The following is a 56,376-nucleotide window of genomic DNA, read 5'->3' on the forward strand; positions in this document are numbered from 1 at the left end:
ATGAACACCTCATTGAAGATAAACTCTTTCGAAGAATATCACCAGGTTTATAAACAAAGCGTTGAACAGCCCGAACAATTTTGGGAAGGCATTGCCAATAATTTTTTATGGCGAAAAAAATGGGATAAGGTTTTAGACTGGAACTTCAAGGAGCCCAAAATAAAATGGTTTGAAGGCGCAAAGTTGAATATTACGGAGAATTGCCTTGATCGACATTTAGATACCCTGGGCGATAAGCCGGCTATCATCTGGGAGCCCAATGATCCGCAGGAAGATCACCGCGTACTTACTTATAAACAACTTCACGAAAAGGTTTGCCAGTTTGCCAATGTGCTAAAAAACAACGGCGCTAAAAAGGGCGACAGGATATGTATCTATATGCCTATGGTGCCTGAGTTAGCTATAGCGGTATTGGCTTGTGCACGCATAGGTGCTATTCATTCCGTGGTGTTCGGTGGTTTTTCGGCCCAATCCATTGCAGACAGGATAAAGGATGCCGAATGTAATATTGTGATCACATCTGACGGGGGATTAAGAGGTAATAAGGAAGTGCCGCTTAAAAATATTATTGATGATGCGCTGGTACAATGCCCATCAATTAAACGATGTATTGTACTTACCCGCAGCCGCACGCCTGTTTCAATGATAAAGGGCCGCGATGTTTGGTGGGAAGATGAAATTAAAAAAGTAGAAACGCAGGGGAATACTGAATGCCCTGCCGAAGAAATGGATGCCGAGGATATGCTGTTCATACTGTATACATCAGGCTCAACCGGGAAACCTAAAGGCGTGGTGCATACTTGTGGTGGTTACATGGTTTATACGGGTTATACTTTTGCCAATGCTTTTCAATACAATCAGGGCGAAGTTTATTTTTGTACGGCCGATATTGGCTGGATAACTGGCCACTCCTATATTGCCTATGGGCCACTTACACAAGGAGCAACCTCTGTATTGTTTGAAGGGATCCCAACATGGCCCACACCAAGCCGCCTGTGGGATATTGTTGAAAAACACAAGGTAAATATCCTTTATACTGCACCAACGGCCATCCGCTCATTAATGAGTTTTGGTAATGATCTGCTTAACGGAAAAGACCTGAGCTCGCTTAAAAAACTTGGTTCTGTTGGTGAGCCCTTGAACGAGGAGGCATGGCATTGGTTTGATGAAAAGATAGGGCATAAAAAATGCCCTATAGTTGATACATGGTGGCAAACAGAAACAGGTGGTTTTATGATCTCGCCCATTGCCGGGATAACCCCTACCAAACCAGGATATGCAAGTTTACCGCTACCGGGTGTGCAGCCCGTTTTAGTTGATGAAAATGGTCATATAATTGAAGGTAATGGTGTAAGCGGAAATCTTTGTATCCGGTTTCCGTGGCCGGGCATGTTGCGTACTACTTACGGCGACCATGAGCGCTGCCGCACTACCTACTTTGCCACTTACGAGAACTTGTATTTTACCGGTGATGGCTGCCTGCGCGATGAGGATGGCTATTACCGCATAACAGGTCGTGTTGACGATGTGCTGAATGTATCGGGCCACAGAATTGGTACCGCAGAGGTAGAAAATGCCATTAATATGCACAGCAGCGTAGTTGAATCAGCAGTGGTTGGTTACCCGCACGATATTAAAGGGCAGGGTGTATATGCGTATGTGGTATGCCCTAACCAGCATGGCGACGAAGAGCTTGCCCGAAAAGATATTATGATGACGGTATCGCGCATTATTGGCGCTATTGCCAGGCCAGATAAGATCCAGTTTGTAACAGGATTGCCAAAAACGCGGTCGGGAAAAATTATGCGCCGTATTTTACGTAAAATAGCCGAAGGCGATACCGGCAACCTGGGCGATATTTCTACTTTGCTTGATCCGGCGGTTGTGGAAGAGATTAAGGCGGGGGCTTTATAAAGAAATTAATTCTTCAAAACCATAATGATGTACGGCTGTTATTTAATAACATCTAACAAAAAAACATCATGGACAAATTAGAATTAAAAGGCGGCTGGAACGAGTTGAAAGGTAAAATAAAACAAGCTTACGGCGATCTGACTGACGACGACTTGATACACGAAGAAGGTAAAGACGATGAAACGCTTGGCAAACTTCAGCAGAAAACGGGAAAATCCCGCGATGAACTGGTAAAGTGGATTAACAGTTTATAAAAAATTAAATACCATCAAAAAGGGGGAGCATTGCTCCCCCTTTTTGATTTATAAGTCGATTTAACAGACAGTGTATTTCGAAACTATTAAAAATTAAATATTTTGTTCAGATCGAATGTTAAACCTTCTAATATTACAGAATTCAATGATTCTGCTTTTTGAGCTTTTTGATGTAGATAAAAAATGCCATTTTCCAGCGCATACAGATCAGCGTTTTGCGCTATCGGATCAATAATAATATATTCTTTAACGCCATATTTCTCATAAATATCTTTTTTTTGCCGTAGATCGTAATAAGCATTTGCCGGCCAAAGTATCTCAATGATAAGATCGGGAGCGCCTTCAATACGCTCCTTAATAACTTCATCTCTTCTTTCCGCTACTATATAAAGAATATCAGGCTGCAGCACATTTCCCTCATCGAACCTAACATCCATTGGCGCGCTTACTAAAAATCCATTATCGTTCTTTGCATCCAAAAAATTATACATTGCCTGTAAAAGCCTTGCAGAAATTACCTGGTGTGCAGGGATGGGTGAAGGCGACATAATAAGATCATAATTTATTAGTTGAAAAGGCGTACCATCCTCAAGCAGCATATAATCTTCAGCGGTGTATTTCTTTTTCTTTTCAACAGTAAGCATAAATCAAATATAACTAATTTTGTACCTAATGAAAAATCACAAACCAACCATTCTTGTTGTAAATGACGATGGTATAACCGCTCCGGGTATCAAAGCACTGATGGATGTAATGGCCGAAATTGGCCGGGTGGTAGTAGTGGCCCCCGATAGTCCGCAATCAGGAATGGGGCATGCAATTACTATAGGTAAGCCACTTCGGTTAGATCAGGTAGAGATTTATGAAGGCATTGAAATGTACCGCTGCTCGGGCACCCCGGTTGATTGTGTAAAGCTGGCGGTAACCAAAATATTTAAGGGCAAAAAGCCGGATCTTTGTGTTTCGGGCATTAATCATGGTTTAAATAATTCTATCAATATCTTGTATTCGGGCACCATGTCTGCCGCGGTTGAGGGTGCTATTGAGAGCATCCCTTCGATTGGTTTTTCATTAGATGATTATACTTTACAGGCCAATTTTAGCCATTGTTTAAAGTATGTAAAGGAAATAGCCTTGCAGGTTTTAGCAAACGGTTTACCAACGGCTACTTTATTAAATGTAAACTTTCCGGCAACGGCTGATATAAAAGGAATTAAGATATGCCGCCAGGCAAATGCCAAATGGGCCGAAGAATTTGACGAGCGTACCGACCCATATAAACGCCCTTATTACTGGCTTACCGGTGTATTTCAATCAAATGATGGCGGCGAGGATACCGATGTTTGGGCCCTTGATCATAACTACGTATCGGTAGTACCTGTGCAGTTTGATATGACGGCCCACCACGCTATACCCGTATTAAACAGCTGGAAGTTTGCCGTATAACAAATAGCGCCGGAGGTGCTTAATATCGGTAGATAAAAAAAGTCCTATTGATCTGCGTGACGTAGGTACGCCACCTGGTCGATATGCATAAAAGCACATGCATATTAATTAGCTATTGCGCTTTCGCCAGAAAATCCATTAGGCATGGCGCTAACAATTTACTTTATTACCTTTGCGGCTATGGCATCCATCAAACCATCCGTACCAAAGGGCACCCGCGATTTTTCACCTACCGAAATGGTGAAACGTAATTTTATTTTCGATACCATTAAAAGCGTTTTCCGCAAATACGGTTATCAGCAAATAGAAACACCGAGCATGGAAAACCTGACCACCCTAACCGGGAAATACGGTGATGAAGGTGATAAGCTGATATTTAAAGTATTGAACAGCGGCGATTTTTGGGATGCCGCCCAAGCTAAAAAACTAAAGGATGAAACCTTTGAATATAATACCAAAAGGCTTACACCAATTATTTCTGAAAAAGCCCTTCGTTACGATCTGACCGTTCCCTTTGCCCGTTACGTGGTGATGCACCAAAACGAGATCACCTTTCCATTTAAACGTTTCCAGGTGCAGCCTGTTTGGCGTGCAGACAGGCCGCAAAAAGGCCGCTACCGCGAATTTTACCAATGCGATGCTGATGTGGTTGGCTCTGATTCTTTACTGAACGAGGCCGAGTTTGTATTGATTTATGATGAGGCTTTAACCAAACTGGGGCTAAAGGATTTCACGATAAAAATCAATAATAGAAAAATACTATCTGGAATAGCCGAGATTATAGATAAATCTGATAATATAATTGACCTTACTGTAGCCATTGATAAACTCGACAAAATTGGCCTTGATGGTGTTATAAAAGAGTTGATGGAAAGGGGCTTTACTGCTGCTGACATTGAAAAAATAAAGCCTGTTATTTTATTACAAGGCTCAAATACCGAAAAATTAGCAAGCCTGCGCAATGCCCTTGAAAGTTCAGCAATAGGTTTAAAAGGCTGTGAGGAAATTGAAACAGTATTAAATTATATTGAAAACTGCCCGCTGCAAACGGGTATACTTGAGCTTGATATTACCCTTGCCCGCGGCTTAAACTATTATACCGGTGCAATATTTGAAGTTAAAACCAATGAGGTGGCTATGGGCAGCATTGGCGGAGGTGGCCGTTATGACGACCTTACAGGTATGTTTGGATTAAAGGGCCTCACAGGGGTAGGGATCTCATTCGGGGCCGACAGGATCTATGATGTAATGGATGAGCTTAATCTTTTCCCGGCGGCAGCCAATCAATCCACCCAATTACTGATCTGTTGTTTTGATAAGGATGGCGAAACATTTTCGCTGCCCGTATTGCAAAATCTGCGGAAGCAAAATATCAATGTGGAGCTGTATCCCGCAGGTGCAAAACTTAAAAAGCAGTTAGATTATGCCAACAATAAAAACATACCCTTCACCATTATTATCGGTAGTGATGAAATTGAAAGCGGTTTATTAACGCTGAAAAATATGCAAACCGGTGTGCAAGAAAAATGTACGGCCAGCGAGATCATCGGGATATTGAACAAATATAGCATTTGCTATCTCATAAAAAAAAGCGACAGGTAATACCCGTCGCTTTTTTGTTTTGTGCTGATGCCGAAAATTACAGGTTAGCTTTTACACCGTATTTATCGGCAAATTTACGGTACAGTTGTTTATGTAAGTTATCAAGGTTAATGTTGCGGCCCTGTATAAATGCAGTTTGCACATCAATGCTGATCATATCCAAAGCATCGCCTTTTGATATAAATAAGGTTGCGTCCTTGCCAGCTTCTAAAGTCCCGACAGTTTTATCAATCCCTAATATTTTTGCATTGTTAAGGGTTATCATGGAGATGGCTTGTTCTTTGGTTAAGCCGTAGCCCACTGCTTCGCCGGCCTCAAAGGGCAGGTTACGCTGGCGCCAAAAGCCTATGCCTGTAAGTCCGTATACTACGCCCGCATCCTGTAGCATTTTTGGTAGTTTGTAAGGCAGGTAAACATCATCCTCGTCTTTATCCGGCAGCCTTTGTGTTTCGCGTAGTATTACGGGTACGTTGTTTTCTTTCAGCACCTCGGTAACTAAGTATGATTCATTGCCACCAACAATAACTTCCTGTATGCCGAATTTTTTAGCAAAATCAACAGCCTGTACTATCTCTTTAGCGCCTTCGGCGTTTACAAATAGTTTTTTGCTGCCGTTAAACAGGCCTTTCATTGCCTCAAAACGTATATTGGTAACCGCTGGCTTAGCTATCTCTGCGTATGCTTTAGCCTGGGTAAATAAATTTATAATGGCATCAATAGCTTTTTGTGCCCTTTCGGCTGGTGATTCCTGCGGAACGCCCGGGGTTGGGGCTCTTCTGCGGCCATTAGCACGGGCAACTGGCCAGGTCATGTGGATGGCCATATCCATTTTATAGGCGGCATCTTCCCAATTCCAGGCATCAAGCATTACTACTGACGATTGTCCTGCAATAATTCCTCCGGTTGGCGTTGGCTGCGCCATCAGGATGCCATTTGAACGTACGGTTGGGATAACCTTAGAGTCCGTATTAAACGCAACTATCGAGCGGGCATCCGGGTTTAGTTCGCCAGTTTCTTCATCGTCAACAGTACCTCTTGCGCCTTCTTCAATTTCAATCAGGCCAAGGGTAGTTACCGGGCAAATAAAGCCGGGGTAAATTTGCTTGCCTGTTGCGTCAATAACATCGGCCCCTGCGTTTGCAGGGGCTGCGCCCGTGCCAATGGCTGTTATTTTACCTTTATCAAAAGCGATGTAACCATTATTAATTACCTGCCCATTACCAATGTGAATAGTGCCACCGCTGATAACTATAGGTTTTGATTGTGCTTTGGCTGGCGAAATATTTGCCTGGCCATAAGTGAGGATGGTGCTTAGCAATAATCCTCCAAAAATTAAAAATATCTTGTTCATATTGTTGATCAGTTAAGGATTATTGATGATTAGCTGTTTGTGAGGTTTTGGTTTGCGTTGCTGTATTACCATCGCCAACTACAAATTCGTCATCCTCGCCAGATTCTTCGTCCATGCGCGGCCGACGGCCTTGTGGCCTTTGGGTAACAGCTCCCTTATTTTTAGCAGCAATCATTTTTTGAATAAGCCTTGCTTCATCAGCCTTCATTGCTTTTTGGTTGGCCGCATCCTTATCAATATCCCAGTATGGAATACCATCTACATAAGTTTTTTCGGCAACGGCGTAAATTGATAACGGGTCGGCAGACCAAAGCACTAAATCGGCATCTTTACCCACTTTAATACTGCCTACTCGTTTATCAACATGCAGCATTTTTGCAGGGTTAAGGGTAACTAATTTTAAGGCGTCTTCTTCGCTCATGTGGCCATAAGCAACTGCTTTACCGGCTTCCTGGTTAAGGCGGCGTGCCATTTCTTCATCGTCGGAGTTAAAGGCAACGTTCACACCCACATCATGCATCAGCATACCATTGTATGGGATAGCTTCCGAAACTTCGCTTTTGTAGGCCCACCAATCAGAAAAGGTTGAGCCTGCAATACCGTGTGCCTTCATTTTATCAGCCACTTTGTAACCTTCTAAAATGTGGGTGAACGTATTGATCTTAAAGCCCATTGAATCGGCCACGTGTATCAGCATATTGATCTCTGATTGTACGTAGGAGTGGCAGGTGATAAACCTTTTATTATCCAATATCTCTACAATGGCATCCAGCTCCAGGTCGCGGCGCACGTTGTTGCCTTTTACGGCGCGAGCTGCTTTATATTCTTTGGCGCGGGTAAACTCATCAATATAAACCTGCTCAACACCCATGCGCGTTTGCGGGTAGCGTGCTGCACCGTTTGATGGGCCGTTGTTGCTGCCCTTTACGTTTTCGCCCAATGCAAATTTGATGAACCCGTCTGATCCTTCAAACTTCATTTCGTCAGGCAGTACACCCCAGCGGTGTTTAATTAGTTGGGTTTGCCCGCCAATAGGGTTTGCAGAACCATGCAGAATATGTGAGGTAGTAACCCCACCAGCCAACTGGCGGTACAGGTTAATATCTTCGGAGTTTAAAATATCGGCTATCCTAACCTCGGCACTAACGGCCTGTGTACCTTCGTTAATACTGCCCGAGCCTGCAATGTGCGAGTGCTCGTCAACAATCCCCGGTGACAGGTGCTTGCCCGTTGCATCAATAACTTTAGCACCGGCGGCGGCAAGGCCCTTGCCCACTGCTTTTATTTTGCCGTTCTCTATCAGTACATCGGCATTTTGTAAAATACCGTCCTTTTCGTTGGTCCAAACGGTAGCGTTCTTAAACAATACAGTTTCGGCCTTTGGATGCTCGGCATTGCCATAAGCAGTAAAAGGATAAATAACCGGGCCATAAGTTAAGGCCGGCTTAGGCTGCTCGCGTTTGGCTGGCTGTGCTGCTGCCGCACTGGCATAGGTAGCCGTCCATTTTATCTCGGTACCATCAGACAATATCCCGCTTCCGCGGATGGTAAGGGGCGATACTTTAGTGATATACCCGTTTAAACGGATGTTGCCGCTCGGCTTGTTTTTAAGGTCGAAATAAATACTCACCATATCACCTGTGCGGGTAATGGTTCCTTTGGCGCGTGCACTGTCGGCATCGTTGCGTTCAATATTTACCTCGTATGCGCCGGGTGTGCCACCTATTTTAAGGGATACATTGGCTAAGGCATCACTGGTAAAATTATAGTTTCCGCGCAGATCCGTTACGTCCATACGGCTCACAACAAACTGGTGCCCTTCAACCCAGTTCTCATAAATAACATTGTCTTTTTTAAAGATGTTATCTGAAGTGATGATAAAGTTGGCCATTTTACCTTTATCAAGCGTACCTACTTTATCGGAAACGCCCAGCATTTCGGCAGGGATAACGGTTAATGAATTTAATGCCTGCTTTTCGCTCAGACCATTATCAATAGCGGTGCGCAGGTTGGTCCAGAAATCACCGGCCTTTTGCAGGCCGAATGAGGTGATGGCAAATTTAATACCTGCTTTTTCCATTACTGCTGGGTTGGTTGGTGCCAGTTCCCAATCTTTCATTTGCTCGTAAGTTACGTTGCGGGCATCCAACGGATCCTCCACATCAAAAGCCTCGGGGAAGGTAAGCGGGATAATAAAGCTGCCGCCGGTTGCCTTTATGGCATCAATGCGGCGGTACTCCTGCCCATCGGTTTTAAAAATATATTGTTTGCCAAACTCTTTACCAATTTTGTTGGCGCGCAGTACGCTTAGCGGATCGCCGGTTTCAAATATTTGCGGGATGCCCTGTATCCTGTTAAACTCATCTAACGAGATGTTGTATTCTTCCTTTTGATTTTTGTACCACTGCGCATCATAATAAGTTTGGCGCAGTAAGGCGATGCTCCCCATTAATGATGATGGATAATTTGTTGCCGCAGTGCCTTTGCTAAAAGAGTAGTTAGCCGCAGCTTCGCTGTTCAGCATTACTTCGTTATCGCGCTCATCACCTAAGGTAACTACTGCCGATGTTCCACGAGCAATACCATCGCGGATCAGGGTTTGCACTGCTCCGAAACCGTTTTTCTTCAAATCTTCGGCCTTTGAGGCATCAGCATGAAAAACCGCCTTTGCATTCATTTCAGGCTTAATAGCTTCGTTCCAGTTATAGGCACCTGGTTTGGTAGAGGTATAAACCGCCATGCGGCCAAATCCGCCACCCGGAAATGATTGCCTTGCAGCCTCGGGGATACCATAAGTAGTATAGGCATCAATTAATGCAGGGTAAATATATTTCCCTTTTAAATCTACGGTTACATAGCCTTTCGGGATCTTAACATCGGCGCCTACGGCTTCTATCTGGCGGTCTTTAATTAGTAATGTGCCGTTTGTTATAGTTTGATCGGAACTAATAACAATGTTGGCATTGGTGAATGCGTACTGCCCCGGACGAACATCCCAGGGTCCATTGACCGGGAAAGTTTCCTGCGCGCGGCTTAGCCGGGCAGTGAGCAGCACGAAACAAAAAAGTAAAAGTTTTTTCATTTGTTATGGTTTGAGTATTAAAAAAACGGCCATCCCGGTTTTTTCAGAATGGCATTTTAGAGCTGAAAAATAGTTTTTACTAATATAAAAAACATTCAGCTATACGGCAGCCCCGCTAAGGTTCATCATAGATTTGTTACACAGGTGGATAGGATAAGAACAGGTGGCGGGTTTGTGTGCGAAAGCCTGTAAAAAGTTTACGGCACAAAAAAAGCGGCAAGTTAAATGCCGCTTTAAATATTAAAGTTAAAATACTTAGTTATTTTGAGCTATCTCGTCCTCATCCTGGCTGGCGGCAGGATTTTCATCAAAGTTATATAGCTGATATTTTTTAATCAACCCAAGCACCTGTGCCGACCATTTATGGCTGCTGGCATAACCGCGTTTTTGTATGCCATGTGCCCAGCCTGCATAATCAAAATGGCTGAAAGCTTCGGTTAGTCCGCTAAACTCGCGACGCTCCGTCATGATTCGGGCAAAATCCTGGAAAGAATCAAATACCGACTGGTAGCGTTTGTATGATGAGTGTACCTTCTTTTTATGGTGATAATAAACCGCGCCTGAGCCCCCTTTAACACCAAACTGGTTGTTTAAATTTTGTGCCAGCTGGCTGTTTCCACAACCCGACTCATGCATGGCAACACCTAAAACTATACTTGCGGGTACACCGGTTTCGTGCATTATGCGGATGGCGTCGTCCTTAAACTGATCTATATAAGATTGTGGGGTATTTTTTTGTGCCGATACCATTAGGGCAGGTGTCAGCATTGTAACAAACAATAAGAGTTTCTTCATAATTTACTTTTTTCGGATGATCATCAAGCCGTCGCGGACAGGAAGGATCAGTTTTTCAACCCTCGTGTCAACAGCTATACTGTCATTTAGTTTGCGGATAAGTTGTGTATCGGCATCTTTTTCTTCGCCAAACACTTTCCCTTTCCACAAAACATTATCAATTATTATTAATCCTCCGGACCTTACTTTGTCCAATACGAGTTCAAAGTAAGTATAATTATTCTTTTTATCCGCATCGATAAACACTATATCGAAGTCGTTATACGGCAAAGTGCCTATTATTTGTTCTGCTTGCCCAAAATGAAGCTTTATTTTTTTGCTAACATTTGTTGATTCAAAATGTGAAGAAAGCATTTCTTCCAGTTCGCGGTTAACTTCAATGGTGTGGATAGTTCCATCTTCGGTTAAGCCTTCGGCAAGGCAAATAGTGGCGTATCCGGTAAATGTGCCTATCTCTAAAATGAGTTTCGGCTGCATCATTTTGCTTATAAAACTAAGCACCCTACCCTGGTAATGGCCCGAAAGCATGTGTGGCTTTAGCACCTTTAAATAGGTTTCCCTGTTGATGGATTTTAGCAATTCCGGCTCCGGTTCGCAATGCTCATCAAGGTACTCCTGCAGGTTATGGGGGAGGATTTCCATGCGGCAAAGATACACTGTTGGTTTTAATGATTATGGAATTTGGCTATTTTTTTGACTAAGATTTTATTTAACTAATTGATTTGTAGGGATATATTTAAAGGATTTGCTCAAAATTAAAGCTTTGTGCGATTCCTTCCTGGGGAAAGGAGGGGTCGTGTTTATAGTGAATATAATTTATGGTAGATGAGGGGCACCGTTCCGCTCATAGCCGCGGGGGCTTAGTCACTTTCCCTTAGATGGAATTAACCAAAGATCAAGTCAGAAAAAAGCTTCCCGGCTGCAGGCCATACTCCCAGGCCCGCTTTTCTGACAGGCCTTTACCCGTTTTGGATTTTATTAAACAAAGCTTTTCAAGTCCTCTCCTTTGGAGAGGATTAGGTGAGGCTTTTTCAAGCGCGGCCTTGTGCTATTCCTTACACGGGAAAGGAGTAGGTAGGGGTTTATCCATCAATCTTTTAAAGTCCTCTCCAAAGGAGAGGATTTAGGTGAGGCCTTTAAATCATCTGAAATCACCCATTGACATCCACGATTGCAGCAGGATCACTGCCGAAATGGTATCAACCAATTCTTTATTCTGACGGTGTTTTTTGTTCATGCCGCTTTGGGCTATAACAGCGGATGCCATTTTTGATGTGAAACGTTCATCCAGCATTTGGACAGGTATTTCGGGAAAGGTTTTTTTAAGCAGGTTCACAAATCCTTTAACATGAATGGCTGATTGTGATGGCGTATTATCCATTTGCTTGGGTTCGCCTACAATAAAACGTTCTACCTGCTCGGTTTGCAGGTATTTTTTAAGGTATTCCAGGATTTGGTTCGGGTGTATGGTATCCAACCCTGTTGCAATGATCTGCATTGGGTCGGTAACAGCAATACCTATGCGTTTGGTGCCATAATCAAAAGCCATTACCCTCATAACTGGCAGTTTTGAAGTGAGCAGAAGGAAGAAATAAAATTCATACGGCAAAGATAACCGTTAATGAGGAGATTATGATGCCGCTAACCCGGGTGCTAATACTCCCGGGTTAACAACTTCTTTGTTATATAGCTTTTTTGAGTTTATGGTAGGTATAGTACGATACGGCTAACAAAACCAAAAATATGAGCGGCATTATCCGTACAGAAACAGGATCGCCGGAGGCGGAGTGTGCGATAAAGGCCGAGATAAATACAATGGTAAAACCAGCATAACCCCATTCCTTGATCTGTGATTTTAATGGTGTTAACAATAGTACCACACCTGCCAGTTTCATAAAGGCAAGTTCCTGCCTGAAATAATCAGGATAACCTAAATGCTGAAATGCCTGTGCCATTGCGGGCTGCGTTAAATAGGCATAGGCAGAATAGGTCATCATTATTCCAACTATGGCTGTAGTAACCCAGTAAGTGATTTTAATAGCTTTCATATTTCTTCTTTTCTTGATACAAATATAATTACCTTTACTATCAAAAGAATAGTACTATCCCAAAGGATAGTGGTATCTTTTAGGATAGTACGCTACATTTACACAATGGAATCACATTTTGGGAACGATAAAACACATACACCGGAGGCTTGCAAGGCAAGTGTATCAGCAGTAAGGGACGCGCTGTATGTGTTAAACGGTAAGTGGAAACTGCCATTAATTGTATCCTTATCAAACGGTGGCATGCGGTTTAATGATATTCAGCGTTCGCTGGATGGTATTACCCCAAAGATATTATCAAAAGAATTACGCGAACTGGAACTGAACGAATTTGTTACCCGCAAGGTATTTGCTACCACACCGGTTACTATCGTTTATGAATTAACACCCTATAGCCGGTCGTTAGATAGTGTGGTAAATGAATTAAGGAACTGGGGGATGCAGCATCGCGAGCGTATAGTGAACAGCATGCGCAAGCAATCAGCCGCTTAAGTTTAGGTTAGCCAAGTCGATATAAAACAAAAAGTCCTGCCGGTTAAAGCAGGACTTTTTTTATTCGTTTTTATATACAAATTATGATTTGACGTGTTGCGACAGATCAAAAGGCACAACCACTTTAAAGCTTACATTGCGGCCCATATTAAATATACCGGGCTGTACACCTGCCGGTATAGTTGGATTATCAAAATATTTAAGTCTGCTCATGTTTGATTGATAGTTAACATTGGCAAGGTTGGTTCCTTCTATAAATAGCTTAATAACCGTTTTACCGGCCTTGTTTACCAGGTTGCCACCTAAGCCTGCACTTAACAGGTTATAACCCGCAGTATAGGTTTCTGTGCCATAGGCCGAGAAGAAACGGTTTTGCGCACCAAAATGATCAAACCCGATAAAACCATAAACACTTTTTAATGAGCCGAACCCTTTGTTAAAGTTTGCACGCAATTCGGAGTGGGTATGCAACGGAGGGATGAAGGGTAAGTGTTTCAGGCTGTCAGCAACCGGGCCGCCGTTACCTAAGTTGGTGCCGTAGGTAAGTGTTGCCTCGTTTTCAAAGTGCAGCCATGATATTGGGTGAATATCAATCCCTAATTCACCGCCGCTGATGCGGGCCTTGCTTTGGGTATAAGTAAACAATTCATACGATGGATAGGTCGGGTTGTGAGCCGGAGAACCATCGGTGTTTAAAACTTCCTGCTGGTATATATAGTTCTGGATGTTATTGTTAAATACATCAAAACTGAAGGATACATTAGGCAGGGTTAAAAAGGCGCCTAAATCTTCCTGTACGCTAAACTCGGGTTTAAAGCTGCTGTTACCTACGTGGTAGATCTGCGAGCCAGGGTCAGGGCCATTAGCTGATAGTTCGGCAATACTTGGCGCCCTGAAACCACGTGCAATATTCGCTTTCAGTAAAAACTTATCGCTAAAGTTATAGGTACCGCCAAAGCTTCCTGAAAAGCCCGAAAATGTTTTATTTAAAGCGGTAAACTGCGAGTAAACATTGGGTGCGCTGCCCGGGTTTGAGCCTGTATATAAGGATGGGAACGCAGCATTGGTGGTATCGATATAAGCAGCCTGCCCGTGGAACGAACGCACATCATACCTGGCACCGCCCGATAGATCTAACTTACCGAAGGTTTTTTTGACTACAAAGAACGGCCCGGCATCAAACTGGTGATAAGCAGGGATAGGGAAATCTGTTGCATCGCCAATGGTGTTGTTCTGGTACTGGCCGTTAACCCCAAACGTGGTTTCGTAATCTTTACCTAAGTTAAAGTTGTACTTAACATCGTAAGTATAGGTAGATAGGTGCAGGTTTAAACCGGCAGTTTCAGGTTGGGTTGGATGGGTGTATTCGCGGCGGTGGCTGTATTGGTAACCTAAGTTAACAATCAGGTTGCCGCTGCCTAAATTAAAGCTGCTGTTATCGTATATACGATAAAGCTGTACGTGCTGGTGCAGATCAGGAATACCGTATGAGTTTAACTCGGAGTTGGGCACTATGGTTCTGAACGCATCATTCTCACTGATCTGTTTGGTGAAGCGGCGGGTTGCCGAATCACGGCTGCCATCAGGAATAGCTTGCAGATCGTCAAATATAGAGGCATTTAAATACGAGTATCCCCATGATTTATTTAAACCAACCATTGCCCTTGCATCCTTTTCGTGAAAATTGGTTGCATAAACACGGCCGTCGTGCTCGTTCTGATAATCCTTTGCTTCTTTGGCCGATAGGATAGTTCCCCATACCAGCCCGTTATTGTTACCCTGCAAACGGAACGATCCATTTAGCAAACCATTGTTGGTGCCATAGTTGCCCGTTACCGAACCTGAAATAGTACCCTGAGGAACCGGCGGCGGCGATATAAGGTTAATAACCCCACCAATAGCATCCGACCCATAAGTTAAACTTGCAGGGCCTTTTATGATCTCAATCCGGTCGATTGAGTTTTGGTCAATTTCAATACCATGCTCATCGCCCCATTGCTGGCCTTCCTGGCGAATGCCATCCTGTAAGGTAACAACGCGGTTGTAGCCTAAGCCATGTATAAAGGGTTTAGAAATGTTTGGTCCGGTAGTTACAGCGCTTATACCGGGCAGGTTGGCAATTTCATCAATCACATTGCCTGATGCCGAACGCTGGTCAATATAAGTTTTGCTTACGGCAGTCATCGGTACCGGGTCCCTTTTTATTTCGGTGGCTTTACTAACCCCGGTAATAACCACCTCGCCGGATTCAATGGCCGACGACTGTAGCTGGATATTAAGCACATTGGTTTTAGTCAGTTCAACCCGCTGGTTAAAGGTGGCATAACCTAAATAACTAACCTGAACCAGGTAAATACCTTTGGGCAAATTAGCGATGCTGAAATGTCCGTTTACATCGGTTATTGAACCGCTATGTATATCAGGAATATTTACCGATGCACCAATAATTGGTTTGCCATCGGCTTTGTCTGTAACTGTTCCGGTTAAACTGCCCGCTTCTACAGGTGGTTTTAATTTGCCTTTTGCACGCGTGACAGCAGCTGTAAATAAAAATAAGCTGAGTATAAATAGTGTTTTTATGTTGAGTTTCATGGTGGCTTTAATAGCTGTAATTTTCAATTTGAGAGCAATGGCTCTATAAAACCATACCCCTTTGACAATTTTTTACTGCATAAATTACTTTTACAGTAAATTATCTTTTCAGTACTAACGCATAAAAGTGCTTTAAACTCTTATGGTTACACAAAATAAAATGGAACAGGTGGGGCGCGCCCGCTGGCAAGTACAAGCTGGATGCTTGTAAATTTATATTCAAAGGTTCTGAAAACGTGATTGGCAACTACTGTTGCCGTAAAATAAACATTACTGGCGGCAACCATTGCTGTATGGTGCATGGCATCGCAAAGGGCACATTTTTCAGAAACAGTTTGGTGCGATGAGTTTTGAGTTATGCGGATAACCTTACCCGTGCTGGCAGTAATATTATGCTGGTGGGCATATACCATGTATTGGCCCGCTACAAAGCAGATCAATAATATCCACGAAGAGATAATTTGATATGTACTCCTTTTCAAATCAGTTACTGCCTTTTTGCAACAATGATGCAAAGGTAATTAATTAACGGCTACAAATTGGGGAGCCGCGTAACAATATTGTTAGCTTTTAGGGTTGATGCAAGGTGCTATTATAAAAAACAGAAATGCTTATCAGTCAAAATCTTACCTGTTTATGGTATTAATGGGGCAATGAACTAATAAAGCAATGAACTATATTTGCCCTTATGAAACCTGCTGAAGTAAATTTAAAATGGAACATATTACAGCAGCGCATTGCTGATGAGTTTGATAACGAAAAACCGGATATAAAGGTGATGCTGTTTTTAATTGGTGTGCAGGAACTTGGCCAGGGGCCACGTAAGTTCAGCAAGCGCCAAAAGGAAGAGCTGATGCATATTGCCAACTGCAAGTTGTTTAGCATGATGGGGTTTTATGAGCTGGAAGGGCTTGACCAGGATGGCTGGCCGCATTGGAAACGGGTTGGCGTAATCCCTAACTATACCATACTTGAACAGGAAATGGTACTCAAATCATTAATAATTGATTATTTTGAGGAACTGGGAATGATTGACAGTGCCGAATAATTAAATAGCCTTAAACTGTATATAAATATGAAAAGACTTTTTACCACTTTACTTATTGTATTTGTTATTGCAACAGCCTTTGCTAAAGGGCCTAAAAATCAATATGTGCGCATCCGTACCAGTTATGGCGATTGCATTATCCGCTTGTATAACGAAACACCCAAGCACCGTGATAATTTTATCAAGCTGACTAAAAAGGGCTTTTATAATGGCACCATGTTTCACCGGGTTATCCAGAATTTTATGATCCAGGGTGGCGATCCGGATTCAAAGGATCCAAAAAAAACAGCTCCTGGTGCTGAATTAGGTAATGGCGATGTAGGTTACACTGTTCCGGCAGAATTCAGGGATAGTCTTTTTCATAAACGCGGTGTACTTGCCGCTGCGCGGGATGATAACCCTGCAAAGGCATCAAGCGGTTGCCAGTTTTATATTGTAGAGGGTAAACGGTTTACAGATGGTAAAATGGATACGCTGGAAAACACGCGTTTGAAAGGGCACAAAATCCCCGCTTGGGAAAGGGAGTATTATAAATCTGTTGGAGGTGCACCGCACCTTGATCAGAACTACACCGTGTATGGTGAAGTGGTAAGCGGTATTGATATGGTTGACCGGATTGCCGCCGTTAAAAAAGACAAGAACGACCGCCCCTTGAGCGATGTACCCATGACGGTTGAATTGCTAAGCAAAAAGGAGTGTAAACAGTTGGATAAGATCCTGTTTCCAAAAGTAAATAATTAATAATCCCCACACTCCGACATACAACAAATGAAGATCATAACTTATAACGTTAACGGTATCCGCTCTGCAATTAGTAAAAACTGGCTGGCATGGCTGCAGGCTACTGATGCCGATGTGGTTTGCTTACAGGAAATTAAGGCCAGCCCTGACGTGGTATCAGAATTAAATCTGATTGAAGATCTGGGTTATGAGCATTACTGGTTTCCGGCAGAGAAAAAGGGATACAGCGGTACTGCCATATTCACCAAGCAAACGCCTAAGCATGTAGAGTATGGCTGTGGTATCAGCGATTTTGACCGCGAGGGCCGTAATATCCGGGTTGATTTTGATGAGGTTTCGGTAATGAGCGCTTATTTCCCATCGGGCTCAAGCGGCGATGACAGGCAGGCCTTTAAATATCGTTTTTTAGATGAGTTTGGTCTTTATTTAGAACTGCTGCAATCGCAATGCCCAAAGCTGGTGGTATCCGGCGATTATAACATCTGCCATAAACCTATTGATATTCATAACCCAAAATCAAACGCCAACTCATCAGGCTTTTTGCCCGAAGAGCGCGAATGGATGGATAAGTTTATAGGTTCGGGTTATATCGATACCTTCCGGCACCTGAACAAAGAACCACATAACTATTCGTGGTGGAGTTTCCGAGCCAATGCACGCGCGAAGAACCTGGGCTGGCGAATTGATTATAACATGGCAACTGCCACGCTCGAGCAAAATATTAAACGGGCCGCAATCCTCCCCGAAGCAAGGCATTCAGACCATTGCCCGGTATTGCTGGAGCTGGCGTTTTAGGGATTATTTATGCATGCGAACTAAGAAACAAAAAAGCCCTCGTTTCCGAAGGCTTTTTAAGGATATATTAATCTTTTACAGGGCAAACATTAAGCTTTTACACGCTCAACATAGCTGCCAGTAGCGGTATCAACTTTTACCTTATCGCCTATATTGATAAACAGGGGCACTTTTATTTCGGCACCGGTTTCAACGGTAGCATTTTTCATTGCACCGGTTGAAGTATCGCCCTTTACGGCAGGTTCGGTGTAGGTGATCTCTAACTCGGCAGAGCCGGGTATAGAACCCATAATAGGTTCTTCGCTTTCAAAGGCCACAATAACATTCATGCCTTCTTTTAAAAATTTCACAGCGGCACCAAATAATGTTTTTGGGATATTATGCTGATCGAAAGTAGTATTATCCATCACCACCAACGAGCCACTATCTTCATAAAGATATTGGTAGTTGTTAGTTTCAACGCGGGCAATGCTCACATCCTCGTCTGTACGGAAACGGTACTCAACCAACTTTCCCGATTTTACGTTACGCATACGTGCCTGGTAAAATGCGCGTAAGTTACCTGGTGTACGGTGCAAAAATTCTTCAACCTGTAACAACTCGCCATTGAAACGAATAATGTTACCACTTTTTATTTCGGATGCTTTTGACATAACAAATTATTGAGGCGCAAAATTAGGTACTTGCCTGCAAAGAAACAAGCGTTCAAAAAAGGTAAATGCCTGTATAGAGCAGGGTTTATCAGCTATTAAACAGTCAAGCATACCGCCAAATTAGAGAGCTGAAAAACAGAAGTTAAAATTAAGGTAGTAGAATTACCGTGTTTTTATGCAACTCAAAAGCGCGGCAAAACCTTTCTCCTTTTGCCTTTCTGCTTTCGGCTCAAAAAAGTACATTTGCACAACAAAATTTGCACATCAAATCGTACTTCTGTTATGAGCGTTTCTTCATTAGCCCAAAATCTGCACGGCTCCGAAATTATTAAAATTGCTGGCGAGATCAACGAATTAAAAAGACAAGGACAAAATATTGCCAATTTAACCATCGGCGATTTCGACTCTAATATTTATCCTATCCCTGCCGAACTGAAACAAGGCATTATTGATGCTTATAATGATAATCAAACCAATTATCCGCCTGCGGATGGGATGCTGAACCTGCGCGAAAGTATATCCGCATTTATCAAAGAAAGGTTTGATCTGGAATATGCGCCTAATCAGATCCTGATCTCGGGTGGTTCAAGACCATTGATCTATTCTATCTATTTAGCAGTTGTTGATCCGGGAGACAAGGTTGTTTTCCCTGCACCATCATGGAACAATAATCACTATTGCGATCTGTTAAAGGCCGAAGCGGTGATTATACCAACGCGCCCCGAAAATAATTTTATGCCTACGGCAGATGAGCTTGCGCCGCATTTAAAAGGTGCTGCTTTATTAGCTTTATGTTCGCCGCTTAACCCTACAGGTACCATGTTCACTAAAAAGGACCTGGAAGAGATTTGTGATTTAGTGATTGCTGAAAACAAAACCCGTAAAGCAGGCGAAAAACCGCTTTACCTTTTATACGATCAGATCTATTCGCAATTAACATTTGGCCATCATGAGCATTTTAACCCGGTTAGCCTGCGCCCCGAGTTAAAGGATGTAACCATTTTTGTTGATGGTGCCTCAAAATGTTTTGCAGCTACCGGCGTACGTGTAGGCTGGGGCTTTGGCCCAACCGCTGTAGTGAGCCACATGAAAGCTATAGTTGGCCACATGGGGGCATGGTCGCCAAAGGCAGAGCAGGTTGCTATGGCAAAATATTTAAAGCAAGATAATTTTGTAAACAGCTACCTTACTACTTTAAAAGGCAATATTCAAAATAGCTTAAATACCCTTTACCAGGGCTTTCAGCAATTAAAAACCGAAGGGTTTAGTGTAGATGCCATTGAACCGATGGGTGCTATTTACCTTACTATTAAAATAGATTATACCGGCAAAACCACACCTGATGGAACCGTGCTGAAAACATCGGCAGATATAAACTTTTATTTAATTAAAGAAGCAAAGGTTGCCTTTGTTCCGTTCTCGGCCTTTGGTACAGGCGATGATATTAACTGGTTCAGGGCATCGGTTGGTGCAAGCACGCTGGAAGATATGCAGCAGCTTACCCCACGCATCAAAGCAGCATTGGCTAAACTTAAATAATCATAATAACAATATTCAAAGCCCTGCCGGTATTAAAAACTGGCGGGGCTTTTTGATTTACTTAGAATCTTTTATCAGGCTGATAAACGGTGAGTCTACACGTGGCAGGATCTTTCCGTCGGCACTTAAAGCTATTCTTTTTGTGCGGATGGAGTTTGACTCGTTACCGCCCACGGTTATCAAATAAGGGCCCTGTGCATCGGCTCCTTTCTTAACCACAATGGCCGAGTGCGAAAGATATTCGCTGTGCGCGCTGGCATAAGCATAATTGTATTTATTACCATTGCGGTTGTTTTGCAGTATATCACCTAATTCGGGCACTACTTCATTAAAATCATAAGCCTGAAATACACCAATACCGGCTTTCCTGTTTTTTATGGCGAAGAAAACAAATTCAGAATGGGCATCACTAAAATGAAATTCGGCCCGGGTAGCGCCAGTTGTTTTAATGCACCAGGAAACAAACACTGCCGACCATGCCGTTTGAACACCCGGGAAGGGAAAGCCCAGGTCGTCCCAGTAAACTTTGATCTGGGCCGAGAGTACCGGGTCAGTTTCTACATGATCTTTATAGGTTAGGTATTGGCTGTTTGCAAGCTTTACAAGTGCCTGTACGTAAGGAGTTTCCATTGTTTTAAAGGTTTAGTTTATTAAAATTAGTTAAATATGCGGCTATTGCTCAGGGTAAAAACACGGTATTTTATTGGGTAATTCACCCTGCTTCAATTAGTTCTGTAATTTTAGATGGTTATTTCGCTGTAACAATCAGTGCTGATTATCGTCTGTACTATTAATATATTTACACTATAAACCAACCCCCATGAAAAAGATCTGCCTGCTTTTATTGCTGATAGTGGCTTGTTCGGGTATTTTAGCGGCAGAGCCATCGGTACAAACGGATTCAATAGTTTATGTATGCGGACCCTGCGGCGGCAGTTGTGATAATTTACAGTTTGATAAACCGGGGATCTGCCCGCATTGCAATATGCAGCTGATCAAAATGACTCTGAGCGATTTTAAAAAGCAAATTGCGTTAAAGCCCGTAAAGGTTTGTTTTTACTTACAGGATGGTGTTGAGGTGCTCGACTTTGCCGGGCCGATGGAAGTATTTTCTGCCGCGGGATTTAAAGTATTTACGGTATCAAAAACAAAAGAAAAGATCCGGTCGCAAGGGTTGGTATCCCTTATTGCTGATTATAGCATAGCCGATGCGCCTGCTTGCGATGTATTGGTTGTTTTTGGCGGCCCAACTGAACCAACAAATAATGATCCGGCTGTAATTGCATGGATCCAATCACACAAAACCAATACGCAATATTATTTATCGGTATGTACAGGCGCGTTTATTTTAGGCAAGGCGGGTCTTTTGGATAACCTGACAGCAACTACCTACCATAAACAGATTGATAACCTGCAAAAGGCCTATCCAAAAACAAGGGTTTTAGCCAATACCCGTTTTGTTGATAATGGTAATGTGATCACTACCGCAGGCATTTCTGCCGGGATGGATGGCGCATTGCACCTGGTTGAAAAGCTGCGCGGCAGGCCTTATGCAAAAGGCGTTGCTGAAGCTATAGAATACGATAAATGGGTACCCGATAACGGGTTAATAGTAAAAGCGGGCGACAAAGCGCCGTAGCCAATGATCGCTCCGCTTTATGATTTCTTATTTTTCAGCTAACAGGTTGTCTGTAAGTTTATCAAATTCTTCAATAAATTCGGTATAGTGTTCGCCTGTGCCGGGGCCGCTAAAGCCGGTATGAATTTTACGCACATCGCCTTTTTTATCAATAACAATTGTGGTAGGGAAACCTTTAAAATCAGCCAGCATTGGCAGGCTTTTTTGCGGCTGACCGCTTGCTGGTGTAAAGCCGGTTATTAACAAAGGGTAAGGTACATTAAAATGATCTTTTAACTGCTGAACTGTTTTTTGTGATTTTGCAAAATCAGTAGTGCGCTCATAAGCAAGGCCAATTACTTCAACACCTTTGGTATGGTATTTTTTGTAATAGTTGTTGATCATAAATGCGGTTTCGTCCATACAGTTTGGGCACCATGAGCCTAATATCTGTACAATAACCACTTTGTTTTTATACTGCGGGTCGCTTAAAGAAACATTGTTCCCATTCAGATCCTTAAACGTGAAATCTATTTTCTTATATCCCGGTTTTAACGCGGTAAGCGAGTAAGCATCCGGTAGTTTAGCATTTTCGTTTTTAACGGCGGTCCACTTTTCAAAGCCTGATAAACCGCTGTTAAGTGTACCATCGCTTAGAGTTTTGTCATTGTTTATGGTCGCCTTAAATAAAAAGGCATGGCAGCCATCAAAGCAGGACAGATATAATTTATTGCCCGATACTGTTCCTTCTAAATAGCGGTAATCGCCGGTAGTGCTTAAAAATGTGCCGGTTACTTTATTGCCTGCCTGTTTAAACTCACCAACTAATTCATCGCGGCCTTCAGTGCCTTCGCCAAAAACAGCGGCCCATCGGCCGGTTACATTAGCAACAGGTGTTTCCGGGTCTTTTATAAAACGGTAAGCGGTATTAGCAGTAGCAGTAAATGGCATGGCCGAATCATGATCGCCAAGATGCCTGATCCAGTTCCCGGTTAAAGTTTCACCATCAAGCTTAAGCCTGAATTCCGAATCAAATAGTGGCATCTTCACAAAAACAGAATCGCCCTGGGTTTTTACATCGGGTACCTTATAATGTTCGGCCCCGTTAATAATAGCAAGTTCCTGGCCGGCGGCAACATCCTTTACCTCAAAATTAAAGGGCAGCTCGCTGCCTGTTGTTGATTTTAACAAGCCACGCCAAACACCTGTTTTAAGTTTTGTTTGTGCCGATGCCGTACCCAAAAGGGCAAAAAGCAATAAAGTTGATAGGATTAGTCGTATTTTAACTGGCATAGCCAAACCTATTAAAATTTTGGCAAATTATTTCAATAATTCCCTCGATATGACAATTCTTTGAATCTCGGATGTACCCTCGTAGATCTGGGTGATCTTGGCATCGCGCATCAGGCGTTCCACATGGTATTCTTTCACAAAACCATAGCCACCATGAATCTGTACGGCCTCAATGGTAGTACGCATAGCTACTTCAGATGCATAGAGCTTTGCCATTGAGCTTGCCTGCGCATAAGGGAGGCCCTGGTCCTTTAACCAGGCTGCTTTTAAGCATAATAAACGGGCTGCTTCAATTTCGGTAGCCATATCGGCTAATTTAAACTGGGTGGCTTGTAAATCGGCAATGGCTTTGCCAAATGCCTTGCGCTCCTTTGAATATTGCAGGGCCAGCTCATAAGCGCCTGAGGCAATACCCAATGCCTGCGATGCAATGCCAATGCGGCCGCCTTCAAGAGTGGTCATGGCAAACTTAAACCCAAAACCTTCTTCGCCAATGCGGTTCTCTTTTGGTACTTTAACATCCGTAAACATGAGCGAGTGGGTATCAGAACCGCGGATGCCCATCTTATTTTCTTTTGCGCCAATTGTAAAGCCTTCCATTCCCTTTTCAACTATCAGGGCATTGATACCGTTATGCCTTTTTGCTGCATCGGTTTGGGCCATTACCAGGTAAGTTGAAGCGGAGTTACCGTTGGTGATCCAGTTTTTAACCCCGTTAAGCAGGTAATGATCGCCCATGTCAATGGCCGTAGTTTTTTGCGAGGTAGCATCTGATCCGGCTTCGGGCTCAGACAGGCAGAAAGCGCCTATTTTTTCGCCTTTGGCTAAAGGCACTAAATATTTTTCTTTCTGAAACTCGCTGCCAAATTTTTCCAGGCCATAACATATCAATGAATTATTTACCGATACCACTACCGAAGCCGAGGCGTCAATTTTTGATAATTCTTCCATCACCAAAACATAAGAGATGGCATCCATGCCGCTGCCACCATACTGTGGTGATACCATCATCCCTAAAAAGCCAAGTTCTCCCAGCATTTTGACTTGTTCGGCAGGAAATTTTTGATGTTCGTCGCGTTCAATTACGCCGGGTTTTAATTCGGTTTGCGCAAAGTCGCGCGCAGCCTGGCGGATCATTATTTGTTCTTCGGTCAGTTCAAAATACATGAATGGAAAATTGGTAGTCAAAAATAATACTATGCATACATAGTAAAAAATATATACATAAAAAAAAGAGAGCTCTATTGAAGCTCCCTTTCCCCTAATTAATTTAAACTATTGATTAAACCCAAAACAAAGAACAAAATACCTCAGCTTGGGCGTCTGAGAATTCAAAAACAAGTTTTTTATAGGTAGATGTTTTTATAATTTTCATCGGTAATATGCAGGGCTATTCACTTCATAACAAATGTTAAGCCAGTAATTTTTCAAGGCTGCTATTAACAATAGCAGCATATGGTAAAAGCTGCATAGTTCAGGTTGATTTAAAATTTATTTGCAATCAGCATGTGAATTTAAATAACAGCTGATTATGAGTTATTTATATATAAAATTGAGGCGTTTTGTTGCTTAATTCCTGAATAAACCGTGTTATACTGTTATAATAGTATTATCAATGCGTCAAAATTACACGCTGGGTTAATGTATCATTAATGTTACTTGTTTTGGCTCGTAAATTTTAATTTCCCCAAGCCGGCTGCATTATAATTACTGTTATTTAATGTTTATTTGTTCAGTAATTAAACAAATTGTACTGATTTAGGGTTCTTCAGTAAATTTATTGTCTAATATTTTGTACACTGACTGTATTTTATTTCCTACAAGTAAAACGTATGACCAACAAAACTGTAATAAACGCCTTAATGATAAGCATTGCGGCTTCTTTGTTTTTAAGTGCCTGCAAGGATAAAACAAAAGATTACGCCAAAAACGATATCATATTTAAAGATCTGGATACCACCGTAAAGCCCGGCGATGATTTTTTTCAATATGCAAACGGCGGCTGGCTCAAAAAAAATCCAATCCCGGCGGCATACGCATCATGGGGTATAGGCAATGTTGTTGAAGAGGAATTAAGGGACCGGCTAAAAAAAATAAATGAAGATGCTTTAAAAGCCAACGCCGAAAAGGGTAGCAACACCCAAAAAATCGGCGATTTTTATTACAGTGGTTTGGATACCGTTGATATTGAAAAGCAGGGCCTTGATCCGCTAAAAGCCGAATTAAATAAAATAGATGCGGTAAAGGATGTTAAAGGCCTGGTTGATGAGTTTGCCCACCTTACCAATATTGGCGTTGAAACTCCTATATCATTAGGTGTTGGGCAGGATGCTAAAAACAGTAATAAAAACCTTTTGCAACTTTACCAGGGCGGCATTGGCTTACCCAACCGCGATTACTACTTCAATACCGACCAGCACAGTGTTGATATTCGTACCGATTACCAAACAAAGCATTTACCGGTTATTTTCAAGTTATCGGGCTTAAGCGCTGATGCGGCTGTTACAGTAAGCAACAAAACCTATGCAATGGAGAAGTTTTTTGCTGACAGTTCCAGGAAATTAGAAGACCTGCGCGATCCTTATCGTAACTACAACAAAATGCCTTTGGCTGGCTTGAGCAAACTAACCCCGCTTATTGACTGGAAAAGCACATTTGAAAAAATGGACTACAAAAATGTAGATACAGTTATAGTTGGCCAGCCAGAATATTACCGCGCCTTAAATAAGGCCCTTGTTAATTACAGCATCAGCGATTGGCAAAACTATTTACGTAAAAACCTCATCATCGCTTTTGCATCGTACCTGAGCAAACCCTTTGATAGTGAGATCTTCAGGTTTTACGGAACAGTATTAAGCGGTAATAAAGAACAGCTACCCCGCTGGAAACGTGTATTGGATACCGAAAACGGCCTGATGGGTGAGGTATTAGGGCAGATATTTGTAAAAGAATATTTCCCCGAAAAAACCAAACAACGGTATGTTGATCTGGTTGAGGCCATGCGCACCAGTTTTAAGGAGCATATTAAAAAGCTGGACTGGATGAGTGAGCAAACCAAGCAAAAGGCTTACGATAAATTATCAAAAGTAAACCCTAAGGTGGGGTACCCTGATCATTGGAAAGATTTTTCGAGCCTTACTATTGACCGCGGACCGTATGCCTTAAATGTAATGCGCGCCAATACTTTTTGGCACGAGTACGATGCCGCCAAATTAGGTAAGCCTGTTGACCGTACCGAATGGGGGATGACACCGCAAACCTATAATGCTTATTACAACCCATCAAATAATGAAATTGTGCTGCCTGCTGCGCAGTTCACCATTCCGGGTATAAAAGATGAGGATGTGGACGATGCCGTTGTTTACGGTTATGCAGCCGCATCAACCATTGGTCACGAAATGACACATGGCTTTGATGATAACGGCCGCCAGTACGATGGCCAGGGAAATTTAAAAGAATGGTGGCTACCATCAGATTCGGTGAAATTTACCCAGCGTGCCCAGGTGCTTATTAACCAGTTTAACGGTTATACCATTTATGGCCTGCATGTAAACGGCAAAGCCACACAAGGCGAAAATATTGCCGATTTAGGGGGTATAGTTATTGGCTTGGACGCCTTTAAAAAGACAGATCAATATAAACAAGGTAAGCTGATAAACGGATTTACACCGATACAGCGATTTTTCCTGGGTTATGCATTGGGCTGGCTTGGGCAGGAAAGAAAGGAATCATTATCCAGCCAGATCCTAACTAACGAGCATGCCCCAGGCTTTATGCGCGTTAATGGTCCGTTTACTGATGTGCCTGAGTTTTATGAAGCCTTCCATATTAAAAAGGGCGATAAAATGTGGATCGATCCTGATAAAAGGGTGAAGATTTGGTAGTAAACCAAAAATTACAGAGTAAACAGGCGCAATTTATTGCGCCTGTTTTATTTTATACGTTTATTATTTGCAATGGCCTAAAGTTCAATTGCAAATTTTAATTAAGTTTGTTTTACAACTGATCATTATGCGGGACATCAACAAAAAACCGGCTCTTTATATAGCCATTGCAGCGGCATTTACTTTATGCGCTTACCAGGCAAAAAAAATAATTGATAACCCCGACGATCCTATCTACAAAAATATTGATGCAGCGGTTAGTCCCGGCACTGATTTTTTTATGTACGCCAATGGTACGTGGATAAAAAAGAATCCTATCCCCGCAGCATACTCAAGCTGGGGCATTGGTAATGAGGTTACCGAAGAGATCCGCGAGCGTTTAAGAAAAATAAATGAGGATGCTTTAAAGGCAAATGCCCCCAAGGGATCAACCACCCAAAAAATAGGCGATTTTTATTACAGCGGGCTTGATAGTGCAGGCATTGAGCAGGCGGGCATTGCACCGCTAAAAGCACAGCTGGCAATTATTGATGCCGCAAAAAATGAGCAGGATATTTTAAATGCATCAGCAGCATTAACAACCGTAGGCATCCGTACTTTTATTGGGATGTACGTTGGGCAGGATGATAAGAACAGCTCAAAAATGATGGTGCAATTAGGGCAGGCAGGCTTGGGTTTGCCTAACCGCGATTATTACTTTAAAACCGATACCCGCACCACCCGTATCCGTATTGATTACCAGGCAAAATACTTACCTACGCTGCTTTCGCTCTCCGGCGTGGATGAGAAGGCGGCAATAGCCGGGGCAAAAAGCGCTTTCGATATTGAAAAGTTTTTGGCTGATAGCAGCCGTAAACTCGAGGCCCTGCGCGATCCGTATACCAATTATAATAAAATGTCTGTTGCCGGGTTAAACAAATTAACACCGGGCATTGACTGGAATATCCTTTTCAAAAAATTAGAATTAAAACCGGTTGATACAGTTATAGTTGGTCAGCCGGAATATTACAGGGCGGTTGATAAAGCTTTAAAAACTTTTGCAGTGGCAGACTGGAAAGCATACCTGCGTTTAAAGCTGCTTGCAGCTTATGCGCCTTATTTAAACAACGCGCTGGTTACTGAAAACTTCCGCTTTACAGGCAAAACCCTGCGCGGGCAAAAAGAACAGCTACCCCGCTGGAAACGTGTTTTGGATACCGAGAACGGCCTGATGGGCGAATTGCTGGGCCAGTTGTTTGTTAAGGAATACTTTTCGCCAAAAAGTAAAGAAAGATACCTTGCCGAGGTTGAAGCTATCCGCCAGGCCTACCGCGAACATATTATGAAGTTAGATTGGATGAGTGCCGAAACCAAGCAGAAAGCGCTTGCTAAGTTAAACGCTATCCATCCTAAAGTTGGTTATCCTGATCAGTGGAAGGATTTTTCGGCATTGATGATCAGCCGCGAATCCTATGCAGGCAATGTGATGAATGCGCGGCACTGGGGTTATCTCTTCGCCATTAATAAATTGGGCAAACCGGTTGACCACAAAGAGTGGAACATGACACCGCAAACCTATAATGCAAATTACAGCCCATCAAATAACGAGATCACCTTGCCGGCTGCACAGCTGCTGATCCCCGGTATAAAAGATGCCGATGTGGATGATGCCATGGCTTATGGCTATGTAGCGGCATCGGTAATAGGCCACGAAATTACGCATGGCTTTGACGATGAAGGTCGTCTGTATGATGCTAAAGGCAACTTAAAAGCATGGTGGACACCGCAGGATTCGGTAAAGTTTACCCAGCGCGCCCAAAAATTAGTTGATCAGTTTAACGGGTATGTAGTGCTGGATAGCCTGCATATAAACGGCAAGGCTACCCTTGGCGAGAACATTGCCGATCTTGGTGGTATTGTTTTGGGTATTGATGCCTTTAAAAAGACCAAACAATATAAAGAAGGGAAGCTGATAAACGGCTTTACACCTATGCAGCGTTTCTTTTTGGGCTATGCCCTGAGCTGGCTTGGGCATGAGCGCGAGGAGGTATTAGCCAACCAGATTCTTACCGATGTACATGCACCCGGGTTTTTACGGGTAAATGTACCCCTAACTGATATTCCTGAATTTTACGAGGCATTTCACATCAAAAAAGGCGATAAGATGTGGGTAGAGCCCGATAAGCGGGTAACTATATGGTAAGCTTTACACTGCCTTTAAGCGGGGCTTAAAAAGTTTATTTATATTTGAACATGCAGCTATTACACACCATTCACCAATGGATGATGCAGCAAACCTTGCTGGAAACTATTGGCGTAATTACCGGGCTTTTATGCGTTTACCTGGCTGCCAAAAACAATATCTGGAACTGGCCGATCGCTATTATCAGTGTGGGTATTTACATCTTTATTTTTTTTGATGCGCGCCTTTATGCCGATATGGGGCTGCAGTTTTATTTTATGGCCATGAATTTTTATGGCTGGTATTATTGGAGCCGCAAACCCGCAACAGAAAACAAGGCCCCTGTTTTGCTCATCACCAAAAAGGAAGTTATTTTTTCAGTAATAGCCATTATTATATTTACCTATATATTAGGCTCTATATTAAAACTTACGCCTGCATCTTATCCTTTTATTGATAGTTTTTGTACGGCTTGCAGCTTAATAGCGCAGGTGCTTTTGGCCCGCAAGGTTTTAGAAAACTGGCTGATATGGATCTTTGTTGATGTAATTTATGTAGGCGTTTATATATTTAAGGGCCTGCATTTAACAGCAGTTATGTATGCAGTATTTGTTGCCATTGCCGTATTAGGCTATATCGACTGGAAAAAAGACTATAAAAAACAGGCTGCTTAACTCAAATGGAAAATACAGTATCCCCCATAAAAAAAATAGCGGTAGTTGGCCCTGAGTCAACCGGTAAATCAACCATGTCTGCTTACCTGGCAAAGCATTACCAAACTATTTGGGTACCCGAATATGCCCGTGAGTATTGCGAAAAGCTAACCGAGCCGCCAACCTGGCAGGATGAGATCAATATGTTTTACGGCCAGTTGGCTTTAGAAGCCGGGATGCAGCCGCAGGCTAACAAACTGCTGATATGCGATACTACTTTTATTACGGTAAAGATCTGGAGTGATCAGATGTTTGGCAGTTCGCCGCAGGAAGTTTTGGACGAACTCCCTAAACGCCCTTATGATCTTTATCTGCTTTTAAATATCGACCTGCCCTGGGAAGAAGACCCGCTGCGTGATTTCCCCGAAATGCGCGAACATTTTATGGATGTTTGGTATAAAGAATTAGATGCTTTAAACGCTAACTATAAAGTTATCTCGGGTATAGGCCCTGAAAGGTACCAAGGTGCCGTAGCGGCTATAGATGATTTTTTGAAGACCGCTGTCTGAATCAGAATTTACAGGATTTTAGAATTAACAGAATGGTACAGGAATTCTGCCAATTCTAAAATCCTGTAAATTCTGGTCCAGATAATTAAATTCTTTTGCGTCCACATGCAACGTTGCAAAAAACACTGCGTCATATAACATGCAAGCTGATTAAAATTTGGAAGCCGTATATGTAGATAAGCACTACAACCTGGTGGTTGAGTGTAAGCAGGGGAGTAAAAAAGCCTGTCATGAGTTGTATAAGCTATATGCTAAAGCGATGTTGAACGTCGCCTTTAGGATAGTGGGAAATATTGCCGAAGCCGAAGACGTATTACAGGAAGCATTTGTTGATGCATTTAGTAAGCTGAAGGATTTTAGGCAGGATACCACTTTTGGGCTATGGCTTAAACAAATTGTTGTTAACCGGTCAATAAACCTGTTGCGCAAACGCAAAATGGAATTTATTGAAATGGAAGGCGACCAGTTGGAGAACATACCCGATGAGGAATTTGACGACCAGGAAGAAACCCAGTACCAGGCAGCAAGGGTTAAAGAAGCGATGAAAGATTTACCCGAAGGTTACCGGGTAGTAATATCACTTTACCTGTTGGAAGGTTATGACCATGAAGAAATAGGACAGATACTAAATATATCAGAAAATACCTCAAGAACCCAGTTTTTGAGGGCAAAAAGAAAACTTGTTGAAATTTTAAAAAGAAAGGGAATTACATCATGAGCAAGCGATTAGAGGATTTCATGAAAATGAACCGGGAAGAATTTGATGACCTTGAGCCATCGGCAGATTTATGGAGCCGGATTGAAAAACAGTTGCCGGTACAGGAAGGCGAGCCAAAAAAGCGCGAAACCAAAACATTTTCGTTAGGGTTTGTATTAAGTGTAGCGGCAAGCGTAATAGTAGTGATGGGTATTGGGTTTTCTTTATTCCTGCACAGCCAGAAAAATGGAAAAGTTGATTTTGCAGCCATTAACCCGGTTTATGCACAGCAACAGGTGCAGTATACCTCGATGATTGAAACCAAGCGAACGGAATTGAAATCGCTGGCACAGTCTGACCCGCAATTATACAAGGAGTTTAGTGCCGAGATTGCCAAAATGGATTCGACCTATAAAAAACTGAACAGCGATTTAGCCACCAGCCCTAACCAGGAACGTGTGCTGCACGCCATGATCCGCAATTTGCAGATCCAAACCGAAGTGCTTAACCAGCAGCTAAGTGTGGTTGAGCAGTTTAACAAAGAGAAAAAAGATCAAAAAAATGAAATCAAAAATATTTAAGCCTCTTTTATTTATACTGGCAGCCCTTTTTGCTGCCAATGCAGGCTTTGCGCAAAATACTAATGTTGCTGTCACTACTAAAGCTAGTTCAGTATCGGTTAACACCAGGTTTAATGATAAGGATTTCCAGGTAGCGATGGACGATCTGAACAAGGAGCTTAAAGCCGGGTTAAAAGACCTGGGTAAAACCATTTCGCTTACGGTAAACAATGTTACCTCAAAAATGAACCTTGACCTTGGCGACTTAGGCTCCTCAATTAATTTAGAGGTAGATCCAAAAATAGCGGTGAACCTTGGCGATCTGAATAAAGATCTGAACATCAGTATTTCTGGGGATAATGGTGATGACAATAATGAAGATGCAGCACAGTCTGTCAGGATTAAAAACCATAGCAAAAGCTACCCGGTTGATGGTAATGACCGTATCAGGCTGAGTAACCAGTACGGTAAAATAACAGTTAACACCTGGGACAGGCACGAGATTAAGGTTGATATACAGATAAAAGCAGAAGCCGGGAATGAAGATGATGCACAGAAACTGGTAGATGCCGTGCAGATCAGCGATAGTAAAAACGGAGACCAGGTTTCATTCAGAACTTCGATAGAGCGGAATAACAATGGTTCGTGGAGCCTGTTTAATTGGGGTGGTAGCAGTAAAAAGCATAAGCTTACCATAAACTATGTAGTTTTTATGCCTGCCAAAAATGATTTAAATGTAGAGGATAGCTATGGATCTATCGAATTGCCTGATCTTGAAGGGCGTGTAAAGATCAGTTCATCATACGGTAGCGTATCTGCACAAAACCTTTCAAATGCATCAAACGATATTGAAGGTAGTTACGGCAGTTTAAAAATAGCTAATATGAACGGCGGTAAATTAGATTATTCGTACGGAAACGCGGAGATTGAAGATTGCACTAACTTGAAAGCCGATTTAAGCTATGGCTCATTTAAATTGGGCAGAATAAGGGGCACTGCTGAATTTAACCTTTCGTACGTGGGTGGCTTTAAAATAGGCGAGTTGGCTAATTCCTTAAAAAAGCTGAGCATTGATGCCTCTTACTCTGGTGTGGCATTGGGTGTGCCGGCAGGTAATAACTTTGATTTTGATATAACTACATCTTACGGTGGGTTTAACTATAATGATGATAAGGTAACTATTACCAGTAAAACCCCGCCAGATGGAAGCAGGCACATTGGCACTACCCGCAATTATAAAGGCCATGTAGGCAAGGGCAGCAGCGAGGCAAGGGTAAATATCCAAACCAGCTACGGCGGCGTTAACTTTGAATAAGCACTTATTAAACTATTAATATACAAAGCCCCATAAAGTTTAAACTTTATGGGGCTTTTTTATTGTCGTTTACTGGTACAGGTAAATTAATTCTATTAAAACACCCGGCACAATAATCCTTTCAAATATTCCCCTTCAGGGAAGGATGATCTTAAGGGGTGATCTTCGGGCTGGCAAAACTGGTGGATAAACTGAACCTGTTTACCGGCATCTAATGCGGCCCAGGCAATAACCTGTTTAAAGGTTTCCATATTCATGGCTCCCGAGCAGGAATAGGTTGCCAGTAAGCCGCCTTTATTTAATAACAGCATCCCTAAGCGGTTCAGGTCTTTATAAGCCCTTGAAGCCTTATCCAACGCTGAGCGCGACGGTGCATATTTTGGCGGATCGAGTACTACAATATCAAAAAACGCACCCTCTTCCCTGAATTTGCGCAGCTGCTTATTAACGTCAGATGCAATGGTACTTACTTTACCGGCATCAAATTTATTCAGTAAAACATTTTCTTTTAAAGTATCAATGGCCAGTACAGAACTATCAACCGCGGTAACCGATGCCGCACCATTTTGCAGGCTGTTTAAAGTAAAACCACCGGTATAGCTAAAGCAATCCAGTACGTTTTTTCCTTTGGCGTAAGCTGCTACAATTTTGCGGTTATCGCGCTGATCGCAGTAAAAGCCTGATTTTTGGCCTTCGGCGATGTTGATGTTATAAACGATGCCGTTTTCAATCACTTCAACCCTTGCAGGCGGATGGCTTCCGGCTAATACAATATTCTGCGTTTCCAAACCCTCGTGCCCGCGCGATGAAGCATCGCTTTTATCAAAAATACTTAGCGGTTTTAAAAGGGTGTTCAGCTCGTCAATAATGGCGGGCATCATTTTTTCAATGCCCGATGTAAGTACCTGTACAGCCAGGTGATCGGCGTATTTATCAACAATTAATCCCGGCAGGTAATCCGATTCACTGAATATTAAACGGCAGGTATTGGTAACACCAGCTATCAATACATTATCCCTGCTGGCAACGGCCTCTTTTACTTTATTGCGGAACCACTGCTCATCAATCACCACATTTTCGTCCCACTCCAAAAGGCGCAATGCCACGCGCGACTGATCGTTATAAAAACCATAAGCCATAAAAGCGCCTTTAGCATCAATCAGTTTTACAATTTCGCCATTTTCGGGTTTTCCTTTTACTTTTTCAATCGCTCCGGAAAATACCCAGGGGTGGCGGTGTAAAACTGCTTTCTCTTTGCCTTTCTTTAATATAACATCAATCATGGGTGCAAAGGTAATAAACCCTGTGGAAATCCCTTTCACCTGTATAATTGCAATAAGTGTACAAGAATCTATTGTAAAGACACCATAGTTCCTGACTATTTGGACTATTAAAAGGGGAATAATTTTAGCTGGTCGGTAGGTTTTTCTTCTCTTTGCTTCGCGACAATCTCTCCGAAGTTGGAGAGCGAAATACCCAGCAGCCTGATCTTTTTATCTTCGGGCTGGGTTGCGGCTAACAGTTTTTTTGCGGTGACGCATACCGTTTCCAGGTCGTTTACACCAACGGGGTATGATTGATTGCGGGTGATCTGCTTAAAATCGCTGTATTTTATTTTAAGGGTGATAGTGCGGCCTTTTAACTGGTAATTTTGCAGGCGGTTGCAAACGGTAGCGGCAATTTTATCCAGCTCGGCTTCCATTTCTTCTATGGTGGTAAGGTCGTAGGCAAAGGTATCTTCGGCAGCTAATGATTTTGTTTCGCGATGAGGCTGCACTTCGCGGTTATCAATGCCACGCACGATGAGGTAGTAAAACCGGCCTGCTTTGCCAAAGTGTTTGCTTAAATCATCTTCGCTGAGTTTTTTCAGGTCCTCGCCGGTATGCAGGCCCATGTTCTTCATTTTTTGGGCAGTTACTTTGCCTACGCCAAAAAACTTTTCAACAGGGAGCTTCTCCATAAAAGCCTCAATGGTTGATGGTCCTATAAACTTTAAACCATCGGGTTTATTAATATCCGAAGCTATTTTGGCAACAAACTTATTGATGGACACCCCTGCCGATGCGGTGAGCTGTAACTCATCTTTAATGGCTTGTTTTATCTGCTGAGCTATTTCAATGGCCGAGCCAATGTTCAGCTTATCATTAGTAACATCAAGGTAGGCTTCATCAAGCGAGAGTGGTTCGATCAGATCGGTATACCTGCTGAATATTTCCCTGATCTTTTGCGAAACCTCCTTATAGGCAGCAAACCGTGGGCGAACAAACAAGGCAGCGGGACAAAGCTGTAATGCTTTTTTTGAAGGCATTGCCGAGCGGATGCCAAACTTGCGGGCTTCGTAACTGGCCGTTGCCACAACCCCTCCACGCCCTTCGGGCAGGCCGCCTACCACTAATGGTTTGCCGCGGTATTCGGGATTGTCACGCTGCTCAACAGACGCGTAAAAGGCATCCATATCAATATGGATGATCTTACGGTAATTTTGATCGGCGTTTTTTTCCATTTCTGTATAACAACCCCTTTAATACAAATATAGGGGCAATTGGTATACAATTAGGGTTTACTGCACGTCGTAATTAATCATTACCGTTGGCAGCAGGGTAGCTAAGTTAAGCGGGATCTGATCGGTTGAAAAAATGGGCTTGCGGTTAGTGATATAGTCATAAACAGCTTTTCGCAACTCGGCGCTTTGCGTTTCCGGAGCATTAAAGCTATAGGAAAAGGCCAGTATAAAATCGTTTGATTTTTCGTGATCAGGAATGATCCACTTATGGTTTGATTTTTTTAGGGCCTCAATAATTGGCGGTACCAAAACGGCATCATCTGCATAGTAAATAACTATTTTGGTAATAGTGCCTTTAATATCGGCAGTAAATTTAAAAATAACGGTACCGGTAGCCTTTTTTTGGATGATCTCGGGCGATGCGGCCAGGTTCTCCTTAAAAAAGCGGGTCATTATATCCTTGCCTCCCTGAAAAGGGAAAGCAAGTTGTTCCTGTGCCATGCAGCAAACCGATAATAGCAATGCCGCAGCAGATAATATGATCTTTTTCATTATTAGTATTTGTAATTACCGGCATGCTGCAATTAAATCAGGCAGCCGGCATTTAAATTAAACCTCCCTTGGTTCTCTTTTGGTACCTTCATACAGCTCATACTCTAATAAGCGGCAATCAAGCTTACCATTATAAAACTCAACTTTACGGGCGGCACGTAAACCTATTTTTTTTGCCAGATCGGGGTTTCCTGTAAAAATATAACCCCTGTAACCCAGGCAATCTTTTTTCATAAAATCGCCAATACGTTTGTAAGTCGCTTCTAATTTGGTATGCACACCAAGTCGCTCACCATATTCAGGGTTAAACATTACAATACCGGCTTCGGCCGGTACAGGCGTATCTGCAAAGTCACAAACACTAAATTCAATTAAATGTTCTACTCCGGCAGTTTTAGCATTTTTTTGAGCAATATCTACAGCGTCTTCAGATATATCGGTAGCGATGATCTTAAAGCCTGTTTCTTTCTTTGCTTTATCCTTAAGTTTTCTACGTTCGGCAAAAAATACGGTTTCATCATAGCCCATAATGTGCATAAAACCATAATTCATCCTGAACAGGCCGGGGTGTTTATCGGTTGCTAATAAAGCAGCTTCAATAGCTAAGGTACCTGAGCCGCACATGGGGTTAATAAATGTGCTTTTACGGTCCCAATGGGTAGCCATAATGGTTGATGTAGCCAAAGCCTCAAGCATTGGCGCTTTACCTGGTATTTTACGGTAGCTGTGCTTTGCCAGGGTTTCGCCAGATGTATCTAAAAATATATCGGCCTCATTATCCTGCCAGTAAAGGTGTACAACTGTTTTATTTGATTCGGCACCCGAGTTTGGACGCAGGCCTTTTATTGACTTTATCCTGTCGGCAATGGCATCCTTAACTTTAACGTTTGCAAAAAGAGGGGTAAGTATATGCTCGTTGTTAACGTTTGAGGTTACGGAAAAATAGCCCGAAAAATCAATCAGTTTTTCCCATTCAATGGTAACCAATTCATCATAAAGTTCTTTTGGATCTTCGGCGTTAAAGCTCTTTATTAAATACAGTATCTGGCTGGCACAACGTAAATTGAGGTTGAGCGAAATACAATCTGTAACTGTACCTAACAGTTCAATTCCGGTTGGAAAAACGCGGACAGGTTTAAAGCCCAGCTCTTCAACCTCTTGTTGAAGATATGAGGATAACCTTTTATTACAGGTTATGATGATTTTACTTTCAGTGTGGAAAACTTGCATGATATTTTGCGAATTTATGAAATTAAATACGCCCTATTTTATTTCTTATCTATTAACTTTACATTTTTAATTTTTGAAACTTATGGAAATTAAGGGTAAGGTATATGAAGTGGCGCCAACCGTACAGGTTACTGACTCACTAAAGAAGAGAGAACTGATACTTGAATACATCGAAAATCCGCAATATCCGGAGTATTTAAAGTTTGAAGCTATACAGGATCGTTGTAATTTATTAGATACTGTTAAAGTTGGTGATGACGTTGAAGTTTTCTTCAATTTAAAAGGCCGCCCGTGGACTGATAAGGCGGGCAAAAAGAGTTATTTTAACTCGTTACAATTATGGAAAGTAAATGTATTGGCCGGTGCCGGTGCAAGCACAACTCCCGAATATGCTCCACCAGCCGACATCAGCGCTTCAGCTGATGAAGATGATCTGCCTTTCTAATCAATTTACGGTTGTTAACCGTAAATCTATTTAAAGCATAGATAATAAACCTGAATAGAAAATGGCCTTTCAAAACTGAAAGGCCATTTGTATTTAAATATGGGGGATGAATTTTAATTACTCACCCCTGAATATTCTTTTCAGTACAACGTCTTTACCTTGTTTTACCTGCAGGTAGTAAACACCGTTTAAGCCAAGCCCGAATGATTTGCTGAAGCTGCCGTTTACGGCTTTATCGCTCCAGATCAGTTTGCCTTCGCTGTCTTTAAGTTTTACTTCGGCAATGGTTTTTGCAGGTAAATTAAACATTACCACTACTTTGCCCGATGTAAATTGTGGAACGATGTTCAGGTCCCTTAACTCAAGATTAGCTTCCTCAACGCGGGCAATTTCTTTTAACATCTCTCTGGATGCTTCAGAAACCTGGAAATAAGCGTGGGTATTTATACCGTCTTTATCGGTAGTTACATAGTCAAAATCCTGGCTGTTCCTTACATCGGGTCCATTTCCCAAAAACTGGCCATCCATTCTCCTGTCCCTTGGTCCGCCATTCTCATCGTTAAAACGATAAGCCATGCCCGGGTTTTTCCGGTGCCTTACAAACCTTACCTGCACACCGTTACTTGTGCTATCCCTCATGGCCATGTCTTCAACTATCGTTGGCATATTGTCACTGCCGCCGGGTGTTCTTCTAACTTCTACACGGTCTAATCTTAACTCGTGCCTGTTATTATCGGCAGGCAGGCTGCCAATGGTGTTAATATCCTTTAAGGCTTTCTTTTTGTCTTTGGCCGATAGATCTTTAATATTTTTACCGTTAATGGTAGTATCGCCGTTTTGTATTTTTATTTCCAGCTCATTTTGAGTTTGGGCTAACAGCACGGGGGGTAAGGCAAGTATCGCAATTAAACTAAGCGAAAAAACAAATTCGAAACCGGGTTTTAATGAGAACTTTTTCATTGTGGGGTATATTGGTTATTTTTAAATGAAACTTAAATAAGCGCCATATTATTGTAAGCGAATAGCAATGTTACAATTAATAATGTATTTAGTATATCAAATTTAGCAAACAACTATATTTCAATTGGTTAAATGTAGGTTATAAATTGTTAAAATTTGTTAAAAGCATAATATGTCCGCTTATTTAAAATATTTTTGTTTTTGCAATGAAAAAGAGAAGTATTGCGCTTATAATCGGTTTAATGAGTTTTGCACTTTTGGGTGTAATGGCCATGCAATTGTATTTTTTAAGGCAATCTTACGAAATGAAGTCTGAGCTTTTTGGCCGCTCGGTAAACGAAGCTTTAAGCAACGTCGTAGCCAAAATTACGAAGCACGATGCGCAGCATTTTTTAACCATAAGGGCACAGCGGGGGGCACAAACATCCTGGCTGGCAAAACTGCCTGCCGATAGGGGGAACATTGATCGCCACATTATTAAAAGCAATCAAAAAAAGAAGCTTACCACCCGCGAAAAAAAGATAGCTATGCTGCGCGACCGGATGCGCCGTATGGTTGCCCAAAAAAGCATGGATGATGAGATCAATAAACTTACCATGAACGGGGCCATTGATCTGCAGATCCATTACGAAGAGTTTACCGACGAAACCGGTGTAACGCATGGCCGTGTTATCCCGGTGCTGGTACGCAATCCAGACGCTGTGGTTAAAAAAAATCAAAAGCTTCATAAATACGATACCATCCACTATACCTACATCGACCCGCAGTTTGGCAAGCAAACCATTTCAGTACCCCGCATTAATGCTTTATGGCAGCACGAACAGGAGCAGAAGCAAAAGGAACGGCAGCTGCGCGAAGTAAAAAGACTGCTGGAACATGATTCGCTTCAAAATACGCTTCAAAGTAAATCAACAGTAATAGAAAACCTTGCTGAAGAATACGGTAAATATGGCGAGCCGCTTAAAATGCGTTTGGATCCGTTATGGATTGATACTTTATTAAGATATGAGCTGCACAATAAAGGGATTAATTTGCCTTTTAGCTATGAAGTAACTACGGCTAATAACGACTCGCTGATCTTCTCGAAGGCAAATGATGTTTTGGGGCAAAAGCCAACCTTTAATGATGTAACCAGCTATCAAACCCCTATTTTTAGTAAGGATGTTATTAATGATCCCGGCTTGATAAAGGTGGATTTCCCTGAAAAGAACTCGTTGATATTAAACCGGATGACGGCTTCAATGGCTACCACCGGTGGTTTGTTGATTGTGCTGGTATTTTGTTTTGGGTACACCATCTTTTCTATCCTTAAACAAAAAAAGGTATCAGAAATGAAAACTGATTTTATTAACAACATGACCCACGAGTTTAAAACCCCGGTATCAACCATAATGATAGCCAGCGAGGCTTTGAAGGATGTAGAGATAGCGCAGGATAAAGTACGGGTGGCAAGGCTGGCAAATATTATATACGAGGAGAACGAACGCTTGGGCAGCCACATTGAAAGGGTACTGAACATTGCCCGTATTGATAAAAACGATTTTAAGCTGGATAAAAAGCCATTAGATGTTAATGATATGATAGCTTTGGTGGTTGACAGTATGGAGCTAAAACTCCAAAAAGCCAAAGCGGTGATAAATTTGCAGCTTTACGCAGAAAACGCGGTTATTAGTGCCGATGAGCTTCATTTTTCGAACGTGATCTATAACCTGATTGATAATGCTATAAAATACAGTGTTGATACACCTGATATTACCATAAGTACACTTAATAAAAACGGACAGGTTGTTATCAGGGTGGCAGATAAAGGCGTGGGCATGAGCCGCGATCAGCAGACTAAAATATTTGAGCAGTTTTATCGTATCCCTACGGGCAACCTGCACGATGTTAAGGGCTTTGGATTAGGCTTAAGTTATGTTAATACCGTAGTTAAAAGGCTGAATGGGATGATCAGTGTAAAATCTGAAAAGGAAAAGGGTTCGGAATTTGAACTTAAATTTCAGGTTACTTAATTGATCTGTAAATCAATAGTTAAGTTAATACCGCAAAAATTTTAAAAGCACCCGGATTAGCGGGCTTGCTTTAATTATATAAAATAAATAATCCTTCGGATTCGCGAATTTTCCCGTCTTCCGGATTAACAGATCACATGAAGAAAATATTATTGGTTGAAGACGACCCTAATTTGGGCTTACTGTTGCAGGACTACCTGCAGCTAAAAGGTAAGTTTGATGTTGTTTTATGTAAAGATGGTGATGAAGGTTTGCGAACCTTTACCAAATCGAGCTACGATCTGTTAATATTGGATGTGATGATGCCTAAAAAGGATGGCTTTACCTTAGGTAAAGACATCAGGAAGATAAATAGCCACGTGCCTATAATTTTTGCAACCGCAAAGGGCATGATTGAGGATAAAACAATGGCTTTTAACTTAGGCGGGGATGATTATATCACCAAGCCATTCCGTATAGAAGAGTTATTGTTGCGGATAAACGCATTGCTTAAACGTACCAGTAATTCGGAAAAGCAGGAGGAGGAAAAGCAAACCATATTTAAGCTTGGCCGCTACTCATTTGATTATACTTCGCAGTTGATTACCATTGGCGATGTGCAGCAAAAGCTATCAACCAAAGAAGCAGAACTGCTGCGTTTGCTTTGCATCCGTAAAAATGAAGTGCTTACCCGCGAAGAAGCTCTGTTAAATATATGGCACGATGATAATTACTTTAACGGCCGCAGTATGGATGTTTTTTTAAGTAAGATCAGGAAATATTTAAAGGAAGATCCAACGGTGGAGATCATTAACGTACATGGACGTGGCTATAAGCTGCTGATCAACTGATCTTTTCAGGAGCAGAAAACACAGAAGCCAGGAATTAGAATATTCCTGGCTTCTGTGTTTTGTTAATCTTTCATTTCTTCGCCAAAGTGAATAATGTTGCCATTGTTATCTAAAATGCTGAACTGTTTCATTTTCCAGGGCATTTCCTGCAAGGCACCGTTGGGGTGTATAACGCCAATTGGCTCGTACTCGGCATATAGCTTATCTACATTGGTCACATTAATATAGCAGCCTGTATTTTTGGCTATCTCAGCATCTTTGCAGGGCCACAGGTGCAGGTTAATTTTATCGCGGCCCAAAATAAGGTACCCTTCCCAGCTCGAATAAAAAGTAAAACCTAATTTTTGCGTATAAAATTTAATGGATTCTTCCTCATTTAAGGAAGCTAAAATGGGAACGGCAGATTTAAGCATTGTTATGGTATTGTTTTATTTAACCCCTTGATCTTACTTTAAAAACAGTCCTGTCAAGTCTGGGTGGTTCATTTTCAGGGTAATTATAGGCAACGCTGTTTAAATAATTTGCAATGCGCAGCCTTTCCTGCCAGGTTAATTTCTTGTAGTAATCGGTATGGTTGGAAGCTTCTTCGGCCGTTTGGGCCTTAAAAGCTGTTCTGTCTAACCGGTATGTGCTCATTACACAAATATACTTGAAAATATTACTGCTTGTAACAACTTTGTTAGCGCGTATTTAAAGTATTGCAGTTTTTAATAAATATGTTTGTTTTTAACTGACAACATTATTCATTAACTGATCATTATGAAATTAAAAGTACTTTACTCATGCCTGCTTTTGGCAGCAACTACGGGCTCTGCATTTGCCCAGGAAACCGTTGATACCGCAATGGTTAGAAAGATACGTAACGAGGGCCTTAACCACTCAAAGGTTATGGAAACCGCCTTTTACTTAACGGATGCATCTGGTCCGCGTTTATCAGGTTCTCCGGGTTTAAAGCGCGCGCAGGATTGGGCCGTTAACCAGTTAAAAACCTGGGGTATGGTTAACTCAAAACGCGAAGCCTGGGGCAAATTTGGCAAAGGATGGGAAGTGCAGAAAAACTATGTAGCTATGACTGTTCCATACTATCATGCTTTAATAGCTGTCCCTAAAGCATGGACGCCTGGCACAAACGGCGCAATAAAAGGAGATGTGATTTTAATAAAAGCTGATACCGTTGCCGATTTAGATAAATATAAAGGAACTTTACAAGGCAAAATTGTAATATTTGATACCAAGCCTGGTGTTGAAAGAACATTTAAGGCTGATGGTGTACGTTATACCGATGAGCAGCTTGATGAAATGGCTAAAGCAACCGCGCAGCCAGCTGCTGGCCCACGCCGGGGTGGTGCAAACTCGCCACAGTTTGCTGCTATGCAAAAAGCCCGCGCTTTACGTACCGCAATAAATACTTTTTTACAGGTTGAGCATGTAGGCCTGATATTGACGCAGGCGCGTGGTAGCGATGGTACTGTGTTTACAACCAACGGTGCATCTTATGCTGATACAGCAAAAGCGGTTTCGCCGGAACTGGAAACCAGCAGCGAAGATTTTCAGCGTGTTTTACGCCTGGTTAAAGCAGGTATAAAAGTAAGCGTTGAGGCCGATATTAAAACGCAATTTTTTACTGACGACCTGCAAGGTTATGATGTTGTTGCCGAAATACCGGGAACTGATAAAAAATTAAAAGATCAGATAGTAATGGTTGGTGGTCACCTTGACTCATGGCATGGTGCAACCGGGGCAACAGATAATGCTGCCGGCAGCGCCGGAATGATGGAAGTGATGCGTATTTTAAAAGCTGTTAATTTTAAACCACGCCGTACCATCCGCATTGCACTATGGAGTTCAGAAGAACAGGGTTTATTTGGCTCGCGCGGTTATGTGCTTAACCATTTTGGCGATCCTAAAACAATGGAGCTAAAGCCGGAGCAATCAAAGGTTTCTGCTTACTATAATTTAGATAACGGCAGCGGTAAACTGCGCGGTATTTATTTACAGGGCGACTCAGCCGTTGCACCGGTATTTAAAGCCTGGCTTGAACCTTTTAAAGACTTAGGTGCTACAACGGTTACCATCCGTAACACCGGCAGTACCGACCATGTGTCGTTTGATGCGGTAGGCATCCCGGGCTTCCAGTTTATACAGGATGCGCTTGATTATGGCTCACGTACGCACCACAGTAACCAGGATACTTATGATAAGCTTAGTGAGGATGATTTAAAACAGGCTGCAACCATTGTAGCATCGTTTGTATACAACACATCGCAACGCGATGAAATGATACCACGCAAAGAGCTGCCTAAGCCGCAGCCGGCAAGAAACTAAAAAAGAAGGGCCCTGAATTTTTCAGGGCCCTTCTTTTTTTACTAAATTTCTACCTTTTGGTGCTGATAGGGGATCCCCACACTTTTAAAGCCTTTGGCTAATATCTTTTCCCTGAAATGCTGCTGCACCTCGTATTCGCCATGCACCAGGAATATTTCCTTTACTTTTTCAGGATCCTGGCAGCTGATAAAGTGCAGCAGATCGTTATAGTCGCCATGTGCACTCATTGATTTGATTGATTGCACCTCGGCCTTTACCTCATATTTTTCGCTGAAGATAAATACCTCATGATCGCCCCTTAGCAGGTGGCCGCCTAATGAGTTTGGTTCGCAATAGCCCACCATTAAAATAGTGTTTTTATCGCTGCCGATATTGTTTTTAATGTGATGCTTTACCCGCCCGGCCTCGGCCATGCCCGATGATGATATAATAACGCATGGCGTGGCATCATCATTTAATGCTTTTGATTCTTCGGTTGATTGGATAAAACTCATCCCCTTAAAACCAAAAGGGTTAGGGTCAACCTTTAAAACATCAGTAACCTGTTTGTTGTAAACCTCGGGGTGGTTCATTAAAACATGCGTTGCTTTTTCTGAGAGCGGGCTATCCACATAATAACGCAGATCGGGCAGTGTACCCTTTAGCTCTAAAGAGTTCAAAGCATACAAAAGCTCCTGTGTACGGCCCACGCTAAAGGCAGGGATAATTAACTTTCCTTTTTTCACCTCGCAGGTATGTTTTATAACCTCAAGCAGGGTATCTTCAATGGCCCCCGTTTCTTTGTGCAGCGAATCACCGTAGGTTGATTCCAGCAAAATATAATCAGCTTGCGGAAAAGGCTGCGGGTTTTTCAGCAATATATCACCATAGCGGCCAACATCACCGCTAAAGGTTATTTGCGTGGTTTTATTATCCTCTGTTATGGTTAAATGTACGGCGGCACTACCTACTAAATGCCCTGCATCGGTAAAGCAAAGTTTTATTGTAGGGGTAATTTCAAAAGCTTCGTTATATTCAACAATTTTAAACAGGCGCAGGGCTTGCATCGCCTGCTCTTCGGTATATAAAGCGGTTAGCAGGGGTTGCCCGTTTTGTTTGCGGTGCTTATTACTGTATTCAATATCCTGCTCCTGTATCCTTGCCGAGTCCATTAATAGGATGCGTGCCAGATCCATAGTTGGGGGTGTGCAAAATATTTGCCCGTCAAAGCCCTCAGCAACCAGGCGCGGTATCAGGCCGCAATGATCAATATGCGCGTGTGATAAAACAAGATAATTTACTTTTTCAGGATCAAAGCCAAAGTGCTCGTTCAAATCTTCGGTATGCTCACCCATGCCCTGAAACATGCCGCAATCCAGTAATATGCGGGTGCCATCATTTAATTTAACTAAATGTTTGCTGCCGGTTACATTACGGGCGGCGCCGTGAAAGGTTATAGTCATGTAAATTGTATAGGTCAGTAACCGGAATCAGAAATAATTGTTCAATTAATCTTGTTAAACTAATATATTAGTTATAACTTTAATAATCATTAACCAATTATGAAGGTAGTAATATTAGGTATATTATTTTTTGCAAGTATTACCGTAAGTGCCCAGCAGCGCGCTGCCACTTTCCAGGCGGCGGCAAAAAGCGGCTTAACGGTTTATTTGTTAAACAAACAATACAGCAATGCGTTGGATAATGACAGTAACAAAAGCGTATTTAAAGGTAATGCACAAAAAAAGTTTTATAACGCTTATGTAGCTTTACTTGCTGATATGGGCACTTATTTACATGCTAATGGTTTTACATGGGGTAAACCAATCCGTGTTGTTCACCGCATATATTTTGAGGGGGATGGTACGATTGATCATTACCTTTTAAACCTTGATGCCGCCGGGATGGATGCAGCTAAACAGGCCCGGTTTTTGAAACTGCTTAATCAGTTTGCTGCTAATTATAAATTGAGAATAACTGCTGATAAAAAATTTGCCCAGTGCGGGCCCGCTATTTATCAGGACTAATTAAATAATACGATGGATATAAAAGAATTAACACGTGCCGAAGAACAGATAATGCAGGTATTATGGCAATTAAAATCGGGCTTTGTTAAGGATGTAATTGATGTGCTTCCCGAACCAAAACCGGCTTACAATACGGTATCAACCATTATCAGAATATTAGAGACCAAGGGTTTTGTTGGGCACACCGCACATGGCAAAAGCCACGAGTATCACCCCGTAATAAGCAAAGATCAGTACCAGAATTTTGCTACCGATAAACTGATGACCGGATATTTTGATAATTCGGTAAAAAGAATGTTCTCTTACTTCGTGAAAAAGGAAAAAATTGACCTTAAGGAAGCCGATGAGATTATGAAACTGATTGAAAAACTTAAAGAAAAATAATTATGACCTGGTGGCATTATTTATTGCTGGTAAATATTTACCTGCTTTTATTTTATGGGTTTTACGTTTTACTGTTGCGCAAGGAAACATTTTTTCAGCTTAACCGTGTATACCTTGTAGCCGCTTCGTTATTATCATTTTTTATTCCGGTTATACAATCAAACTGGGTAAAAAACCTGTTTATTACGCAGGAGGTTCAAACTACCATATACAACAGCCCGGTAATGTTGTACCAGTTTAAACCAATTATCCAAAACACACAAATTACCATTGGCGAAATATTGGCCCTGGTTTATTTAGCGGGCATGGTTTTTTTAATGGGCCGCCTAACCTTACAGCTGATTCAGCTAAAAAGGATAATGGAGCAGCCCGAATCAACCGAGGCATTTGCGTTTTTTAATAAAATAAAATTAGGCGAGGAGCATGCGGGTAACGCCATTATTGCCGAACATGAGCAAGTACATGCCAGCCAGTGGCACTCGGCAGATGTATTGCTGATTGAGGCCGTAATGATCATTAACTGGTTTAACCCGGTGGTTTACCTGTACAGGTTTGCTATAAAACGTATCCATGAGTTTATTGCCGACAGGCAGGCCATTAAATCAGGAACTGATAAATCTGATTACGCATTGTTGCTATTGAGCCAAACATTTAATGCACCTGCGCACCAGTTGGTTAACCCGTTTTTTAATCATAGCATGTTAAAACAGCGCATTATGATGATAAACAAAAACAAATCGCATATGTCGGCTTTGGTTAAATATGGCCTTTCGGCGCCCTTGTTTGTATTGATGCTTGTTTTATCATCCGCCACGGTAAATAATAGTAAGACGATTAATTTTTTCAATAAAAAAGCCGAGCAGGTTTTTTTAACCCCGGCAACTATTGATAGCGATTTAACAGCTAAAGTAAAGCCTGCGCCGGTAAAAGATACCGTGATTACTTTCGCCCCACCTAAATTAACGGGTAAAGTAACCAATGTAAAAATCATCAGCCCGCCAGCGGTAACTGATACCGTGCCCGCTAAAGACGACCGGCTTTTTACCGCGGTTGAGCAGGTGCCCCAGTTTCCGGGAGGTATTAATGCTTTCGGAACATTCCTATCAAAAAACATGCACTATCCGGCTTCGAGCCGTAAAAATGGTGTGCAGGGCAGGGTGATAATTACTTTTGTTATTGAAAAAAGCGGTGAACTAACTGGTATAAAAGTAGTGCGCAGTGTTGATAAAGATATTGATAATGAAGCCCTGCGGGTGATGCACTTATCGCCAAACTGGCAGCCCGGCATCCAGAATGGAAAATTGGTAAGAGTAGCTTATACGGTACCCATTGGTTTTATGCTGGATGATGCGCCCGGAAAACAATGGGATGAAAAAGGTGCTGGCGAAATAACTGAAAAAAGGGATGCTTATGAAGATCATTCTAAAACACTGGCTGCTGTAGTAAGGCAGCAGGATACCACCAAAACAAACCGGCTTGCAATAAACGGGCTTCCATTTACTCCTTTATATATGATTGACGGAAAGCAAGTAGAATCATTAGATGAGATAAACCCCGATGATATTGAAAGTATATCTGTACTTAAAGACAAGGCCTCAACAGCTTTATATGGCCCAAAAGGTATGGGCGGGGTGGTTTTGGTAACAACTAAAAAGAAGCCCTTATTGCTGAAAAAAACAAAACCGGCAGGATCTTATTAAGTTAAGTTTTCTGATTTTATAAAACACCTTTAATTACAAGGCTGCTTTACCAAGCATCTTACCCAGCTGCCTGTATGCTGATTCACTGCCCTGCTGGGCTGCAGTACTGTCTGCAACCATACCTGTTTGATCAATAATCATATGCCTTGGTATATAAAAGCTTCTTTTGGGTTTGCCAAGTCGGGTTTGTATGCTTGAAAAAGTTGTATGGAATTCTTTATTTATATACGGAGTAGCCAATATATGGTAGCCTGTTAACTTGTTTGCGTTTATAAATTGTTTCCATCTGTTGCTGTTTTTATCGCAGCATATATACAATACAACAATATTGTTTTTCAAAGCAAAGGCTTGAAAATTCAGCATGTCTTTTTTTAACTGGAGTTCGTGCCGGCAGGGAGCGCACCAGGTAGCCCATATATCAACGTAAATAATTCTTCCTTTAAATTTACCTATAAGATCATTAAAGTTTATTGAAGTGTCTGTTAAATAGTTAATGCCGTTATTGGTCGGATATTGCGCTTTAGCCGGATGTGTTATAAAAAAACTAAGTAGTGTAACTACCCATATCATCCTGAAATTTTGCGTAAGGAAATATTTCATGGAGTTAAATTACATATTCTTCTAAACACCGTAAATAATATGCTTAAGCAATTATTGGTTATTTATTTGTTTATGCTGATTAACTATCTACATTTATATAAAAAACATACCCCATGAACTGGAAGATCATCTTTCAATTATCAATTTTTGGATTGATAATGGCTTTTGGCACCGTATCACTTATTCCTCAAAAGGTTGAACCTGCTTTTTGGCTGATCATTTTTATTTTTTGTGCATGGGTTATTGCCAAAGTTTGCCCGGGCAAATATTTTTTGCATGGCTTTTTAGTAAGCATGGCAAATGCCGTATGGATAACGGCGGTACACGTAATTTACTATAAGCACTATATAATGGAGCATCCCGATATGGCAAGCATGAATACGCAAATGCCTCCATCGCTTGCCGTGCACCCAAGATTATTGATGGTTATTGCGGGGCCTGTATTTGGCGCGCTATCAGGCATCATATTGGGTTTATTTGCCTTAATTGCATCAAAAATTGTTAAGAAATAACCTAACTGGCGGAGGGGCGGTAACAAAAAAAGAGAAACCTTATACCATCACTAATTTAATAGCTGTTGTATAAAATTTCTCTTCGTACCTCGTTCAAATCACATTAAGATTCAGAATCCGGAAATATTATCTGTGCAGTTTAGGGTTAAAGGCAATCAGGTAAGCAACATCCTTGTTGGTTATGGTGCTCATATCAAAGCCGTTATCAATGCTGCCAGCCGGAAGCAATATTTTTGATTTCACTAAATTAAACAGTTCAAGCAAAGCTTCTTTTGCAGGGCGCGCAGAAACAGTTGGGTAATAAGTTTTCTCTAATTTAGTCTTTTCAACGTCTGTAACCAGGTTAAATTCCCAGCCCTCCAGTGTGCTTTGTCCGTACTCGCTTGCACAGTTTTTTACATCGTACAGGTATTCTCTTGCTTGTGATTCTACTGATTTAGTGGTCATTATTTTTTCTTTTTAGATGCTTCCATTATTGGTTTTACAGCATCGCTTTTACCCGATTGATAATCTGATTTTCCTTTTTTAGCAAGCGGGTTAGCTTCTTTTTTTTTCTCTTTTACGGCCTGTCTGTCTTTGCTCATTATTTTTCTTTTTTAGATGTAGTTTTTATCCGTCTTTTTAAAAAGGTGTAAAGCCGGGGTAATGGTAGGTTATAGTAAAAGCAAACTTTCTTGCTGAAACAATTGCTTTAAAATTGGAAAGTAAATTCTGCTGAATTTAGATTGGAATTTTACTAAAGATAGGCTTTAATAATCAATCGGACGAATAATTATGCCCCCTTTGGTATTCCATCAAAATAATTACTTTCAATAAACTAATATTTATTATCGAAAGCGTTTACAGATAAATTCAAAATTTATACCTTTGACAACAAATACCCGCAATGGGTTGTTGTAACAGAAAAAAGATAACATAGTATAAACTAACAAATAATATGAAACCGTTTATCCCAACCGCAGTTTACGGAGTATTAAATTATATCCTGGCGCTTACCTTAATAGCATCACCCTGGTTATTTAATTTGGTTGATATTTCAAGCGCAGCTTTATTTTTCCCGATCTATATTGGATGGATACAACTGATCATGGCTATTTTTGTTAAAAATGAAACCGGTTTTATCAAACAGTTCCCAATGCGCGTTCATTTGGTGCTTGATGTTGCAATGGGCTTTATCTTAATGGTAACTCCATGGGTTTACACCTTCTCGTCAAAAGCATTCTGGCCTGAGCTGTTAATGGGCGGTGCCTTATTTTTCTTAGGTATCTTTACCAAAAAATCGCCATTTACTACCAATGAGCACCGCGGCCATGCCGAAGGCTTATTGATCTCTACCGAATCAAACTACTAAGCAATCTGCTGTAAAAGGCAATTGGTTAACATATTAAAAGGCGTGTAAACTTTAAGTTTATACGCCTTTTATTTTGAGGAATAACTGTTGCGTCATTAAGCAAACACATCCTTACAAATACTCGCTCAGGCAATCTTTCAATATTTCTATCAATTCGGTATCGCCATATTGATAATTATCCTCAATATCCAGCACAAGCAATGGTTTAGCTTTAATAACTGCTGGAAACCGCTGTTTGATCAGTTCCTTGTGCCTGCGTTCCATTACAAATATCACATCTGCCCACTCAATTAGTTTTTGGTTTATTTTGATGCGTGCCTTATCACTTGTGCCCGCAGATCGTGCCTGGTGCCGCGCGTGGTTCTTAAAAAGATCCTTTGCAGTTGGGCTTCGCCATTGGTTTTTACTGCAAACAAATAATAGGTTGGGCAATGCGGATTGGCGTTAGTTTTTTAAGGATTTAGGCTTATCCATGGATGCCCCTATCCTTTTCCAGGCTTCCATAGTTAAAATTAGCAGGTCGTTTTTACTGTAATCCCACAACGATACATAATTTTTTGATACCACTATTACCTGCTTCCATGTGGTAAGCTTTTGATAAAGCATTGCAGTGCAAACATCAGTAGCAGTCATAAAATCACTATACCCGGGCAAGTGCGAATGAATAGCTGCTTCTGGCGGCGTGGGGTTATCTGCTGATACCGTTTTAGCGTTAACTGTAATCAGGCCTTTATGCTGTTTTTTTACACTGCTAATGGTATTGTCTTTATTAAAATCTATCAGGTAATCGTTGCCAAACATCACTATTCCGGTTGCCTGGGGCGATGTTAAAATATAAACCCTCTTAATTCCTTTGCTAATTATAGGTACAGGATTAGTACCCGTATTTATATATCGTTTAAAAGTAGTGTCGGTGCCTAAGCGTTCCAGGGCCGCTTTCCTTATGGTGTAAAGTTCGTTTTCATAAGTAGTTAGCTTTCGGTTAAGGGTATCTAACGTAAAGTTTTGCGGGTTAAAATCATATCCGAATGATGTGGTTGCCAAAACTACAGGATCCGCATCTTTTGAAAAAAAGATATTCTTTAAACCTTTACCTGTATCGTATGATATATAACCGGCTATTAGGCTTTTTTTATCTTTGCATTTATCTAAAAAAATATCGGTACCATACCACGATGCCCATTCAGATTTAAACAGCATCGTACCTTCATTTTTAATGCTATCTGCAATTTTTACCAGGTCCTTTTCCTGGGCAAACAAAAAGGTTTGGATAATAAGCAGGAAGGATAAGGTTATCAGGGTTCGTTTCATTTTAATCTTTTAAACCTTTTTCTGGCATCCATGCCTGGCTTTTTATCATCCATTTATCGTTAACAAGGCGCAGCACAAAAGTAAAAGCACCTTTTGTACTAAACTTTACTTTGCCGGGCAGTAATCCGGTATAATTTACCGGTACTATAATGAAAACATTATCATTGGTTTGCTGGTAAACGTTAATACGCTGAATAGCCGATTTAAATTTTGTCAGTTTAAAATCCCTGCAAACTTTTTCAATGGTATTTACCCATTGTATGCCGGCGGTTGGCCCATTCCATGAATAAGGCGGTTCATCATCTGATATTACCGCATTAGGGGTGTATAAATTGGCTACGGCATCAATGTTAAAGCTATTGGTGGCATATATTACTTTACTGATAATATCCATAACATCGCCTGGCGGCACTGTATCTTTCTGTAACAACGAACGCGGGTTTCCTGAAGCATTATGCAGGTTGCTTTTTGCAAGGCAGGGCTGCATTAAAGCACTTATTATAAGCAGGCTGAATGCCGTAATAAGCAGGATACTTTTAGTCATATTTTTACAGGATGAGCAGCAGGTGGTTAGTCTGTAATACAAAGTTAAATTACATAAATGCTTTTAAACTATAAAATAAAAAAATGATACCGGAGGATGGGAAGTAAACAAGGTTTTTAACTTTGCAATATGGAAACCATCACCTGGCACGATTTTGAAAAAGTAGAACTAAGGGCCGGTACAATTTTAGAAGCGGATGATTTTCCGCAGGCGCGTAAACCGGCTTACAGGGTAAGGGTTGATTTTGGTCCTTACGGAATAAAATGGTCAAGCGCGCAGATCACTAAACATTATACCAAAGAGGAACTGACGGGCCGGCAGATAGCCGGGGTTATCAATTTCCCTAAAAAACAGATCGCTAATTTTATGTCGGAGTTTTTAGTGACCGGCTTTGCCGATGAGAACGGCGATATTGTTTTAACTACGATTGACAAACCAGTGCCCAACGGCAGTAAACTTATATAATGAGGTATATTAATTTTGGCGATGAGCCAAGCATTTCGCCCGATGATTTTTTTATGAACGAGGCCATAAGGGAAGCCAAGCTTGCCCTTGCCGAGGATGAGATACCTATTGGGGCCATAATAGTTTGCCAGGGAAAAATAATTGGCCGCGGCCACAACCTTACCGAAAGGCTTAACGATGTATCGGCCCATGCCGAAATGCAGGCGCTAACCGCAGCTGCCAACTTTATGGGTGGTAAATACCTGCGCGATTGTACCATGTATGTAACAATGGAGCCCTGCGTAATGTGTGCCGGTGCAAGCTACTGGTTTCAGCTAAGCCGGATAGTTTTTGGCGCTTACGATACCAAATTAGGTTTTGGCCGTTTAAACCAAAAGGTAACGCACCCTAAAACGCTGATAACCGGCGGTATCCATGAAAATGAATGCTCGCAGCTGGTAAAGGAGTTTTTTAAAAGTAAACGAAAATAGTAGGCTTTAATGGCTTTTGGCCAATAGTAATTACTTAGGTTTGTATTATTGATTTAGCGGGGTGCCAACAGCCACTACCCCTGGCTAAACCAAAACATTACAATTTAGTAGAACAAAAATCACAATCAACACTTTATATTTGTTACGTACTATCATTAAACATTAAACTTAACATTATGGCTTTTACACTACCGGCGTTATCTTACGCTACTGATGCGTTAGAACCGCATATTGATAAACTAACCATGGAAATTCACCACGGTAAACACCACCAGGCTTATGTTACTAACTTAAACAAAGCATTGGAAGGCAAACCTGAAGCTGATAGCAGCATTGAGGACATCATCAAAAATATTTCAAAATTTCCGCCTGCTGTTCGTAACAACGGTGGTGGTCACTATAACCACAGCTTATTCTGGACATTGCTTTCGCCAAGCGGCGGTGGCGAGCCTACAGGTGCTTTAGCAACAGCTATTACCAGTACATTTGGTTCATTTGCCGATTTTAAAACCAAAGTATCAGAAGCAGGTGCAACCCGTTTCGGATCTGGCTGGGCATGGTTAATTGTTACTCCTGATAAGAAATTAGCAATCACTTCAACACCTAACCAGGACAATCCTTTAATGGATATTGCCGAAGTAAAAGGTACACCTATTTTAGGTATTGATGTTTGGGAACACGCGTACTACTTAAAATACCAAAACCGTCGTCCTGATTATTTGGCGGCTATCTGGAGCGTTATCAACTGGAACCACGTTTCTGAATTGTACGCAAAAGCAGTATAAATCTAATCTTCCTGAAAAGGAACTTTTACTAAAAAACGGCAAAGCTCAACAAGGTTTGCCGTTTTTTGGTATTAATTGTGTTTGTTGCATTAAAACATTTAATAAGCTCCCTATGAAAGCTATGGTACTTGAAGCAGCCAATAAGCCGCTTACATTTAAAGAAGTTGACAAACCCACACTTAACCCGGGCGAGGCATTGGTTAAAATAAAAACTGCCGCCTTAAACCGTCGTGATTACTGGATAACCATAGGCAAATACGCAGGTATAAAATATCCAACCATTTTGGGATCAGACGGTGCGGGTATTGTTGCCGAAGTTGGCAGCGAAGCTGATAAGCACTGGATTGGGCAGGAAGTGATCATTAACCCGGGCTACGGCTGGGGCGATAATCCCAATTATCAGTCGGACGATTTTAAAATTTTAGGCCTGCCCGATGATGGCACTTTTGCCGAGTATGTTAAGATTGTAACCACAAACCTGCACCCCAAACCATCCCATTTAACCTGGGAACAGGCTGCAGCTGTACCATTGGCCGGTTTAACTGCTTACCGTGCCTTATTTACCAAAGGCAAGGTTACCAAAGGCGATAAGGTGCTGATAACCGGGGTTGGTAGCGGTACGGGAACTTTTGCCCTGCAATGGGCCGTGGCGGCAGGCTGTCAGGTTTTTGTGACATCCGGATCGGGCGAAAAGATTGACCGCGCTAAACATTTAGGGGCAGCAGCCGGTGTAAATTATAAAGCGCAAGATTGGGCCGAGCAGCTGCTACATCTTGCCGGAGGCTTTGACGTAATTATTGACAGTGCCCTTGGCGATGGTTTTGCAAAACTGCCCGACTTGTGTAATGCCGGCGCGCGCATTGTTGTTTTCGGTGGCACAGCAGGTAATATCCCGCCGTTAAACGGACGCAAAATATTTTGGCGCCAGTTGCAGATCATGGGTACCATGATGGGTACACCAGCAGATTTTGAGGCGATGCTGGCGCTGTTAAATGAGCATAAAGTTGTGCCTGTAGTTGATGAGATTTTTTCGCTGGCTGATGCCAATAAGGCCATCAGTAAAATGGAAAATTCAACACAGTTTGGTAAAATAGTTTTACGGGCCTGATGATATGCTTCAGTTACGGGTTGAAGCTATAAAATGGGAGTTGCCGGATACGGCCACAATCAGCCTTAAGGATGTTTCGGGCAAAGCTATTGGGTATAAAGCCGGGCAGTTTATCACCTTGGTTTTTAATCATCATGATGAAGAGATCAGGCGGTCGTATTCACTGAGCTCATCGCCCGATGAGGAGCTGATCTCTATTACCGTTAAGCGGATAGCAAACGGCGAGATCTCCCGTTTTTTGCTCACTAAAATAAATATTGGTGATATCTTAAACGCGGTTGAACCTGCTGGAAGGTTTACCATTGCTAATTATAATCAGGCAAAAGATATTTTGTTGTTTGCCGGGGGTAGCGGTATTGTGCCCATATTTTCGCAGCTTAAGTATATGCTGTGCCGTAATGGTAAAAGCAATATCACCCTGATATACAGCAACATTAATGAGCATACTGTTTTGTTTAAAGATGAGCTGAATGCTTTGGCCCTGCAACACCCGGATAGGTTTACCATTATCCACCAGTTGAGCAGTGATGCTAACAGGTTGAATAATTTAATAGTTGAAAAAATAGTAAGGCAAAACATCAGGTACAAAACTACCGATGCGGAGTTTTATACCTGCGGGCCTTTTACTTACATGCGTATGATAAGGCTCACGCTGCTTTACATGGGCTTTGAAGCAAGCCAGATCCGTAAAGAGAACTTTGTGCTCGAAACTGTTCCGGTAATTGTTAGCGAGGATAATTTTGCGCCACGCAAGGTTATTATCCACTTTAAAAATGAAATGTACGACCTGGTGGTGGGCGAAAACCAATCAATTTTACAGGCCGCTTTGCAAAATAATATTCAATTGCCTTACAGCTGCCGTGCAGGTGATTGTTCTACCTGCTCGGCCCTGTGCAAAAGCGGTAAGGTTACTATGGTTAAAAATGATGTTTTAACCGATGCTGATATTGAAGCAGGCTGGGTATTAACCTGCACCGGGCACCCGGTAAGTGATGATGTGGTGATAGTTTATTAAGCATTGTTAAGGATTTTACAGCGACAAAACAACGCCGCCATTTAACTGGTAACCGCTGCGTACTACACCATTCAACTGTGTTTTATCAATCGCTCCTGTGTTAAGATAAAGCTGATCATTGCCATTGCCAGTTTGCCAGTTAAAATAACCAAAACCAATGTGTATA

The 56,376-nt window shown here is 41.9% G+C and carries 59 protein-coding genes (1 of these 59 cut by a window edge); 31 read left to right on the forward strand and 28 right to left on the reverse strand.

The window, feature by feature from the left end:
- Both acs and ACQY4U_RS04740 read left to right on the forward strand, forming a co-directional pair.
- Entirely contained in the window at positions 1–1,914 is a 1,914-nt protein-coding gene (gene acs, locus ACQY4U_RS04735) for an acetate--CoA ligase (RefSeq protein WP_428328241.1), read from the forward strand.
- Positions 1,915–1,982: 68 nt separating this feature from the next.
- Positions 1,983–2,168 (forward strand): CsbD family protein, encoded by a 186-nt coding sequence (locus tag ACQY4U_RS04740; protein WP_259092959.1) that lies wholly within the window; start codon positions 1,983–1,985, stop codon positions 2,166–2,168.
- An 86-nt stretch (positions 2,169–2,254) separates the two neighbouring features.
- On the opposite strand, the gene ACQY4U_RS04745 is transcribed toward ACQY4U_RS04740, so the two are convergent.
- Positions 2,255–2,812: a Uma2 family endonuclease gene (locus ACQY4U_RS04745; RefSeq protein WP_428328242.1), complete on the reverse strand. Its 558-nt coding sequence runs from the start codon at positions 2,810–2,812 to the stop codon at positions 2,255–2,257.
- A 28-nt stretch (positions 2,813–2,840) separates the two neighbouring features.
- Here ACQY4U_RS04745 and surE point away from each other — a divergent pair, with 28 nt between their 5' ends.
- Together surE and hisS are read left to right on the forward strand one after the other, a co-directional pair.
- Positions 2,841–3,614, forward strand: coding sequence for a 5'/3'-nucleotidase SurE (gene surE / locus ACQY4U_RS04750; protein WP_428328243.1), 774 nt, complete (start codon positions 2,841–2,843; stop codon positions 3,612–3,614).
- 180 nt (positions 3,615–3,794) lie between these two features.
- A complete protein-coding gene (gene hisS, locus ACQY4U_RS04755) occupies positions 3,795–5,216 on the forward strand; it encodes a histidine--tRNA ligase (protein ID WP_428329722.1) in 1,422 nt (473 codons plus the stop codon).
- Positions 5,217–5,253: 37 nt separating this feature from the next.
- On the opposite strand, the gene ACQY4U_RS04760 is transcribed toward hisS, so the two are convergent.
- From ACQY4U_RS04760 to ACQY4U_RS04785, 6 genes are all read right to left on the reverse strand, one after another.
- Positions 5,254–6,567, reverse strand: a complete 1,314-nt coding sequence (locus tag ACQY4U_RS04760) for an amidohydrolase family protein (RefSeq protein WP_428328244.1) — start codon at positions 6,565–6,567, stop codon at positions 5,254–5,256.
- Between the two features lie 19 nt (positions 6,568–6,586).
- Positions 6,587–9,649, reverse strand: coding sequence for an amidohydrolase family protein (locus ACQY4U_RS04765; RefSeq protein ID WP_428328245.1), 3,063 nt, complete (start codon positions 9,647–9,649; stop codon positions 6,587–6,589).
- Between the two features lie 255 nt (positions 9,650–9,904).
- Positions 9,905–10,444 (reverse strand): glucosaminidase domain-containing protein, encoded by a 540-nt coding sequence (locus tag ACQY4U_RS04770; RefSeq protein WP_428328246.1) that lies wholly within the window; start codon positions 10,442–10,444, stop codon positions 9,905–9,907.
- A gap of 3 nt (positions 10,445–10,447) precedes the next feature.
- On the reverse strand, positions 10,448–11,086 hold the full coding sequence (locus ACQY4U_RS04775; protein WP_428328247.1) for an O-methyltransferase: 639 nt from the start codon (positions 11,084–11,086) through the stop codon (positions 10,448–10,450).
- Between the two features lie 499 nt (positions 11,087–11,585).
- A complete protein-coding gene (ruvX, locus tag ACQY4U_RS04780; RefSeq protein ID WP_428328248.1) occupies positions 11,586–12,002 on the reverse strand; it encodes a Holliday junction resolvase RuvX in 417 nt (138 codons plus the stop codon).
- A 124-nt stretch (positions 12,003–12,126) separates the two neighbouring features.
- The gene (locus tag ACQY4U_RS04785) at positions 12,127–12,492 is read right to left on the reverse strand and encodes a DoxX family protein (protein WP_428328249.1); all 366 of its coding nucleotides are present in this window, start codon (positions 12,490–12,492) and stop codon (positions 12,127–12,129) included.
- A gap of 105 nt (positions 12,493–12,597) precedes the next feature.
- Between ACQY4U_RS04785 and ACQY4U_RS04790 the strand changes: the two genes are divergently transcribed.
- Positions 12,598–12,984 (forward strand): winged helix-turn-helix transcriptional regulator, encoded by a 387-nt coding sequence (locus ACQY4U_RS04790; protein ID WP_428328250.1) that lies wholly within the window; start codon positions 12,598–12,600, stop codon positions 12,982–12,984.
- Positions 12,985–13,065: 81 nt separating this feature from the next.
- Here the strand turns inward: ACQY4U_RS04790 and ACQY4U_RS04795 are convergent, their stop codons facing one another.
- Together ACQY4U_RS04795 and ACQY4U_RS04800 are read right to left on the reverse strand one after the other, a co-directional pair.
- Positions 13,066–15,576: a TonB-dependent receptor gene (locus ACQY4U_RS04795; protein ID WP_428328251.1), complete on the reverse strand. Its 2,511-nt coding sequence runs from the start codon at positions 15,574–15,576 to the stop codon at positions 13,066–13,068.
- A gap of 146 nt (positions 15,577–15,722) precedes the next feature.
- Positions 15,723–16,058 (reverse strand): hypothetical protein, encoded by a 336-nt coding sequence (locus ACQY4U_RS04800; protein WP_428328252.1) that lies wholly within the window; start codon positions 16,056–16,058, stop codon positions 15,723–15,725.
- Positions 16,059–16,264: 206 nt separating this feature from the next.
- Here ACQY4U_RS04800 and ACQY4U_RS04805 point away from each other — a divergent pair, with 206 nt between their 5' ends.
- From ACQY4U_RS04805 to ACQY4U_RS04815, 3 genes are read left to right on the forward strand one after another with little or no spacing between them, the layout of a single operon-like run.
- The gene (locus ACQY4U_RS04805) at positions 16,265–16,624 is read left to right on the forward strand and encodes a hypothetical protein (RefSeq protein ID WP_428328253.1); all 360 of its coding nucleotides are present in this window, start codon (positions 16,265–16,267) and stop codon (positions 16,622–16,624) included.
- A 27-nt stretch (positions 16,625–16,651) separates the two neighbouring features.
- Complete coding sequence (locus ACQY4U_RS04810; protein WP_428328254.1) at positions 16,652–17,365, forward strand: peptidylprolyl isomerase; 714 nt, start codon at positions 16,652–16,654, stop codon at positions 17,363–17,365.
- 27 nt (positions 17,366–17,392) lie between these two features.
- Positions 17,393–18,160: an exodeoxyribonuclease III gene (locus tag ACQY4U_RS04815; RefSeq protein ID WP_428328255.1), complete on the forward strand. Its 768-nt coding sequence runs from the start codon at positions 17,393–17,395 to the stop codon at positions 18,158–18,160.
- Positions 18,161–18,249: 89 nt separating this feature from the next.
- Here ACQY4U_RS04815 and efp read toward each other — a convergent pair whose 3' ends face one another.
- A complete protein-coding gene (gene efp / locus ACQY4U_RS04820; protein WP_428328256.1) occupies positions 18,250–18,813 on the reverse strand; it encodes an elongation factor P in 564 nt (187 codons plus the stop codon).
- Positions 18,814–19,095: 282 nt separating this feature from the next.
- Between efp and ACQY4U_RS04825 the strand changes: the two genes are divergently transcribed.
- Positions 19,096–20,352, forward strand: a complete 1,257-nt coding sequence (locus ACQY4U_RS04825; RefSeq protein WP_428328257.1) for a pyridoxal phosphate-dependent aminotransferase — start codon at positions 19,096–19,098, stop codon at positions 20,350–20,352.
- Between the two features lie 57 nt (positions 20,353–20,409).
- On the opposite strand, the gene ACQY4U_RS04830 is transcribed toward ACQY4U_RS04825, so the two are convergent.
- Positions 20,410–20,982 (reverse strand): DUF2272 domain-containing protein, encoded by a 573-nt coding sequence (locus ACQY4U_RS04830; RefSeq protein ID WP_428328258.1) that lies wholly within the window; start codon positions 20,980–20,982, stop codon positions 20,410–20,412.
- Between the two features lie 190 nt (positions 20,983–21,172).
- Between ACQY4U_RS04830 and ACQY4U_RS04835 the strand changes: the two genes are divergently transcribed.
- Entirely contained in the window at positions 21,173–21,991 is an 819-nt protein-coding gene (locus ACQY4U_RS04835) for a DJ-1/PfpI family protein (RefSeq protein WP_428328259.1), read from the forward strand.
- Positions 21,992–22,018: 27 nt separating this feature from the next.
- Here the strand turns inward: ACQY4U_RS04835 and ACQY4U_RS04840 are convergent, their stop codons facing one another.
- Both ACQY4U_RS04840 and ACQY4U_RS04845 read right to left on the reverse strand, forming a co-directional pair.
- Positions 22,019–23,263 (reverse strand): peroxiredoxin family protein, encoded by a 1,245-nt coding sequence (locus ACQY4U_RS04840; RefSeq protein ID WP_428328260.1) that lies wholly within the window; start codon positions 23,261–23,263, stop codon positions 22,019–22,021.
- Positions 23,264–23,290: 27 nt separating this feature from the next.
- Positions 23,291–24,430: an acyl-CoA dehydrogenase gene (locus ACQY4U_RS04845; RefSeq protein ID WP_428328261.1), complete on the reverse strand. Its 1,140-nt coding sequence runs from the start codon at positions 24,428–24,430 to the stop codon at positions 23,291–23,293.
- Between the two features lie 665 nt (positions 24,431–25,095).
- On the opposite strand from ACQY4U_RS04845, the gene ACQY4U_RS04850 reads away from it, so the two are divergent.
- The 7 genes from ACQY4U_RS04850 to ACQY4U_RS04880 all read left to right on the forward strand — a co-directional run bounded on the left by ACQY4U_RS04850 (position 25,096) and on the right by ACQY4U_RS04880 (position 33,102).
- A complete protein-coding gene (locus tag ACQY4U_RS04850; protein ID WP_428328262.1) occupies positions 25,096–27,147 on the forward strand; it encodes a M13 family metallopeptidase in 2,052 nt (683 codons plus the stop codon).
- A gap of 127 nt (positions 27,148–27,274) precedes the next feature.
- Complete coding sequence (locus ACQY4U_RS04855; RefSeq protein WP_428328263.1) at positions 27,275–29,329, forward strand: M13 family metallopeptidase; 2,055 nt, start codon at positions 27,275–27,277, stop codon at positions 29,327–29,329.
- Positions 29,330–29,379: 50 nt separating this feature from the next.
- Positions 29,380–29,982 (forward strand): nicotinamide riboside transporter PnuC, encoded by a 603-nt coding sequence (gene pnuC, locus ACQY4U_RS04860; protein WP_428328264.1) that lies wholly within the window; start codon positions 29,380–29,382, stop codon positions 29,980–29,982.
- A 5-nt stretch (positions 29,983–29,987) separates the two neighbouring features.
- On the forward strand, positions 29,988–30,530 hold the full coding sequence (locus ACQY4U_RS04865; protein ID WP_428328265.1) for an AAA family ATPase: 543 nt from the start codon (positions 29,988–29,990) through the stop codon (positions 30,528–30,530).
- Positions 30,531–30,687: 157 nt separating this feature from the next.
- Entirely contained in the window at positions 30,688–31,248 is a 561-nt protein-coding gene (locus ACQY4U_RS04870; RefSeq protein WP_428328266.1) for an RNA polymerase sigma factor, read from the forward strand.
- A complete protein-coding gene (locus tag ACQY4U_RS04875; RefSeq protein ID WP_428328267.1) occupies positions 31,245–31,808 on the forward strand; it encodes a hypothetical protein in 564 nt (187 codons plus the stop codon). The genes ACQY4U_RS04870 and ACQY4U_RS04875 overlap by 4 nt, the downstream gene beginning before the upstream one ends.
- Positions 31,789–33,102, forward strand: a complete 1,314-nt coding sequence (locus ACQY4U_RS04880; protein WP_428328268.1) for a hypothetical protein — start codon at positions 31,789–31,791, stop codon at positions 33,100–33,102. Before ACQY4U_RS04875 ends, ACQY4U_RS04880 begins: the two co-directional genes overlap by 20 nt.
- A 95-nt stretch (positions 33,103–33,197) precedes the next feature.
- On the opposite strand, the gene ACQY4U_RS04885 is transcribed toward ACQY4U_RS04880, so the two are convergent.
- The 4 genes from ACQY4U_RS04885 to ACQY4U_RS04900 all read right to left on the reverse strand — a co-directional run bounded on the left by ACQY4U_RS04885 (position 33,198) and on the right by ACQY4U_RS04900 (position 37,387).
- Positions 33,198–34,385, reverse strand: a complete 1,188-nt coding sequence (locus tag ACQY4U_RS04885; protein ID WP_428329723.1) for a class I SAM-dependent rRNA methyltransferase — start codon at positions 34,383–34,385, stop codon at positions 33,198–33,200.
- Positions 34,386–34,492: 107 nt separating this feature from the next.
- Positions 34,493–35,605: a DNA polymerase IV gene (gene dinB, locus ACQY4U_RS04890; protein ID WP_428328269.1), complete on the reverse strand. Its 1,113-nt coding sequence runs from the start codon at positions 35,603–35,605 to the stop codon at positions 34,493–34,495.
- Between the two features lie 57 nt (positions 35,606–35,662).
- A complete protein-coding gene (locus ACQY4U_RS04895; protein WP_428328270.1) occupies positions 35,663–36,157 on the reverse strand; it encodes a hypothetical protein in 495 nt (164 codons plus the stop codon).
- A gap of 57 nt (positions 36,158–36,214) precedes the next feature.
- Positions 36,215–37,387, reverse strand: a complete 1,173-nt coding sequence (locus tag ACQY4U_RS04900) for a THUMP domain-containing class I SAM-dependent RNA methyltransferase (protein ID WP_428328271.1) — start codon at positions 37,385–37,387, stop codon at positions 36,215–36,217.
- Between the two features lie 82 nt (positions 37,388–37,469).
- On the opposite strand from ACQY4U_RS04900, the gene ACQY4U_RS04905 reads away from it, so the two are divergent.
- The gene (locus ACQY4U_RS04905) at positions 37,470–37,832 is read left to right on the forward strand and encodes a DUF3127 domain-containing protein (protein ID WP_428328272.1); all 363 of its coding nucleotides are present in this window, start codon (positions 37,470–37,472) and stop codon (positions 37,830–37,832) included.
- A gap of 117 nt (positions 37,833–37,949) precedes the next feature.
- Here the strand turns inward: ACQY4U_RS04905 and ACQY4U_RS04910 are convergent, their stop codons facing one another.
- On the reverse strand, positions 37,950–38,792 hold the full coding sequence (locus ACQY4U_RS04910; RefSeq protein WP_428328273.1) for a T9SS type A sorting domain-containing protein: 843 nt from the start codon (positions 38,790–38,792) through the stop codon (positions 37,950–37,952).
- 206 nt (positions 38,793–38,998) lie between these two features.
- Here ACQY4U_RS04910 and ACQY4U_RS04915 point away from each other — a divergent pair, with 206 nt between their 5' ends.
- Both ACQY4U_RS04915 and ACQY4U_RS04920 read left to right on the forward strand, forming a co-directional pair.
- Positions 38,999–40,804 carry a sensor histidine kinase gene (locus ACQY4U_RS04915; RefSeq protein WP_428328274.1) on the forward strand — a complete coding sequence of 602 codons (1,806 nt, stop codon included), beginning with the start codon at positions 38,999–39,001 and terminating at the stop codon, positions 40,802–40,804.
- A gap of 137 nt (positions 40,805–40,941) precedes the next feature.
- Positions 40,942–41,634 carry a response regulator transcription factor gene (locus tag ACQY4U_RS04920; protein WP_428328275.1) on the forward strand — a complete coding sequence of 231 codons (693 nt, stop codon included), beginning with the start codon at positions 40,942–40,944 and terminating at the stop codon, positions 41,632–41,634.
- 62 nt (positions 41,635–41,696) lie between these two features.
- Here the strand turns inward: ACQY4U_RS04920 and ACQY4U_RS04925 are convergent, their stop codons facing one another.
- Entirely contained in the window at positions 41,697–42,047 is a 351-nt protein-coding gene (locus tag ACQY4U_RS04925; protein WP_428328276.1) for a bleomycin resistance protein, read from the reverse strand.
- 19 nt (positions 42,048–42,066) lie between these two features.
- A complete protein-coding gene (locus ACQY4U_RS04930) occupies positions 42,067–42,270 on the reverse strand; it encodes a hypothetical protein (protein ID WP_428328277.1) in 204 nt (67 codons plus the stop codon).
- Between the two features lie 123 nt (positions 42,271–42,393).
- Between ACQY4U_RS04930 and ACQY4U_RS04935 the strand changes: the two genes are divergently transcribed.
- A complete protein-coding gene (locus ACQY4U_RS04935; protein WP_428328278.1) occupies positions 42,394–43,959 on the forward strand; it encodes a M28 family metallopeptidase in 1,566 nt (521 codons plus the stop codon).
- Between the two features lie 41 nt (positions 43,960–44,000).
- Here the strand turns inward: ACQY4U_RS04935 and ACQY4U_RS04940 are convergent, their stop codons facing one another.
- Positions 44,001–45,401: an MBL fold metallo-hydrolase RNA specificity domain-containing protein gene (locus ACQY4U_RS04940; protein ID WP_428328279.1), complete on the reverse strand. Its 1,401-nt coding sequence runs from the start codon at positions 45,399–45,401 to the stop codon at positions 44,001–44,003.
- A 99-nt stretch (positions 45,402–45,500) separates the two neighbouring features.
- On the opposite strand from ACQY4U_RS04940, the gene ACQY4U_RS04945 reads away from it, so the two are divergent.
- Genes ACQY4U_RS04945 through ACQY4U_RS04955 form a run of 3 tightly spaced genes read left to right on the forward strand, consistent with a single transcriptional unit; the run spans position 45,501 to position 48,049 of the window.
- The gene (locus ACQY4U_RS04945; RefSeq protein WP_428328280.1) at positions 45,501–45,965 is read left to right on the forward strand and encodes a hypothetical protein; all 465 of its coding nucleotides are present in this window, start codon (positions 45,501–45,503) and stop codon (positions 45,963–45,965) included.
- Between the two features lie 12 nt (positions 45,966–45,977).
- Entirely contained in the window at positions 45,978–46,349 is a 372-nt protein-coding gene (locus ACQY4U_RS04950) for a BlaI/MecI/CopY family transcriptional regulator (RefSeq protein ID WP_428328281.1), read from the forward strand.
- A 2-nt stretch (positions 46,350–46,351) separates the two neighbouring features.
- Positions 46,352–48,049 carry a TonB family protein gene (locus tag ACQY4U_RS04955; RefSeq protein ID WP_428328282.1) on the forward strand — a complete coding sequence of 566 codons (1,698 nt, stop codon included), beginning with the start codon at positions 46,352–46,354 and terminating at the stop codon, positions 48,047–48,049.
- Between the two features lie 33 nt (positions 48,050–48,082).
- Here the strand turns inward: ACQY4U_RS04955 and ACQY4U_RS04960 are convergent, their stop codons facing one another.
- Positions 48,083–48,649, reverse strand: coding sequence for a TlpA family protein disulfide reductase (locus ACQY4U_RS04960; protein WP_428328283.1), 567 nt, complete (start codon positions 48,647–48,649; stop codon positions 48,083–48,085).
- A 113-nt stretch (positions 48,650–48,762) separates the two neighbouring features.
- Between ACQY4U_RS04960 and ACQY4U_RS04965 the strand changes: the two genes are divergently transcribed.
- Positions 48,763–49,161, forward strand: coding sequence for a hypothetical protein (locus ACQY4U_RS04965; protein WP_428328284.1), 399 nt, complete (start codon positions 48,763–48,765; stop codon positions 49,159–49,161).
- A 126-nt stretch (positions 49,162–49,287) separates the two neighbouring features.
- Here the strand turns inward: ACQY4U_RS04965 and ACQY4U_RS04970 are convergent, their stop codons facing one another.
- Together ACQY4U_RS04970 and ACQY4U_RS04975 are read right to left on the reverse strand one after the other, a co-directional pair.
- Positions 49,288–49,608, reverse strand: a complete 321-nt coding sequence (locus ACQY4U_RS04970) for a hypothetical protein (protein WP_428328285.1) — start codon at positions 49,606–49,608, stop codon at positions 49,288–49,290.
- Positions 49,608–49,745 carry a hypothetical protein gene (locus tag ACQY4U_RS04975; protein ID WP_428328286.1) on the reverse strand — a complete coding sequence of 46 codons (138 nt, stop codon included), beginning with the start codon at positions 49,743–49,745 and terminating at the stop codon, positions 49,608–49,610. Before ACQY4U_RS04975 ends, ACQY4U_RS04970 begins: the two co-directional genes overlap by 1 nt.
- Before the next feature lie 353 nt (positions 49,746–50,098).
- Between ACQY4U_RS04975 and ACQY4U_RS04980 the strand changes: the two genes are divergently transcribed.
- Complete coding sequence (locus tag ACQY4U_RS04980; RefSeq protein WP_428328287.1) at positions 50,099–50,512, forward strand: SPW repeat domain-containing protein; 414 nt, start codon at positions 50,099–50,101, stop codon at positions 50,510–50,512.
- Positions 50,513–50,623: 111 nt separating this feature from the next.
- Here ACQY4U_RS04980 and ACQY4U_RS04985 read toward each other — a convergent pair whose 3' ends face one another.
- The 3 genes from ACQY4U_RS04985 to ACQY4U_RS04995 are packed head-to-tail and all read right to left on the reverse strand — an operon-like array spanning position 50,624 to position 52,367.
- Complete coding sequence (locus tag ACQY4U_RS04985) at positions 50,624–50,944, reverse strand: low molecular weight protein tyrosine phosphatase family protein (RefSeq protein ID WP_428328288.1); 321 nt, start codon at positions 50,942–50,944, stop codon at positions 50,624–50,626.
- A gap of 12 nt (positions 50,945–50,956) precedes the next feature.
- Positions 50,957–51,823, reverse strand: coding sequence for a hypothetical protein (locus ACQY4U_RS04990; protein ID WP_428328289.1), 867 nt, complete (start codon positions 51,821–51,823; stop codon positions 50,957–50,959).
- Position 51,824: 1 nt separating this feature from the next.
- On the reverse strand, positions 51,825–52,367 hold the full coding sequence (locus tag ACQY4U_RS04995) for a hypothetical protein (protein ID WP_428328290.1): 543 nt from the start codon (positions 52,365–52,367) through the stop codon (positions 51,825–51,827).
- Positions 52,368–52,496: 129 nt separating this feature from the next.
- Between ACQY4U_RS04995 and ACQY4U_RS05000 the strand changes: the two genes are divergently transcribed.
- The 5 genes from ACQY4U_RS05000 (at position 52,497) to ACQY4U_RS05020 (ending at position 56,210) form a co-directional block, all read left to right on the forward strand.
- The gene (locus ACQY4U_RS05000) at positions 52,497–52,832 is read left to right on the forward strand and encodes a tRNA-binding protein (RefSeq protein ID WP_428328291.1); all 336 of its coding nucleotides are present in this window, start codon (positions 52,497–52,499) and stop codon (positions 52,830–52,832) included.
- Positions 52,832–53,302, forward strand: coding sequence for a nucleoside deaminase (locus ACQY4U_RS05005; RefSeq protein WP_428328292.1), 471 nt, complete (start codon positions 52,832–52,834; stop codon positions 53,300–53,302). The genes ACQY4U_RS05000 and ACQY4U_RS05005 overlap by 1 nt, the downstream gene beginning before the upstream one ends.
- A 176-nt stretch (positions 53,303–53,478) precedes the next feature.
- Positions 53,479–54,087 (forward strand): superoxide dismutase, encoded by a 609-nt coding sequence (locus ACQY4U_RS05010; RefSeq protein WP_428328293.1) that lies wholly within the window; start codon positions 53,479–53,481, stop codon positions 54,085–54,087.
- 112 nt (positions 54,088–54,199) lie between these two features.
- Complete coding sequence (locus tag ACQY4U_RS05015; protein WP_428328294.1) at positions 54,200–55,195, forward strand: zinc-binding dehydrogenase; 996 nt, start codon at positions 54,200–54,202, stop codon at positions 55,193–55,195.
- 4 nt (positions 55,196–55,199) lie between these two features.
- Entirely contained in the window at positions 55,200–56,210 is a 1,011-nt protein-coding gene (locus ACQY4U_RS05020) for a 2Fe-2S iron-sulfur cluster-binding protein (protein WP_428328295.1), read from the forward strand.
- Positions 56,211–56,225: 15 nt separating this feature from the next.
- On the opposite strand, the gene ACQY4U_RS05025 is transcribed toward ACQY4U_RS05020, so the two are convergent.
- Positions 56,226–56,376, reverse strand: partial view of a hypothetical protein gene (locus ACQY4U_RS05025; protein WP_428328296.1) — the 3' end only. 749 nt of this gene lie beyond the right edge of the window; only the last 151 of its 900 coding nucleotides appear in the window; its start codon lies off the right edge, out of view — the gene reads right to left on this strand; it ends in the stop codon at positions 56,226–56,228.

The sequence above is a fragment of the Mucilaginibacter sp. genome, from assembly GCF_965277465.1.
Lineage (GTDB): Bacteria > Bacteroidota > Bacteroidia > Sphingobacteriales > Sphingobacteriaceae > Mucilaginibacter.

What these genes read in the sequence shown, in the direction of transcription:
- ACQY4U_RS04765 (WP_428328245.1), bottom strand. Translation starts at nt 9,649, where the DNA reads ATGAAAAAACTTTTACTTTTTTGTTTCGTGCTGCTCACTGCCCGGCTA.
- ACQY4U_RS04865 (WP_428328265.1), top strand. Translation starts at nt 29,988, where the DNA reads ATGGAAAATACAGTATCCCCCATAAAAAAAATAGCGGTAGTTGGCCCT.
- ACQY4U_RS04815 (WP_428328255.1), top strand. Translation starts at nt 17,393, where the DNA reads ATGAAGATCATAACTTATAACGTTAACGGTATCCGCTCTGCAATTAGT.
- ACQY4U_RS04970 (WP_428328285.1), bottom strand. Translation starts at nt 49,608, where the DNA reads ATGACCACTAAATCAGTAGAATCACAAGCAAGAGAATACCTGTACGAT.
- ACQY4U_RS04925 (WP_428328276.1), bottom strand. Translation starts at nt 42,047, where the DNA reads ATGCTTAAATCTGCCGTTCCCATTTTAGCTTCCTTAAATGAGGAAGAA.
- ACQY4U_RS04745 (WP_428328242.1), bottom strand. Translation starts at nt 2,812, where the DNA reads ATGCTTACTGTTGAAAAGAAAAAGAAATACACCGCTGAAGATTATATG.
- pnuC (WP_428328264.1), top strand. Translation starts at nt 29,380, where the DNA reads ATGCAGCTATTACACACCATTCACCAATGGATGATGCAGCAAACCTTG.
- ACQY4U_RS04770 (WP_428328246.1), bottom strand. Translation starts at nt 10,444, where the DNA reads ATGAAGAAACTCTTATTGTTTGTTACAATGCTGACACCTGCCCTAATG.
- ACQY4U_RS04740 (WP_259092959.1), top strand. Translation starts at nt 1,983, where the DNA reads ATGGACAAATTAGAATTAAAAGGCGGCTGGAACGAGTTGAAAGGTAAA.
- ACQY4U_RS04905 (WP_428328272.1), top strand. Translation starts at nt 37,470, where the DNA reads ATGGAAATTAAGGGTAAGGTATATGAAGTGGCGCCAACCGTACAGGTT.
- ACQY4U_RS04830 (WP_428328258.1), bottom strand. Translation starts at nt 20,982, where the DNA reads ATGGAAACTCCTTACGTACAGGCACTTGTAAAGCTTGCAAACAGCCAA.
- ACQY4U_RS04785 (WP_428328249.1), bottom strand. Translation starts at nt 12,492, where the DNA reads ATGAAAGCTATTAAAATCACTTACTGGGTTACTACAGCCATAGTTGGA.
- ruvX (WP_428328248.1), bottom strand. Translation starts at nt 12,002, where the DNA reads ATGAGGGTAATGGCTTTTGATTATGGCACCAAACGCATAGGTATTGCT.
- ACQY4U_RS04965 (WP_428328284.1), top strand. Translation starts at nt 48,763, where the DNA reads ATGAACTGGAAGATCATCTTTCAATTATCAATTTTTGGATTGATAATG.
- ACQY4U_RS04950 (WP_428328281.1), top strand. Translation starts at nt 45,978, where the DNA reads ATGGATATAAAAGAATTAACACGTGCCGAAGAACAGATAATGCAGGTA.
- ACQY4U_RS04845 (WP_428328261.1), bottom strand. Translation starts at nt 24,430, where the DNA reads ATGTATTTTGAACTGACCGAAGAACAAATAATGATCCGCCAGGCTGCG.
- ACQY4U_RS04835 (WP_428328259.1), top strand. Translation starts at nt 21,173, where the DNA reads ATGAAAAAGATCTGCCTGCTTTTATTGCTGATAGTGGCTTGTTCGGGT.
- ACQY4U_RS04915 (WP_428328274.1), top strand. Translation starts at nt 38,999, where the DNA reads ATGAAAAAGAGAAGTATTGCGCTTATAATCGGTTTAATGAGTTTTGCA.
- ACQY4U_RS04955 (WP_428328282.1), top strand. Translation starts at nt 46,352, where the DNA reads ATGACCTGGTGGCATTATTTATTGCTGGTAAATATTTACCTGCTTTTA.
- ACQY4U_RS04990 (WP_428328289.1), bottom strand. Translation starts at nt 51,823, where the DNA reads ATGAAACGAACCCTGATAACCTTATCCTTCCTGCTTATTATCCAAACC.
- ACQY4U_RS04980 (WP_428328287.1), top strand. Translation starts at nt 50,099, where the DNA reads ATGAAACCGTTTATCCCAACCGCAGTTTACGGAGTATTAAATTATATC.
- dinB (WP_428328269.1), bottom strand. Translation starts at nt 35,605, where the DNA reads ATGGAAAAAAACGCCGATCAAAATTACCGTAAGATCATCCATATTGAT.
- ACQY4U_RS05000 (WP_428328291.1), top strand. Translation starts at nt 52,497, where the DNA reads ATGGAAACCATCACCTGGCACGATTTTGAAAAAGTAGAACTAAGGGCC.
- ACQY4U_RS04810 (WP_428328254.1), top strand. Translation starts at nt 16,652, where the DNA reads ATGAAAAGACTTTTTACCACTTTACTTATTGTATTTGTTATTGCAACA.
- ACQY4U_RS04930 (WP_428328277.1), bottom strand. Translation starts at nt 42,270, where the DNA reads ATGAGCACATACCGGTTAGACAGAACAGCTTTTAAGGCCCAAACGGCC.
- ACQY4U_RS04960 (WP_428328283.1), bottom strand. Translation starts at nt 48,649, where the DNA reads ATGAAATATTTCCTTACGCAAAATTTCAGGATGATATGGGTAGTTACA.
- acs (WP_428328241.1), top strand. Translation starts at nt 1, where the DNA reads ATGAACACCTCATTGAAGATAAACTCTTTCGAAGAATATCACCAGGTT.
- ACQY4U_RS04940 (WP_428328279.1), bottom strand. Translation starts at nt 45,401, where the DNA reads ATGACTATAACCTTTCACGGCGCCGCCCGTAATGTAACCGGCAGCAAA.
- hisS (WP_428329722.1), top strand. Translation starts at nt 3,795, where the DNA reads ATGGCATCCATCAAACCATCCGTACCAAAGGGCACCCGCGATTTTTCA.
- ACQY4U_RS04805 (WP_428328253.1), top strand. Translation starts at nt 16,265, where the DNA reads ATGAAACCTGCTGAAGTAAATTTAAAATGGAACATATTACAGCAGCGC.
- ACQY4U_RS04945 (WP_428328280.1), top strand. Translation starts at nt 45,501, where the DNA reads ATGAAGGTAGTAATATTAGGTATATTATTTTTTGCAAGTATTACCGTA.
- ACQY4U_RS05010 (WP_428328293.1), top strand. Translation starts at nt 53,479, where the DNA reads ATGGCTTTTACACTACCGGCGTTATCTTACGCTACTGATGCGTTAGAA.
- ACQY4U_RS04850 (WP_428328262.1), top strand. Translation starts at nt 25,096, where the DNA reads ATGACCAACAAAACTGTAATAAACGCCTTAATGATAAGCATTGCGGCT.
- ACQY4U_RS04760 (WP_428328244.1), bottom strand. Translation starts at nt 6,567, where the DNA reads ATGAACAAGATATTTTTAATTTTTGGAGGATTATTGCTAAGCACCATC.
- ACQY4U_RS04995 (WP_428328290.1), bottom strand. Translation starts at nt 52,367, where the DNA reads ATGACTAAAAGTATCCTGCTTATTACGGCATTCAGCCTGCTTATAATA.
- ACQY4U_RS04935 (WP_428328278.1), top strand. Translation starts at nt 42,394, where the DNA reads ATGAAATTAAAAGTACTTTACTCATGCCTGCTTTTGGCAGCAACTACG.
- ACQY4U_RS04910 (WP_428328273.1), bottom strand. Translation starts at nt 38,792, where the DNA reads ATGAAAAAGTTCTCATTAAAACCCGGTTTCGAATTTGTTTTTTCGCTT.
- ACQY4U_RS04775 (WP_428328247.1), bottom strand. Translation starts at nt 11,086, where the DNA reads ATGGAAATCCTCCCCCATAACCTGCAGGAGTACCTTGATGAGCATTGC.
- ACQY4U_RS04840 (WP_428328260.1), bottom strand. Translation starts at nt 23,263, where the DNA reads ATGCCAGTTAAAATACGACTAATCCTATCAACTTTATTGCTTTTTGCC.
- ACQY4U_RS04975 (WP_428328286.1), bottom strand. Translation starts at nt 49,745, where the DNA reads ATGAGCAAAGACAGACAGGCCGTAAAAGAGAAAAAAAAAGAAGCTAAC.
- ACQY4U_RS04900 (WP_428328271.1), bottom strand. Translation starts at nt 37,387, where the DNA reads ATGCAAGTTTTCCACACTGAAAGTAAAATCATCATAACCTGTAATAAA.
- ACQY4U_RS04885 (WP_428329723.1), bottom strand. Translation starts at nt 34,385, where the DNA reads ATGATTGATGTTATATTAAAGAAAGGCAAAGAGAAAGCAGTTTTACAC.
- ACQY4U_RS04895 (WP_428328270.1), bottom strand. Translation starts at nt 36,157, where the DNA reads ATGAAAAAGATCATATTATCTGCTGCGGCATTGCTATTATCGGTTTGC.
- ACQY4U_RS05005 (WP_428328292.1), top strand. Translation starts at nt 52,832, where the DNA reads ATGAGGTATATTAATTTTGGCGATGAGCCAAGCATTTCGCCCGATGAT.
- ACQY4U_RS04825 (WP_428328257.1), top strand. Translation starts at nt 19,096, where the DNA reads ATGAGCGTTTCTTCATTAGCCCAAAATCTGCACGGCTCCGAAATTATT.
- surE (WP_428328243.1), top strand. Translation starts at nt 2,841, where the DNA reads ATGAAAAATCACAAACCAACCATTCTTGTTGTAAATGACGATGGTATA.
- ACQY4U_RS04875 (WP_428328267.1), top strand. Translation starts at nt 31,245, where the DNA reads ATGAGCAAGCGATTAGAGGATTTCATGAAAATGAACCGGGAAGAATTT.
- ACQY4U_RS05015 (WP_428328294.1), top strand. Translation starts at nt 54,200, where the DNA reads ATGAAAGCTATGGTACTTGAAGCAGCCAATAAGCCGCTTACATTTAAA.
- ACQY4U_RS04920 (WP_428328275.1), top strand. Translation starts at nt 40,942, where the DNA reads ATGAAGAAAATATTATTGGTTGAAGACGACCCTAATTTGGGCTTACTG.
- ACQY4U_RS04795 (WP_428328251.1), bottom strand. Translation starts at nt 15,576, where the DNA reads ATGAAACTCAACATAAAAACACTATTTATACTCAGCTTATTTTTATTT.
- ACQY4U_RS05020 (WP_428328295.1), top strand. Translation starts at nt 55,200, where the DNA reads ATGCTTCAGTTACGGGTTGAAGCTATAAAATGGGAGTTGCCGGATACG.
- ACQY4U_RS04855 (WP_428328263.1), top strand. Translation starts at nt 27,275, where the DNA reads ATGCGGGACATCAACAAAAAACCGGCTCTTTATATAGCCATTGCAGCG.
- ACQY4U_RS04790 (WP_428328250.1), top strand. Translation starts at nt 12,598, where the DNA reads ATGGAATCACATTTTGGGAACGATAAAACACATACACCGGAGGCTTGC.
- efp (WP_428328256.1), bottom strand. Translation starts at nt 18,813, where the DNA reads ATGTCAAAAGCATCCGAAATAAAAAGTGGTAACATTATTCGTTTCAAT.
- ACQY4U_RS04880 (WP_428328268.1), top strand. Translation starts at nt 31,789, where the DNA reads ATGAAATCAAAAATATTTAAGCCTCTTTTATTTATACTGGCAGCCCTT.